38 protein-coding genes, 6 pseudogenes and 1 riboswitch are annotated in these 44,610 nt (G+C 52.9%); of the genes and pseudogenes, 29 read left to right on the top strand and 15 right to left on the bottom strand.

Features of this window, described 5'->3' with window-relative positions; all coding sequences use genetic code 11:
• Both I656_RS0115475 and I656_RS08490 read right to left on the bottom strand, forming a co-directional pair.
• Positions 1-1,305: pseudogene (locus I656_RS0115475) on the bottom strand (S9 family peptidase); the annotation flags it as partial.
• Positions 1,306-1,427: 122 nt separating this feature from the next.
• Positions 1,428-2,852 (bottom strand): amino acid permease, encoded by a 1,425-nt coding sequence (locus tag I656_RS08490; RefSeq protein WP_015374257.1) that lies wholly within the window; start codon positions 2,850-2,852, stop codon positions 1,428-1,430.
• A 76-nt stretch (positions 2,853-2,928) separates the two neighbouring features.
• A riboswitch (Lysine riboswitch) is annotated at positions 2,929-3,109 on the bottom strand.
• Positions 3,110-3,556: 447 nt separating this feature from the next.
• Between I656_RS08490 and I656_RS18630 the strand changes: the two genes are divergently transcribed.
• From I656_RS18630 to I656_RS0115465, 7 genes and pseudogenes are all read left to right on the top strand, one after another.
• Complete coding sequence (locus tag I656_RS18630; RefSeq protein ID WP_164832321.1) at positions 3,557-3,814, top strand: hypothetical protein; 258 nt, start codon at positions 3,557-3,559, stop codon at positions 3,812-3,814.
• Between the two features lie 241 nt (positions 3,815-4,055).
• On the top strand, positions 4,056-5,750 hold the full coding sequence (locus tag I656_RS08495; RefSeq protein ID WP_033005523.1) for a M3 family oligoendopeptidase: 1,695 nt from the start codon (positions 4,056-4,058) through the stop codon (positions 5,748-5,750).
• A 220-nt stretch (positions 5,751-5,970) separates the two neighbouring features.
• Positions 5,971-6,489, top strand: a complete 519-nt coding sequence (locus I656_RS0115470) for a GNAT family N-acetyltransferase (protein ID WP_033005521.1) — start codon at positions 5,971-5,973, stop codon at positions 6,487-6,489.
• A 135-nt stretch (positions 6,490-6,624) separates the two neighbouring features.
• On the top strand, positions 6,625-7,830 hold the full coding sequence (locus I656_RS08500; protein ID WP_050572305.1) for a DUF3533 domain-containing protein: 1,206 nt from the start codon (positions 6,625-6,627) through the stop codon (positions 7,828-7,830).
• Positions 7,831-7,854: 24 nt separating this feature from the next.
• Positions 7,855-8,034: pseudogene (locus I656_RS08505) on the top strand (ATP-binding cassette domain-containing protein); the annotation flags it as partial.
• A pseudogene (locus I656_RS08510) lies at positions 8,034-8,504 on the top strand (ABC transporter permease); the annotation flags it as partial. The pseudogenes I656_RS08505 and I656_RS08510, both read left to right, overlap by 1 nt.
• Before the next feature lie 11 nt (positions 8,505-8,515).
• Positions 8,516-9,168: pseudogene (locus I656_RS0115465) on the top strand (TetR/AcrR family transcriptional regulator).
• A gap of 27 nt (positions 9,169-9,195) precedes the next feature.
• On the opposite strand, the gene I656_RS08515 reads toward I656_RS0115465, so the two are convergent.
• From I656_RS08515 to I656_RS08535, 5 genes are all read right to left on the bottom strand, one after another.
• A complete protein-coding gene (locus I656_RS08515; protein ID WP_033005519.1) occupies positions 9,196-9,615 on the bottom strand; it encodes a type VII toxin-antitoxin system HepT family RNase toxin in 420 nt (139 codons plus the stop codon).
• Positions 9,605-10,012 (bottom strand): type VII toxin-antitoxin system MntA family adenylyltransferase antitoxin, encoded by a 408-nt coding sequence (locus I656_RS08520; protein WP_020754944.1) that lies wholly within the window; start codon positions 10,010-10,012, stop codon positions 9,605-9,607. The genes I656_RS08515 and I656_RS08520 overlap by 11 nt, the downstream gene beginning before the upstream one ends.
• Positions 10,013-10,198: 186 nt before the next feature.
• Positions 10,199-10,798, bottom strand: a complete 600-nt coding sequence (locus tag I656_RS08525; RefSeq protein ID WP_033005529.1) for a hypothetical protein — start codon at positions 10,796-10,798, stop codon at positions 10,199-10,201.
• A 21-nt stretch (positions 10,799-10,819) separates the two neighbouring features.
• Positions 10,820-11,332 (bottom strand): hypothetical protein, encoded by a 513-nt coding sequence (locus I656_RS08530; protein ID WP_020754942.1) that lies wholly within the window; start codon positions 11,330-11,332, stop codon positions 10,820-10,822.
• A gap of 219 nt (positions 11,333-11,551) precedes the next feature.
• Positions 11,552-13,687, bottom strand: a complete 2,136-nt coding sequence (locus tag I656_RS08535; protein WP_033005518.1) for an ATP-dependent Clp protease ATP-binding subunit — start codon at positions 13,685-13,687, stop codon at positions 11,552-11,554.
• Positions 13,688-13,954: 267 nt separating this feature from the next.
• Here I656_RS08535 and I656_RS08540 point away from each other — a divergent pair, with 267 nt between their 5' ends.
• Positions 13,955-14,701 (top strand): FixH family protein, encoded by a 747-nt coding sequence (locus I656_RS08540; protein ID WP_033005516.1) that lies wholly within the window; start codon positions 13,955-13,957, stop codon positions 14,699-14,701.
• 171 nt (positions 14,702-14,872) lie between these two features.
• Entirely contained in the window at positions 14,873-15,913 is a 1,041-nt protein-coding gene (locus I656_RS08545) for a hypothetical protein (protein WP_081212641.1), read from the top strand.
• 59 nt (positions 15,914-15,972) lie between these two features.
• Here I656_RS08545 and I656_RS08550 read toward each other — a convergent pair whose 3' ends face one another.
• Complete coding sequence (locus I656_RS08550) at positions 15,973-17,583, bottom strand: methyl-accepting chemotaxis protein (RefSeq protein WP_033005514.1); 1,611 nt, start codon at positions 17,581-17,583, stop codon at positions 15,973-15,975.
• Between the two features lie 140 nt (positions 17,584-17,723).
• Here I656_RS08550 and I656_RS08555 point away from each other — a divergent pair, with 140 nt between their 5' ends.
• From I656_RS08555 to I656_RS08590, 8 genes are all read left to right on the top strand, one after another.
• Positions 17,724-19,238, top strand: coding sequence for a spore germination protein (locus tag I656_RS08555; protein WP_033005511.1), 1,515 nt, complete (start codon positions 17,724-17,726; stop codon positions 19,236-19,238).
• 11 nt (positions 19,239-19,249) lie between these two features.
• Complete coding sequence (locus I656_RS08560; RefSeq protein WP_033005509.1) at positions 19,250-20,335, top strand: Ger(x)C family spore germination protein; 1,086 nt, start codon at positions 19,250-19,252, stop codon at positions 20,333-20,335.
• A 26-nt stretch (positions 20,336-20,361) separates the two neighbouring features.
• Positions 20,362-21,474 (top strand): GerAB/ArcD/ProY family transporter, encoded by a 1,113-nt coding sequence (locus tag I656_RS08565; protein ID WP_020754935.1) that lies wholly within the window; start codon positions 20,362-20,364, stop codon positions 21,472-21,474.
• Between the two features lie 172 nt (positions 21,475-21,646).
• Positions 21,647-22,318, top strand: coding sequence for a 7-cyano-7-deazaguanine synthase QueC (queC, locus tag I656_RS08570; protein WP_033005527.1), 672 nt, complete (start codon positions 21,647-21,649; stop codon positions 22,316-22,318).
• Positions 22,315-22,752, top strand: coding sequence for a 6-carboxytetrahydropterin synthase QueD (queD, locus tag I656_RS08575; protein WP_015374273.1), 438 nt, complete (start codon positions 22,315-22,317; stop codon positions 22,750-22,752). The genes queC and queD overlap by 4 nt, the downstream gene beginning before the upstream one ends.
• Positions 22,752-23,486, top strand: a complete 735-nt coding sequence (queE, locus tag I656_RS08580) for a 7-carboxy-7-deazaguanine synthase QueE (RefSeq protein WP_015374274.1) — start codon at positions 22,752-22,754, stop codon at positions 23,484-23,486. Before queD ends, queE begins: the two co-directional genes overlap by 1 nt.
• A 52-nt stretch (positions 23,487-23,538) precedes the next feature.
• Positions 23,539-24,036, top strand: coding sequence for a preQ(1) synthase (gene queF, locus I656_RS08585; protein ID WP_015374275.1), 498 nt, complete (start codon positions 23,539-23,541; stop codon positions 24,034-24,036).
• Between the two features lie 53 nt (positions 24,037-24,089).
• Positions 24,090-24,773, top strand: coding sequence for an NAD(P)H-binding protein (locus I656_RS08590; RefSeq protein WP_020754933.1), 684 nt, complete (start codon positions 24,090-24,092; stop codon positions 24,771-24,773).
• A 32-nt stretch (positions 24,774-24,805) separates the two neighbouring features.
• Here the strand turns inward: I656_RS08590 and I656_RS0115460 are convergent, their stop codons facing one another.
• The 3 genes from I656_RS0115460 to I656_RS08600 form a co-directional block, all read right to left on the bottom strand.
• Positions 24,806-24,985 carry a DUF2187 family protein gene (locus I656_RS0115460; protein ID WP_033005507.1) on the bottom strand — a complete coding sequence of 60 codons (180 nt, stop codon included), beginning with the start codon at positions 24,983-24,985 and terminating at the stop codon, positions 24,806-24,808.
• 233 nt (positions 24,986-25,218) lie between these two features.
• Entirely contained in the window at positions 25,219-25,803 is a 585-nt protein-coding gene (locus tag I656_RS08595) for a cell wall hydrolase (protein ID WP_013145941.1), read from the bottom strand.
• 200 nt (positions 25,804-26,003) lie between these two features.
• Positions 26,004-26,198 carry a hypothetical protein gene (locus I656_RS08600; protein WP_015374277.1) on the bottom strand — a complete coding sequence of 65 codons (195 nt, stop codon included), beginning with the start codon at positions 26,196-26,198 and terminating at the stop codon, positions 26,004-26,006.
• Positions 26,199-26,369: 171 nt separating this feature from the next.
• Here I656_RS08600 and I656_RS08605 point away from each other — a divergent pair, with 171 nt between their 5' ends.
• From I656_RS08605 to I656_RS08625, 5 genes are all read left to right on the top strand, one after another.
• On the top strand, positions 26,370-27,044 hold the full coding sequence (locus tag I656_RS08605; protein WP_033005505.1) for a hypothetical protein: 675 nt from the start codon (positions 26,370-26,372) through the stop codon (positions 27,042-27,044).
• 269 nt (positions 27,045-27,313) lie between these two features.
• Positions 27,314-28,063 carry an SDR family NAD(P)-dependent oxidoreductase gene (locus I656_RS08610; RefSeq protein WP_013523280.1) on the top strand — a complete coding sequence of 250 codons (750 nt, stop codon included), beginning with the start codon at positions 27,314-27,316 and terminating at the stop codon, positions 28,061-28,063.
• A 65-nt stretch (positions 28,064-28,128) separates the two neighbouring features.
• Positions 28,129-28,374 carry a YueH family protein gene (locus I656_RS08615; protein WP_011230486.1) on the top strand — a complete coding sequence of 82 codons (246 nt, stop codon included), beginning with the start codon at positions 28,129-28,131 and terminating at the stop codon, positions 28,372-28,374.
• A gap of 56 nt (positions 28,375-28,430) precedes the next feature.
• Positions 28,431-29,723 carry an ATP-binding protein gene (locus tag I656_RS08620; RefSeq protein ID WP_020754927.1) on the top strand — a complete coding sequence of 431 codons (1,293 nt, stop codon included), beginning with the start codon at positions 28,431-28,433 and terminating at the stop codon, positions 29,721-29,723.
• Positions 29,724-30,028: 305 nt separating this feature from the next.
• Complete coding sequence (locus I656_RS08625) at positions 30,029-31,198, top strand: cation:proton antiporter (protein ID WP_174520670.1); 1,170 nt, start codon at positions 30,029-30,031, stop codon at positions 31,196-31,198.
• Between the two features lie 90 nt (positions 31,199-31,288).
• Here the strand turns inward: I656_RS08625 and I656_RS19730 are convergent, their stop codons facing one another.
• Positions 31,289-31,417 carry a hypothetical protein gene (locus I656_RS19730; protein WP_015374282.1) on the bottom strand — a complete coding sequence of 43 codons (129 nt, stop codon included), beginning with the start codon at positions 31,415-31,417 and terminating at the stop codon, positions 31,289-31,291.
• Positions 31,418-31,618: 201 nt separating this feature from the next.
• Here I656_RS19730 and glcT point away from each other — a divergent pair, with 201 nt between their 5' ends.
• The 4 genes from glcT (at position 31,619) to ptsP (ending at position 36,841) form a co-directional block, all read left to right on the top strand.
• Positions 31,619-32,476 carry a glucose PTS transporter transcription antiterminator GlcT gene (gene glcT, locus I656_RS08630; RefSeq protein ID WP_033005503.1) on the top strand — a complete coding sequence of 286 codons (858 nt, stop codon included), beginning with the start codon at positions 31,619-31,621 and terminating at the stop codon, positions 32,474-32,476.
• Between the two features lie 231 nt (positions 32,477-32,707).
• Positions 32,708-34,732, top strand: coding sequence for a glucose-specific PTS transporter subunit IIBC (ptsG, locus tag I656_RS08635; protein ID WP_033005500.1), 2,025 nt, complete (start codon positions 32,708-32,710; stop codon positions 34,730-34,732).
• A 106-nt stretch (positions 34,733-34,838) separates the two neighbouring features.
• Positions 34,839-35,105, top strand: a complete 267-nt coding sequence (locus I656_RS08640; protein ID WP_011230496.1) for a phosphocarrier protein HPr — start codon at positions 34,839-34,841, stop codon at positions 35,103-35,105.
• Entirely contained in the window at positions 35,105-36,841 is a 1,737-nt protein-coding gene (gene ptsP / locus I656_RS08645) for a phosphoenolpyruvate--protein phosphotransferase (protein ID WP_015374285.1), read from the top strand. The genes I656_RS08640 and ptsP overlap by 1 nt, the downstream gene beginning before the upstream one ends.
• Positions 36,842-36,889: 48 nt before the next feature.
• Here the strand turns inward: ptsP and yyaC are convergent, their stop codons facing one another.
• From yyaC to I656_RS08655, 3 genes and pseudogenes are all read right to left on the bottom strand, one after another.
• A complete protein-coding gene (yyaC, locus tag I656_RS08650) occupies positions 36,890-37,441 on the bottom strand; it encodes a spore protease YyaC (protein ID WP_020754921.1) in 552 nt (183 codons plus the stop codon).
• Between the two features lie 81 nt (positions 37,442-37,522).
• A pseudogene (locus I656_RS0115455) lies at positions 37,523-38,202 on the bottom strand (GNAT family N-acetyltransferase).
• Between the two features lie 73 nt (positions 38,203-38,275).
• On the bottom strand, positions 38,276-38,476 hold the full coding sequence (locus I656_RS08655) for a YbxH family protein (protein ID WP_014195319.1): 201 nt from the start codon (positions 38,474-38,476) through the stop codon (positions 38,276-38,278).
• A 145-nt stretch (positions 38,477-38,621) separates the two neighbouring features.
• Here I656_RS08655 and I656_RS0115450 point away from each other — a divergent pair.
• The 3 genes and pseudogenes from I656_RS0115450 to I656_RS08665 all read left to right on the top strand — a co-directional run.
• Positions 38,622-40,597, top strand: a pseudogene (locus I656_RS0115450) (methyl-accepting chemotaxis protein).
• 602 nt (positions 40,598-41,199) lie between these two features.
• Positions 41,200-44,052, top strand: coding sequence for a 2-oxoglutarate dehydrogenase E1 component (locus tag I656_RS08660; RefSeq protein ID WP_033005498.1), 2,853 nt, complete (start codon positions 41,200-41,202; stop codon positions 44,050-44,052).
• 31 nt (positions 44,053-44,083) lie between these two features.
• A partial coding sequence (locus tag I656_RS08665) for a biotin/lipoyl-containing protein (protein ID WP_020754914.1) occupies positions 44,084-44,610 on the top strand: 527 nt, incomplete at its 3' end.

Here is a 44,610-nt window from a genome sequence, read left to right as displayed (position 1 = left end):
AAGTGGGGGTAGTTGACGATCCAGCCTTGAATCTCCAAACCGTCCGCCGATCGATACGTAAACGGTTCGGCAGCGGCGAAGGCCACTTCATGTTCAAGCGCTTCATTGGCACGCGTAAGCCGTGTTTTCGTTCCATCGGCAAGCGAGACCGCATATAAATCGCCAACGGACGTAGGCGAGCTGATGGCGGCGACGGCTTGCCGTCCATTCGGATGGACGGTGAATCCGTATAGATGAAAATCTCCTTCGACCACTGGAACGATCGGGCCGGCGAGCGAGACGAAATATGCGTTGACGCGTCCGCGCTCTGAGGCGGTGACATACAGGCCGCTTCCGTCGCTCGCCCAAATCGGGCCCGGGCCTTTCGCATCAGCGTGCATGTCGCCGACCATGGCGTCACCGAGATGGACGTCCCAGTCGGCGGTCAACACCCGCTTCGTTCCACGTTCCGGCTCAAAGACGTAAAGCCGGTGAAGCGTCGCCCCAAGATAAGCCAAATCATGGCCGACGGCGGCAAGCTTCATTCCGTCCGGCGACCAGGCGAGCGAGGCGAACGCGCCGCAGCCGTTCGTCAAGTTCGTTTCTGTTTTTTTCTCGAGATCGAGCAAAATGATGTCGCGGGTAAAGGTGGTGTCCGGATCCTCGTTTCGGTTGGCGACAAAGGCAAGCGTCCGTCCGTTTGGCGAAATCGCAAACGAACCGATTTCCTCCTCGCGGCCCGTCAACGCTTCGATTTTTCCTGACAGCACATCGATGCGCGTGAGCACCGCCCGTTTGCCGTCAAGAAAACCAGCCGCGTCCGATTTGTAATACAGCCGCTCGATCACGCGCGGTTTCAGGTCGGCTCGCTTCACTTCTGCCTTTTCCGGTTCTTCGCGGTCTTCAATCGTTTCATCATCGCCAAGCGTCGTTAGGGCGATGAGAAACGTTCCATCCGGCGACCAGACGTAATCGCGCACGCCGTTTTTGAAAAACGTCAGCTGGCGCGCTTCGCCGCCATTGGCAGGCAGCAGCCAAAGCTGCACACGCCCCGAGCGGTCAGACAAAAAGGCGATCGTTTCGCCGTCCGGGGAAAAGCGCGGCTTCGTGTCGCGACAGCGCCCGAACGTCCATGGACGGACGGCGCCGTCTTCCGTCCACATTATATAGATGGGAGCGGTATTGGTTTTCTTCGTCGATCGATTTTTCCACAAACACGACGCGCGTTCCGTCCGGCGCGTAGTGCGGGTCGCGCACCGAGCGGAGGCGAAGCAAATCTTCCGCCGTCATGCCGCGGCGTTTCGTCGGGTGTTCGTTATTATTCATCAGCAGGACCTCTCTTTCCTTCAAAAATGGAACCATCTTGTATATTTCGTCTTACGAAAGAAAAGATCCTGCCCCAAAACAGAAAAAAACGAACACCCAAACGATAGGCGTCCGTTTTTTGGCTATGCCGACAGTTTTTGCTTTTCATTTGCCTGCTGCGCTGCCTTTTTCACCTGCGGGTAGAAGATCACGCCGCTTGCCAGCAAGGCAACGCCGAGCAGGAACGTTTTCATATCCGCCGTCCCGGCGATGACGACCCAGACGGAATACAATGTTGCCAGCGCCGCAACGATGCCGTCCGCGAGCCGCTCCCGTCCTGCCGCATACGTTTCCCCAGTGAGCGTGAGCTTCAGCTGGAAGACGGAAGCAATCAAATATGGAACGAGATAAGCGAGCGTGGCGATGTAAATGACGAAGTCAAACGCCGCCGCCATCGAATGGGAAATGGTCGAGAAAATGAACAATTGCGCGAAGGCGTTCGACAACGTGAGCGAGAAGCTCGGCACGTTTTTCTTGTTTTCTTTCAAAAAGGCCGGCATAAACAGTCCTTGTTTGGCAGCTTGGTATGGCACTTCCGCGCTCAATAAAATCCAGCCGAGCGTTGAGCCGAGCAAGCTGATCAGCCCAAGGCCAGCCAACACGTAGCCGCCCGCCGGTCCGACGATGGCATTGATGGCGTCCACGAGCGGTTTTTCCGATTGAATCAGTTCGCGTTGCGGCAAGACGCCCATCACCAAAAAGCTGATGCCGATGTAAATGGCTAAGGCGATGAGCAGGCCGGCGATCGTCGCCCGTTTTACGTCCGCTTGTTTGCGCGCGCGGGAAGCGAACACCATCGCCGATTCGACGCCGACAAACGCCCATAACGTCGACAAGGCGGCATTGTTGATTTGCGCAAGCAAACCGATCGGCTGTCCGTTCCCGTCATAGCGAGGGGCATCAAGCGGGCCGATGACGGCTTTGTCAAAGGCAAACAGCGCGATGACGATAAATAGGAAAAAGCCAAGCACTTTGGCCGCGGTGGCAACAAAATTCAGCTTGCCAGCGCCTTCTACCCCGCGCAAAATGATGATATGCATCCCCCAAAGGAGCGCCGTGCAGACGAGAAACGTCAACAAGTTCCCAAGCTTCAAGGTGAACGCCCCGGCGGTGAACACCGTTTGGCCGCTCGTCAGAACCGGGAAAAACGTCGACAAGTAGCTTGCAAATGTTGTAATGATCGCCACGTTGCCGGCAAAGTTGCCGACCCAGTAGCCCCATGATGACATAAATCCCGATAAAATCGAGAGATTGGAGCCTTTCGGAAACAGCTCCTTCGCGTAAATTTGCGGTCCGCCGCCTAACTCGGGCTTGCGGATTGCCAAGTTGCCAAACACAACCGCCGTCATGAGGACGCCGGCTCCGGTCAACAGCCAGGCGAGCATCACGCCGATGGGGCTCGCCGCTTCCGCCAACGAGCGCGGCAGCATGAAAATGCCGGAACCAACCATATTGCCAACGACGAGCGCGGTTAACACCCAAATGCCAAGTTTTCGTTGCTGATCCAAGGTCAAAACGCTCCTTTCAAAAAAAGAAAGCACCCGCGCCTCTTCAGCAGGTGCATGATCGATTCGCATCCAACTGAATGGCGATAGCGCTCCATCGCCCAAGGGCGATGGCAGTCCTGCGCCTGTTCGGCCGCAGGCCCAGCTTGCGCCGCCGGAGCGCGCCGCAAACTTCGGCGGTGAACCCTTTCCCGCTGCGTCATGGACCGCTCCGAGCCTCGGCAGCGCTACTTTTGTTCACCGCAACCTCTATCCCATTGAAGTGGAGAGGGGGTATATGGTTGCCGACACTATCTTACCTGATTCGACAAAAATCGTCAATATGTTTTTGGGAAATACAGAAGATGGGACGAGATTCCCAATCCATGGCCGCTATTTCTAGGGGGAAGAGGGCGCGAATGGGAATATGATTTGTTTTTGAAAAATAGAAATGGTTGCGAAGATCAAGATCATGATAGTTGCTTTCTTTTTCTATGAGGAAATAAAATGGAAATTTGTTCAGAGAAAGGTTCATCACTAAAAGATGTACTTGCACTAGCCATTAAAGTATGTTAGCTGTTTCTAACCGAATCCGGTAGCTGGATTAGGTTGTGCATTGGCCTTTACTTTTAACGTGGTTCAAATTGGTCAAAAATTTGAAGCTAAGGTAGCATCAAAAATTTTATGAAAAGCACGTGTGAGCGACTTGTTGAAGGAAAATAAAGGGGATGGCGGGGCGGATTCGCCCTTGGCCAACACTTGCCAAACGAGAGAAAGGATCAGTAGGAGGAAGGATAGGAAAAAGCATAGGAAAGCAGCTCTTGTCCCATCCTTGTAAATTAGGACATTATTTCAGAATCCTTTTTCAAATTATTTCAGATGGATTCCGAAATAATGTGCAAAATGTTTGTGGATTGTTCCAGATTTTGCACATTCTTTCGGAACGTTTGCACGCTCTCTCAGATAAAGATTTCCAACGCGCCTAATGGACCGATGGAAAAGAGAAAGCGCAAAATTTTGGTGAAGAGCCTTTTTATGCGCATATATGGGTGGTTTTTTATATATTATGCAAAGGTTGCGAAATATGAGTGAAATGATTAGTATAATTTGTGGTGATGAACCAGAGAATGGGAAATCGAGAAGGATTTTGAGGATTCATGGCGAATAAACAGTAGGTCGGCTGAGTGATGAAAAAATGTAAAAATGAAAGGAAAGAAGGGACAGAGCATGAAGTTTTCCGAATTTCGTTACGAGCGGCCGGACATCGCTCAATTGCAAGCATCGTTTCAAGAAGCGCTTGATTCGTTCCGCCGTGCCGGGAGCGCCGCCTTGCAGCACGAGGCGATGAAGCGGATCAATGCACTGCGCCGCCGCTACAGCACGATGGCGAACCTTTGCCACATCCGCCATACGATTGATACAAACGATGAATTTTATAAACAAGAACAGGACTTTTTCGACGAAACCGAGCCGGTCGTCAAGGGGCTCGTCAACGATTATTACCGCGCGCTTGTTTCCTCGCCGTTCCGCGCTGAATTGGAACAAGTGTGGGGAAAACAGCTGTTTGCGTTGGCGGAAACGCAACTGAAAACATACGCGCCGGCGGTTGTCGAAGACTTGCAAAAAGAAAACAAGCTGGCCAGCGAATATACGAAGCTCATTGCATCGGCGAAAATCATGTTTGAAGGAGAGGAGCGGACGCTCGCCCAGCTGCAGCCGTTTGTCGAGTCGCCGGACCGCACGATGCGCCAACGGGCGAGCGAAGCGCGGTTTTCGTTTTTCACGGACCACGAAAAAGAGCTCGATGAGCTGTATGATGAGCTCGTCCACGTCCGCACAGCGATCGCCCGGAAGCTTGGGTTCAAAAACTTTGTTGAGCTCGGCTATGCCCGTTTAGGACGGACCGATTACAATGCCGACATGGTTGCCAATTTCCGCCGGCAAGTGAAAACACACATCGTTCCGCTCGCGTCCAGGCTGCGCGAGCGCCAGCGGCAGCGCATCAAGGTCGAGAAGCTCTACTATTACGATGAGCCGTTTATGTTTTCAACCGGCAACCCGGCGCCGAAAGGGGATGCCGATTGGATCGTCGAAAACGGCCGGCGCATGTATGAAGAGCTGTCGCCGGAAACAGGCGAGTTTTTCCGCTATATGGTCGAACATGAATTGATGGACCTCGTCGCCAAAAAAGGAAAGGCGGGCGGCGGCTATTGCACGTATATCGATGATTACAAGGCGCCGTTTATTTTCTCGAACTTTACCGGGACGTCCGGCGACATTGATGTGCTCACCCATGAAGCCGGACATGCGTTCCAAGTGTATGAAAGCCGCCATTACGACATTCCGGAATACAACTGGCCGACGCTTGAGGCGTGTGAAATCCATTCGATGAGCATGGAGTTTTTCACCTGGCCGTGGATGGAGCTCTTTTTCGCCGACGACGCCGACAAATACCGATTCGCCCATTTGAGCGACGCGCTTTTGTTTTTGCCGTACGGCGTGGCGGTCGATGAATTCCAGCACGCGGTCTATGAGAACCCGGATATGACGCCAGCTGAGCGGAAGAAAACATGGCGTGACATCGAGAACGTGTATTTGCCGACAAGAGACTACGCCGGCCATGACTACCTTGAGCGCGGCGGGTTTTGGCAGCGGCAAGGGCACATTTACACCGACCCGTTTTATTACATTGATTACACCCTTGCGCAAGTGTGCGCGTTCCAATTTTGGAAGCGGGCGCAAGACGACCGGGCTGCGGCGTGGCGCGACTATGTGGCGCTTTGTCGATTGGGCGGCAGCCGGCCGTTCACCGAGCTCGTCCAAAGCGCCAACCTACAGTCGCCGTTTGCTGACGGGGCGGTCGCTTCGGTCGTCGGCCATATCGAGCGGTGGTTGGACAGTGTCGATGACAAAGCCTTGTAAAAAGAAGCAAAGAAGGCGGGCGGGAACAGCACCGCCCTGCTTTTCTTTATCATCTCGCGCCGAGAAGACCCCCACTTCCACGTGTTGGGCGGGGATGGCTTGGTTGACAGCCTGCTGTGGGGCGGGTGTTTCCAACAATCTCTCACCTCAAAGCTCAAGCGTAGGTGGGAGAGCGTTCAATTTGAAAACTTCTATCAAACTGGGGAAAAGGGGGAAAACGATGATCCGTAAAGCCACATGGGCCGACGCACCGGCCATCGCCTCCGTCCACGTCGAAAGTTGGAAGACGACGTACAGCGGCATCGTGCCAGACGCGTACTTGGAGACGTTGACAGTGGAAGAAAAGCAAACGTTATGGGAGAAGGTGCTCCGCCAATCGGACCATTCCGTGTTTGTCGCCGAGGAAAACGGACGCGTCGTTGGATTCGTCTCCGGCGGACCAAATCGGGCAGCCGACGGTCTGATAGCGAAGTATGACGGGGAGCTGTATGCGATTTATTTGCTTAAAGAGGTGCAAGGAAAAGGGCTCGGCCGGCAACTCGTTCAAGCGTTGATCCGCCATTTGGCGCAACAAGGCATTCATTCGCTGGCCGTCTGGGTGCTTGCCGACAATCCGTCACGCGGTTTTTACGAACGGCTTGGCGGTGAAAAAGTGGCCGAGGAAAGGGTGGAAATCGGCGGAAAAGCATTATGGGAGTGGTGCTACGGCTGGCGAGACATGCAAACGATGAACGAGTAGAGGGGCTGCCGACAGTTCGGCAGCTCAAAAAATTTGTTTTGCGAGTGATTACTCACTTTACAAACACGTTTGTCCTGTTTTATACTTTTTGTGAGTGATTACTCACTATTTTATTTCAAGAAGGAGGAAAGGTGCATGAGCATTTTGAGAAGTAAGTGGGTGGTCTTGTCGCCTGTCATGGTGGCCATTGTAGTATTGATTTTCTCTCTTGTTCTTGTTCCAACCGTGCATCCGAAGCCGCAAAAGCTTCCCGTTGCGTTTGTCAACGAGGACGAAGGGGTGCAATTGCCGAATCAGCCCCCGATCAACATGGGGAAGAACATTGAACAAGCCATCCAAAACATGGCGAAATCGAATGCAGCTGGAAAGGATCAACCCCCAATTGATTGGATGCAAGTTGACAGCGAGAACAAAGCGAAAAAAGGAATGGATAAGCAACACTATTATGGCGCTCTCATCATTCCAAAAGATTTCAGCAAGAAAGTAGCGTCCCTGCAGACGCCCCGTCCTTCTGCCCCAAAAGTGAAAATCGTCGTCAATCAAGGAATGAATGCCGCAGCGTCTGCCATCGTGCAGCAAATCTTGAATCAAGCGGCGGACCATATCAATGCCAACGTGCGCCAACAATTGTTGCAAGCGATGGCTAAAAAAGGGGGAATGGTGACGGTTGAACAGGCTGCTCTTCTCGCCTCGCCTGTTGAGAAAGAGACGGCCGTCATTCACGCGGTCGGCACACACAGCGCCAACGGCAATGCGCCTGTTTCGTTCGTTCAGCCGATTTGGATGGCAAGCCTCGCTGCAGCGGCGCTGCTACATTTAGCGATGGATCGACGCGCGTTTGCCCATCGACGCGAGAAGCTAGCTGCACAGGTGATGAAAACGGTTGTTGGGCTGCTGCTGGCGCTGATCGCAGGATTTGGACTTATCGGGATGGCGGATGCGATCGGATTTCATATCCCTTCATTTATAGATATGGCGCTGTTTGTTTCCCTTGCCTTTTTTAGCTTTTTTGCCATTGAAAGCGCCGTGTTCGGTTGGATTGGGTTAAAAGGGATCCCGATTTTTATTCTTCTTTTGTTCTTCGGCGCTCCACTGCTTTCCATGGCGCCGGAATTGATGACATCATTTTACCGCGATTGGGTTTATTCATGGCTGCCGCAGCGCTTCATGGTCGAGGGGCTTCGGGAACTCTTTTTCTTTGATCCGACATTTCAATGGAACGAACCCGTTTCCGTCTTATGTTGGCTGGCGTTTGTCGGGGTTGTTCTCGTCATCGTTTCGGCATTCAAGAAACGTATGGTTCAGGAATCGGAGGAATCCGGCAAACTGGTGACGTCATGATGAGGTGTAAAGGGGGAATGAACAATGCGCACTCATCCACCTATTCAAGTCGAGCGTGTTTCCAAGCGGTTTGGAAAAAAAGTGGTCATCGACGATGTGTCGTTGGAAGTCCAGACGGGGGAAATATTCGGCCTGCTCGGCCCGTCGGGGGCGGGCAAGACGACGTTGGTGCGCATGATCGCCGGCATTGATCAAGCGAGTGAATTCGGCGCTGGGAAATGGGCGTTGGCTACATGATCGGGTTCGGATTGTTTACCACGATTCAAGCGAGCTTAATTTCATGGTTTGCCATTGATGTGTTGGACATGATGATGGAAGGTTCGTTTTGGTATGTGCTGCTCATTACGTTTTTGCTGGCGATGACGGCGCTGGCGCTTGGGATGCTGCTGTCGGCGTTCGCCAACAACGAGCTGCAAATGGTGCAGTTTATCCCGCTTGTCGTCGTGCCGCAAGTGTTTTTCTCGGGTTTGTTCAATCTCGACACGATGGAACAATGGCTTCGTTCCTTAAGCGTCATCATGCCGCTCACCTACGGGGCGGACGCGCTGCGCGACATTATGGTGCGCGGAGAAGGTTTTAGCGCCATCGCCGTTGATGTGTACGTGCTGCTTGGCTTTACGTTGCTGTTTATGCTATTAAATGTAGTAGCATTGAAAAAATACCGCAAGCTGTAAGGAGTAGAGTCATGAGCGAGCATTCATGGATTCAGGAATTGCTGCAAATCGGCGGCAAGGAAGGGCAGTTCAGCGAAAAGCAGCTAAAAATTTTGGAAGCTGCCGTTGAAATGTTCGCCGAGAAAGGCTATGCGGCGACGTCGACGAGCGAAATCGCCAAAAAGGCTGGGGTGGCGGAAGGACGATCTTCCGCCATTATAAGACGAAAAAAGATTTATTGCTGGCCATCGTCACGCCGACGTTGTTTCATTCCGTCGCCCCGTTTTTGGCGAAAGAATTCGTCCGCGAAGTGTTTGATAACGAATATGAGACGTATGAACAGTTTTTGCGCGCGGTGCTCGCCAACCGCTACACCTTTGTGAAAACGTATTTGCCGGCGATTCGCGTGCTTTGGCAGGAGGTTGCCTTTCATTCCGAGATTAAACAGTGCTTTCAACGCGTGTTTACAGAGCACGTGTATCCAAAATTTGCCCGTATTGTCCGCCATTTTCAAGAAAAAGGGGAGTTGGCCGAGCTGCCGGTTGATTCGGTCATCCGCTTGACGATCACATCGCTCACCGGCTTTTTGGCCGCCCGCTTTCTCCTTTTGCCTGATCACCATTGGGACGATGAGGCGGAAATGGAGCGGACGATTCACGTGTTGATGAACGGTCTGCGGCGCTAACCGGCCGGCTTCCGCGTGGGAGCCGGCCTAGCCGTTTTTCTTGGCATAATCGAGGATGGCTTTGGCAAAGTGTTTAAAATCATCGAGATGGTGGTCGATGATGGCTTGCAAAATGCCAAGGTTCAGTTGTTGGTAGTTGTGAACGGCGATGTTGCGGAATCCGACCATCGCCTTCATCTTTTTGCTTACGGAAGGGGAGATGACCCCATGTTCTTCGAGGAGAGCGAACGCATCGCGGCTATGCTGCGGCAGTCCGAATTTCTGCTCGGCCACGATATGCATGGCCAAATCGATGCATGCCTCGCACGCCCGCTGTAAATTGAGAATGATCGAGTCTTGTTTTGTATAATTTTGTAAATTTTGGGGGTCGTGGTCATATTCTTCGTCAATTCGTTTCAGACATCGTTCAATGATGCTGACCTTATTCAAAATCACATCATGTTTCATACACCGACCCACTTTCTGCAATTCGTTTTAATACTGGCGCCCTCTCTTCATTCAGCTTTGCATACATTTTCAACGTTTTCATTTCAAACTCCATTCGTTTCCGTTCGTCGCAACAATCGATCACCTTTCCGCTCGAGACGACTTGCGCTTGAAACACGGTGCTGGCTTGGCGCAAATCGACAAGATCGACATCTCGCCCTAACTTGTCAGCCAAATGCCCCGCGAGCCGAAACAGCTCATACGGATCATGCGGTTCGCCGTCGCTGACAAAGGCGATATCGACATCACTGTCCGAGCGCATCGCCCCACGGGCGGCTGAACCGAACAGGTAGATGACGAACGGGTGAAGAGCCGGGCGGAGCGTCTGAATGATGATCGTCTCCATTTCGTTTGGCAATCGCGATGCCCCCTTGCGTTTTTCTTCATTATAGCAAAATTTTTTCGTTCCTGGAGAAAAGACGGAAAAAGAAAAAGAGGCGATGGCGACCGCCCCTTTTTACAGCGAAAATCCTTTATTCGTGCGAAAGAGTCTGACCTCAAGAAACGGACGTGCGGTCGATGAAAACGTTTGACCGAACGGCCGTCATTTTCTTGCACCACCGTCTTCCGAAATGACGCTGGATCCTTTGTTTGGGTCGAACGATTGGTACCATTGAACATCATTGAAAATATGCACGGGGAACCGTTCTTTGTCCAAAATGAGAAGATTGTACCGCAAGTCTCCATGATTGATTCGATTGATCAAATCTTTTGGTATATCATTTGTCCAAGTGGAAGAAATGGTGATGGTATATGATAACTGTCCGTTTGCCGGCAAAGGGCCTTTGACAGCGTTGGAACGGTCAACATGGGTCAGACGCGAGAGTTCCTCTGGATATTGAATGACGAAATAGTAATCTCGATACTGTTCAAGCAAACGGTACAGCTGTTCCGAGATGGTGTAATGAATCGTCAGCTCGATCGATCGACTTGTCGCCTTTGCAATAAATTGATTGACTAGAAAATGCGGAGGGAGAAATTTCTGTTCCAACGATAACGGCTTTTGTTCCGTCTCCGCTTTTTCATGTTCCTGCTTCGCTTTCTCCACCGGATGCGGCGCAACAGGGGCGGGGTCGTGTCCGCGTTCGCACGCCGCCAGCAAGAGAAAGCAGATGAAAAGGGGATGGAAAAATTTTTTGCTCATAAAATCACCATTCATGAGTGTTTAGTTTTGTTTAATGCTGTCGGAATATCCCTCATATGTCCATTGTCCGCTGACGGTTTTCGAGCTGATGAGAGTTCCTCTGCTGTAGTAATTTTCTTTACCGGTCGCTTTCACCCAACGGCTTCCATATCGAAGGGTATAGGTGGAATAAGGAGGGATCGTCCAAGTAACAGTTGTTGTTTTTTCCACCCGCGCTCCTAAACTTACTTCCGTACTAATTCCTACTTCCAGGACCATCTCGTTAAATGTGGACGACGAAGAAACAGTAGCGGTTGCATACGCTTCTCTCTTGACTGTGTGGGAAACAGTGTCAGTAGTAGATTTGTTGTTTACGTGGGTATGAGTCCAATAAATGGTCAGCCCTCTTGTATCTGTGCTGTGAACGTATTCATATCCATCATAAGGGATATAGGTTGGATTGATTTCTGCTTCTGTCTTATTAAATGGGGTAAGAGAAAGCAATCCAGCCAAAAGAATCGGACTAATGGTTTGAATCATCTTTCTTTTGAACATCACAATCCCTCCTAATATTTAGAATTTATAACTTATTTTTAGCAAAAAAAAAGTAAGTGTCAATAATATTTCCAAAAAAATTATTTTATAAAATATTCACCCCTTCACTAAAAGTGTGCTTGACTGAATCGAGGTGAAAAATCGGTTTGATAAACGGTCCATTGGAAAGAAAGATCCGCCGAAAGCAAAATTGATGTTCGGCGGATCCTCTGTTGTAAGTTATGATTCGATTTTCGCCACAATGGCGTCCCCTTCTGCGTCGATGCGGATTGCGCGCACGGGACTGCTTGCGTCAAGCAGGCAGTCGGCGATGTTGTCTTCGACATGCTCTTGGATGACACGGCGGAGCGGGCGGGCGCCAAAGGCCGGATGGTAGCCGAGTTCGGCCAGTTTTTCTTTCGCCGCTTCGGTCACTTCGAGTTCAATGCCTTGTTCGCGCATCGCCGCTTTGACGTCAGCGAGCATCAAATCGACGATTTGGAGCAAGTGCTGTTTTTCGAGCGGCTTGAACTCGATGATGGCGTCGAAGCGGTTCAAAAATTCCGGCTTGAAGTAGGCGCTCAAAGAGTCAAGGACGCTTGTTTGCCCGTTGCCCTCTTTTTCAAAGCCGACGGTGATTTTTTTGTCGGTCGCACCGGCGTTGCTTGTCGCGATGATGACCGTGTCTTTGAAGCTGACGGTGCGGCCTTGGCTGTCGGTTAGGCGGCCGTCTTCCAAAATTTGCAAGAAGATGTGCTGTACATCCGGGTGCGCCTTTTCAATCTCGTCAAGCAAGATGATGCTGTACGGATTGCGGCGCACTTTTTCCGTCAGCTGGCCGGCTTCTTCAAAGCCGACATAGCCCGGCGGCGAACCGATCAGCTTCGAGACGGAATGTTTCTCCATGTATTCGCTCATATCGAGGCGAATCATGGCGTCTTTTGTGCCAAACAGCTCCTCGGCGAGCGTTTTGGCGAGCTCCGTTTTCCCGACGCCGGTCGGGCCGACGAACAAGAACGAACCGATCGGGCGGTGTTTCGCTTTCAAGCCGGCGCGGCTGCGGCGAATGGCTTTCGCGACTTTTTTCACCGCTTCCGCTTGGCCGATCACTTTTTTCGCCAAGTGTTCTTCAAGATGTTTCATTTTTTCTTTTTCATCGGCTTGCAGCTTGCCGACCGGGATGCCGGTTTTCTCGGCGATGATTTGTTCGATGTCGGCGGCATCGACGACAGGGCGTTCTTGGTTGACGCCTTGCTCGAGTTGTTTCTCAAGCTTCAGCTCTTCATCGCGCAGTTTCGCCGCCAATTCGTAGTTTTCTTCTTTCGCCGCTTGTTCTTTTTCTTTCGTGATTTGGATCAACCGCTCTTGCAGCTGCTTTTCATCGGTCGGGCCGAGGCGCAAGTTCGCTTTCGAGCCGGCCTCGTCAAGCAAGTCGATCGCCTTGTCCGGGAGGAAGCGGTCTTGAATGTAGCGGTGCGACAATTTCACGCACGCTTCGATCGCTTCGTCCGTATAGCGGACATGATGGAATTGTTCATATTTTGGCTGAATGCCTTTTAAGATGGCGATCGCTTCCTCAACGGTCGGCTCGTGGACGATGACCGGTTGGAAGCGGCGCTCAAGAGCCGCGTCTTTTTCAATTTGCCGGTATTCTTTGAGTGTCGTCGCCCCAACGACTTGCAGTTCCCCGCGGGCAAGCGCCGGTTTTAAAATATTGCCCGCGTCCATCGAGCCTTCAGCGGCTCCAGCACCGACGAGCAGATGGATTTCGTCAATGAACAAGATGATGTTTTTCCGCTCTTGCAGTTCGGCGATGAGCCGCTTCATCCGCTCTTCAAATTGACCGCGGATGCCGGTGTTGGCGACAAGCGACGCCACGTCAAGCAAGTACACGTCTTTGTTCAATAGTTTTTCCGGCACTTGCCCTTCGGCGATTTTCAGCGCGAGCCCTTCAACGATGGCTGTTTTCCCGACACCCGGCTCCCCGATCAACACCGGGTTGTTTTTGTTGCGGCGGTTTAAAATTTCGATCACGCGGGCGATTTCTTTGTCGCGGCCGATGACCGGATCGATCAAGCCCGCTTTGGCCATTTGCGTCAAGTTGCGGCCAAACTGATCCAAAAATCCGCCGCTATGGCTTTGCGGGCGTTTCCCCATCGTTTTCGGCGCGCTCATTCCGGCGTTGGCGGCTGTGAACGGGCTAGTAAAGAAGTCATCAAAGGAAAACGGTGAAAAGCCGAAGTTCATCGGAATGGACAGTTGTTGTTTTTGCTTTTCATAGCATTCATGGCACAGGTGAAGTTGTTGTTTTTCCCCGTTCCATTGCAAGTTGACAAACACTGTTGCTTCACGTTGTTGGCATGCTTGGCATAGCATGAGACATACCCCCTTTTCTCTTATTCGGGATTTGACTTTGACTTTCTTTGACTTTCTGACTTTATTATACTTTGACCTTTTTTGACTTTCAAGTGTTTTGTACAAAAAAATTGTAATAACGATGAAATGTTTTTGAAAAAATGGTGAATACTAATGTAGGTGCGGCAAAGCTATGATAAAGTGAAAAACAGAAAAAGAGGCGGAAAAGACTCCGTCTTTGGTGCTCATGATGATCATGAATTTGAAGGAAAAAGGAGAAAGGTGAAGATGAGAAGACAGGTTGGTTTCGCGTTTGCTGTTGTACTTTTGGGGATGATGATCATGGCTGCTTGTACAAATCACAACAAGCAAGCCGAGACGTCGGCCGTGCTTGACGTGAAAATCGATGCGCCGGATCATATCGATTTGAACAAACCGACCAAGCTCGCCTGCGTCGTGACGTACGGCGGCGAAAAAGTAGACGATGCGAACGAAGTCAAGTTTGAAGTATGGAAGCATGGAAGCGACGAGCGGGAAATGCTTGAAGCGAAGCATGACGGCGACGGCCGATACTCGGTGGAAAAAACGTTCACCGAAGCGGGAACATATTCGGTGGTCGCCCATGTGACGGCGCGCGACATGCATAACATGCCGAAGAAAGATATTGTCGCCGGCAGCCCGGAACAGGCGGCGACGGCTGACGGTGCGCGCGAAAATTCCCAAGGCAGTGCTGAAGAACACCATCATGGCGCCGTCGCCATTTCGCTGTCGTCCCGTTCGTTCGAAGCCGGAAAACCGGCGGCATTGACCGTTCACCTCACCAAAGATGGGAAGCCGTTTACGAACGCCACCGTTCGCTTTGAAATTTGGCAGGCGGACAATAAGCATGAATTTGTGGATGCAGATGAAAAAGGAAACGGCGAATACGAAGCCATGGCCACGTTTGCCAACAAGGGAACGTATTCGGTGAAAGTGCACGTCGAAGGAAGCGGCGGGCTGCACGAACATCAAGTCGAACAGGTGACGGTTCATTGATGGAAACGCGATTTCACATCGCACGTCATATTCATGAAATGAAGAGAGTTTGCGGTGTGTGAGAAGGCATCTTGTCTCGGATGCCTTCTTTTTTCGTTCTGTCGTCTTTCTTGTCCATGCCGGACATATATATGGCAATAAAGCAACGGACAAGAGAGGGAGATGGAGGATTTGGGCAAGAGACACGAGTGGTCGGAAGCATGGCAAATCGCCGCTGTTTACGTCGGCACGGTGATTGGAGCGGGATTTGCGACTGGCAGGGAAATTATTGAATTTTTTACCCGCTACGGAATGGCTGGGACGATCGGGGTGGCGGTCAGCGGCGTTTTGTTCACATGGGGCGGCGCGCGCCTAATGGTGATGGCGCGCCGCATTGGAGCCGCGTCCTATGATGAATTGAATCGCTATTTGTTCGGAAGAATGTTGAGTCCGTTTGTGACGCTTGTGATGACGGCGATGATCGCGGGGGTGACGGCGGTGATGATCGCCGGGGCGGGTGCCGTGTTTGAAGAGCAGATCGGCTGGCCGAGGCAGGCGGGCGTCACGCTGACGCTCGGTTTGGCGCTTCTTGTCATGTTGTTTGACCGCAAAGGGCTGTTTGGCGTCAACGTGTTTGTTGCGCCGATGATGGTGCTGTTCAGCGCCATCGCCTTTGTGAAAACAATCGTGGCTGGCGATTTGTGCCGTCCGGACATGGCTGCGGTGGACTATTCCCTCAAGGCGATGTTGTCCCCGTTTTCCTATGCGGCCTTTAACTTGGCGATGGCCCAAGCGGTGCTTGTCCCCATCGCCCGCGAAGCGACCGATGAGCGAGCGGTGAGGCGCGGAGCGATGTTAGGCGGAATGGTGTTGACGGTTTTGCTGCTGTTGAACCATATGGTGCTGCTGTCGTTTCCACACAAGGACGATTATGATATTCCAATGGCCGAAGTCGTTCATACGTTTTTTACTGTGTTGTATTGGCTTTATGTCGTCGTCATTTACGGAGAAATTTTTACATCGGTCATCGGCGGCATGTTTGGACTTGCACGCCAAGTGCGCGTTTGGGCGCCGCTTGGCGGGAAATGGCTGGGCGTGCTGCTCGTTTTGCTGTTTGCGGCGGTCAGCCCGTTTCATTACGGGGAGCTGCTGTCATTCATCTATCCGCTGTTTGGCTATATGAGTCTTGTGCTTTTGTGGCTTCTTTGGCGCCGGCAGCTGCCGCGCCGGTAAATGAGCCCTTTCGTTCCCCAAAGTTTTTTGGTGAAGGGGGACGAAAGGGCTTCGTTTCGTTATGAGTGGAAGCGGGCGATCATGTTTTCTAAATCGCGCGCTGCTGCAGCCAACGTGTCGGCTTCCCGCGCCAACTGGTGAAGGGCGAGCGTCTGTTGCTCAAGCCCCGCCGCCGTTTCTTGCACCATGTTTGAAAAATCGGCGGCGACGGTGCGTACGTCTTCCATCAGTCCGCCGAGCTGCTCGCCGTCGGCGGTGATGTCGTTGACATATGATTCGTTTTGCTGAAGCAAGTCGTTCAGCTGGGCGAACATGCCTTGAAACGATGTGAACGTTTCCCCTGTTTTCCAAAGAGAGTCTTTCGTTTTTTCGACGTGGCGGCCACTTCCTTGCATCGCATGCACGGCTTCTTTGAGCGCGTTCGTCATGGCGTCGAGCGAGGCGAAAATTTCAGCGGCGAAGGCGTTTGTATCTTCGGCAAGCTTCCGGACTTCTTGGGCGACGATGGAAAAGCCGCGGCCCGCTTCACCCGCCCGCGCCGCTTCGATCGAGGCGTTGAGGGCGAGCAAGTTCGTTTGCTTGGCGATCGTGCGAATGGCGGCGATCATCTCATGAACGCGCGCCGCTTCATTGGCTGCTTTGTCGATGAGGGCAGTCATTTCGCCGATGCCGCGCTGCATCGCGTCCATGTTTGTTTTCGTTTCCTCAATGAGGCGGATGCCTTCTGCTGCTGACGACCAAGCGTCGCCCGCTTGCCGTACGACGCGTTCAACGGCGGCCCGCATGAGTTGCACGCGTTCCACCATCTGCCCGATGACGTCACCCGCTTGTTCGACGGCGGTCGTTTGTTGTTTCGCCCCTTCGCGGAACGTTTCGACGGCGGCGGCGATTTCGTCAAACGATTCAGAGAGGCGGCGCATTTCCATCTGCTGTTCAACGCTCACATCATGCACCGTTTTGGCCGCTTTGCCAAGCTCATGGATGATCGTGCGGATGCCGAGAATCATTTTGTTGATTTCGTAGGCGATTTGATGAAATTCATTCCGTTTTCCCGTCGTTTTCACTTCTGTCTGCAATTGGCCTGAGGAGACGGTGCGGGCGACGCTGTACCAATGGCGAAGCTCGGCGGCAATGGCCCGATGCCAGGCGGCGCCAAGCCCAAGCCCAGCGAGAGCGGCGCACAGCGCGGCCAAAACGGGCGGCGCCCCTGCGATGGAAGCGGCCAGCCCAACGGCTGCGGGCGCAATGGCGACGCTTGCTAACACCCATTGCAAATACGGGCGGTGCATGAGCCGCCCCATCCGCAAATTGAACCGCTTTCCGCCTGGCTCCGTCCAAAACGGGCAGCTGGCGTCAATCAGCACCTCGCCCGTATCGCGTTCGTACACTTGCAAGAGCGGTTCATTCGTGCGGGCGGCAGCCAGCCCGACTGGGTCGGCAAACACCCTTCCCTCGCGGAGGCGGTTCGTATGGACAACTCCGTATCCGCTTTCATCGACAAGAACAAAATATTCATCATGGCCAAGCTGTTCATCCAACAAGGCGCGGATGCGGTCGAGCTGCTCTTCAAGCGGACGCGTTCGGTCGATCATCTTTCGCAGCGCTTCCGCCGTTTCTGTCACTTTTTTCAACGCTCGTTTCGACCGACGCTGTTTCGTCAGTTCGCTCATAGACGATTCTCCTTTTTTCATTTGTCTATTTTCAATAATATATAGAAGATTTTGTCGAATCAATAGGATGAAAGGGGGATGCATAAAAATATCGATCGATTGGAAGACTATGCCGTAAACGGAAAGGCGAGGGGATGTTCGTGGGTTTATTCTCATTTTGGAAAAAAAAGAAAAAACGCCCCCCTCAGCGGCCCATTTCGCAGCTTTGGGAAACGCTGCGGCAATCGAGCGATTTTGTCGAAGTGTCGTTTGTTGTGGGAGGTAAGGAGCTGTCGATTTATTATTTTGATTCACTCGTCGATCCGCAAGTGCTGCAAGAGCGGATTCTTTGCCATTTGCAAAACGACATTCCAAACCATCCAACTGTCCGTTTGGAAGACTTGCAGCAAATCGTGCCGATTCAGCGCATTGAAGTGAGCGAAGACACGGCGCTGATTGAAGAGAAGGTGCTGAAAGGGTTTGTCGCTGTCACATTCCGCGAGCAACCGAACAAAGCGGCGCTCATGGGCGCCGCGGCTGAAAATTTGGGGCTTCGGGAAAACAATGATTCGGAAAACGAATTCAGCGTCGTTGGGCCCAAAGTCGGATTTGTGGAAAATGTCGGCGTCAACTTGCATCTCATCCGCCGGCAAGTGGTGACGCCAAATCTTGTCTTTCGGGAAATGTCGATCGGTTCGATGTCGAAAACGAAAGTGGTCATCGCCTACATCGACGGTGTCGCTAATCCGGAAGTCATTCAAACGGTGACGCAGCGGCTTGAGTCCATTCATTTTGACGTCGTGTTTGACAACGCGATTTTGGATCAGCTGCTCGCGGACAATTCGCGGACACCGTTTCCTCTTTTTATCTCGACCGAGCGGATCGACCGGGCCATTTATGCGCTTGTGTCGGGGCAGGTGGCCATTTTTTGCGACGGCTCCCCGTATGCCGTGATTGGCCCCGCCGCTCTCTTCGATTTTTTTACGTCGCCGGAAGACTATTATTTGCCATGGGTGCTCGGCACGTTTTTCCGGCTCATCCGGTTTTTCGGCGTTGCGTTCTCGGTGTTAGCGTCGCCGATTTATGTGGCGGTGCTGACGTATCATTATGAAATGATTCCCGAAGACTTGCTCGGTCCGATCATTTATTCCCGCTCGAACGTGCCATTTCCGCCGATGCTCGAGGTGCTGTTTTTGGAAATTACGATTGAGCTGTTGCGCGAGGCCGGGGCGCGGCTGCCGACGAAAGTCGCACAAACGCTCGGGATTGTCGGCGGGATTGTCATCGGGCAAGCAACCGTTGATGCCGGGCTGACGAGTACGATTTTGTTGATTGTCGTCGCGTTGGCGGCGCTCGCTTCGTTTACAACGCCGATTTTCAAAATGTCCAACACGATTCGGTTCATCCGGTTTCCATTTATTTTGTTTGCCGCTTTCTGGGGCGGGATCGGCATTATCTTTGCCGTCTGCGGGCTGCTCATTCATTTAGGGCGGCTGCAGTCGTTTGGTTATCCGTATTTGCTGCCGTTTTATCCATTTCGTGTTCGCAGCTTCCGCGATACATTCATTCGTTCGCCATACAGTGAAACGGCGGAGCGGCCGATGTTTCTTCGTCCGCGGTCGCGGGTTCGTTACGATCCGAATGCGGCGAAGCAAAAACGCGATATTGATGAGTAAGGGGGATCGTGATGAGGCGTGGGCTTCTATGGCTCGGTGCGCTGCTGTTGCTTGGCGGCTGCGTCAGTTCGCGGCCGATTGATGAAATTCAAATTATTCAACAGATGGGGTATGATTTCGAGAACGGCCGCTACACGGGCACTGCGGTGTACCCGACGTTTAAGCAAGGGCCGATGACAAAGCCGAATGTGCTGACGACGACGTCGCCGACGGTCTACGACTTGATTCCGCGCCTGTCATCGAAATCCGCGCTGCCGGTTGAGGAAGGGCAGCTGCGCTTGATTTTGTTCGGCAAGGAGTTTGCTCGGCGGGGGGTGACGCAAATTACGCACAGCCTCGCGCGCAACAACAAAGTCGGCAGTCATTTGCTGCTTGGCGTAGCGGAAGAAAGCGCGAAGGAGCTGCTGAAAATCACGGCGAAAACGACGCTGAGCGATACGTTGTATTTGCCGAATCTGGTGGAGCAGAATGAGCAGTCGATGAACTTGCCGAAAACGAATTTGCACTTGTTTTTGTATCGCTATTTTTCCCCGGGGAGCGACCCTTTTTTGCCGTATTTTGAAAAAAAAGGAGATTTCGTCAAGCTTGAAGGGGTCGCGTTGTTTCGCGACGACCAATATGTCGGGCATGTGAGTTTGCGTGATTCGTTTTTAATGAAAATTTTGCTTGGAGAAACGAAAAACGGCGTCTACCAGCTGAAGGTTGGGAATCGCGGGAAACAGGGCGAGGATCGGGTGATGCTGCAAAACTTATGGGCGAAGTCGAAATATGAATGGAAGCGTGATGGAAGCCGCCATGTGCTTGATGTGTTCGTCCATATCCATGCGTCGGTGCGGGATTACCCGTCATGGCTCGATCAGCCGGGTCAAGATTTGTTTGCTGATGTGAAGAAAAAAATGCAAAACGAATTGGAGCATAATATGCGTCGGTTATTCCGTTATTTTCAGAAAAAACGGATTGACCCGCTCGGCATCGGCGATTTTGTTCGCAGTGTGACAAGACATTGGGATTCCGACGCGTTTTACCGTGAATACCCGGATCTAGACATCCGCCCGCACGTCACGGTGGATATCGTCCATACCGGCATTGGCGAATAAGACGGGGAACATGAGGAGGGATTAGGATGAAGCAGGCCATTCAGGAACGGTTTCTCATCTCCCCGTTTCTTGTGTTTTTTGTCATTCATGCTACGCAAGTTGGGGTCGGGGCACTCAATTTTCAGCGTCCACTGATGAAAGAGGCGGGGCAGGATGCCTGGATGGCAGTCTTAATGGCCGGGCTGGCGGCGCACGTGTTGATTTGGCTGATGTATCGGCTGCTGTCGCATTTGCCATCAGGCGGAGACCTCGTGTCGCTTCATGAACAGTACTTCGGGCGGTGGATCGGCGGGGTGCTGAGCCTTGGACTTCTTTTTTACTACGCGTTGGCGGCGTTTATGGTGCTTCAATCATACATTGAAATCATTAAAGTATGGGTGTTCCCGTTGATGGGGGCGTGGCAGTTCAGCCTTATGTTTTTGCTGCTGACGTATTACGCCGTCTCCGGCGGGTTTCGCGTCGTTGTCGGCTTATGCGTTTGGGGGGTGGTGACTCCGCTGTTGACGATTTTTCCGATGGTTTTCTTTCCGCTTGAGTATGCTCAATACCGGAATTTATTGCCGGTGTTCGACCATTCGTTTGGGCAATTGGCAAAAGCATCGAAAGAGATGGTGCTGCAATATTTAGGGTTTGAAATGCTGCTGATGTATTACCCGTTTTTAAAACAGGCTCCGTCCTCGCAAAAGTGGGCGCATGCGGCCAACGCATTTACGATGTTCATTTATTTTGTTTTGATCCTTATTTCCATCGTGTTTTATAACAAAGAGCAAATTCAGCATATTACATGGCCGACGCTGACGCTGGCCAAAATTCCGGAAGTGCCGTTTATCGAGCGGATGGAGTATATTGTCATCTCGATTTATGTGCTCGTTGTGTTCCCGATCATCGCGGTCTCTATTTGGGCGGCGACGCGCGTGATCGAACAGCTGTTCGCTGTTCAGCAGCGCCGTTCGCTTCCCGTGTTGCTCGCTTGCTTATTTGTCGGGACGCTGTTTTTCCAAGAGAAGACAGATATTGAGCAGTTGACGGAATGGACAGCGAAGGCAGGGTTTTATCTTGTCGCGGTGTATGTTCCGCTCCTGTATGTGTATGTATGGACAGCGGAAAAAGTGAAAAAGACGCTACAACAAAAGCCATAAGTATGGTATAGTAAAGAAGAAAAACAGAAGAATCGCAATTCCGTACGCTTGTACGGGAGAGGTTTCTAGCAAAACCCTCTATAAAAAACTAGGGACGGCTGTATCCTAGGGGTATGGCCTTTTTTGTTTTGGAAACCTCTTCTGCTGCTGATTCAGAAGGAGGTTGATCATGATGAAGATGAATGAAGAAAAGGCGGTCGTTGTCTTCAGCGGCGGCCAAGACAGCACGACGTGTTTGGTTTGGGCGAAAGAGCAGTTTGGGGAAGTGGAAGCGGTGACGTTTGACTATGGGCAGCGTCATCGCCGCGAAATTGAAGTCGCTCAGGCAATTGCCGCTGAGCTTGGCGTTCGTCATACGGTGCTCGATATGTCGCTGCTTGGGCAATTGGCGCCGAACGCCCTAACGCGCCGGGACATCGCCATTGAACAAAAGGAAGGCGAGCTGCCGACGACATTTGTGGACGGGCGCAATTTGTTGTTTTTATCATTCGCCGCGGTGTTTGCCAAACAGCGGGGCGCGCGCCATCTCGTCACCGGAGTGTGCGAAACAGATTTCAGCGGCTATCCGGACTGCCGCGATGTGTTTATCAAATCATTGAACGTCACGCTGAATTTAGCGATGGATTACGAATTTGTCATTCATACGCCGCTCATGTGGCTGACGAAAGCGGAGACGTGGAAGCTCGCGGATGAGCTCGGGGCGCTCGAGTTCATTCGCACGAAGACGCTGACGTGCTATAACGGCATCATCGCCGACGGCTGCGGCGAATGTCCGGCATGCTTGCTGCGCAAGCGCGGGTTGGATGAATATTTGCGGGAAAAAGCGGGGGTGGAGCGGCCATGATGCACCAGCTTTATCCGCAAGTGATGCACCCTTACCGCTATGAGCTGAACAAAGATATGCACATCGCCGCCGCCCATTTCATCCCGCACGAAGCGGCCGGGAGCTGCGCCAACGTGCACGGCCACACGTACATCGTCAATGTGACGATTGCTGGCGATGAGCTCGATGAAAGCGGATTTTTGGTCAATTTTCAAACGATCAAACAGCTTGTGCATGGAAAGCTGGATCATACGTTGCTCAATGACCATAGCGATTGGTTTGACGGTCATGACCCGAATCGGTTTCCGACGACGGAAGTGGTGGCGCGCACGATTTATGAAACGATTCAGCGCTATTTGGATACGCTGCCGCACAAGCCGACATGTTTGCAAGTGTTTGTCCGCGAAACGCCGACAAGTTATGTCGTCTACCGGCCGAAAGCGGGGGAGCGGTAATGGCGCGCACGATTCCGGTGCTAGAGATTTTTGGTCCGACCATCCAAGGAGAGGGAATGGTGATCGGCCAAAAGACGATGTTCGTCCGCACAGCCGGCTGCGATTATCGCTGCCGCTGGTGCGATTCGGCGTTTACGTGGGACGGATCAGCGAAAGACGAGATCGAGCAGTTGACGGCAGACGACATTTGGCGGCGGCTTGAAGCCATGGGCGGCCGCCGCTTCCGCCACGTGACGATTTCAGGCGGCAACCCGCTTCTGATTGCGGCTCTTGGGGAGCTCATCGCGCTTCTTCATGAAAAAGGGATGCGGGTTGCGGTTGAAACGCAAGGGAGCCGTTGGCAGGATTGGCTGCTTGACATTGACGATGTCACCCTTTCCCCGAAGCCGCCAAGCTCGGGGATGGACACCGACTGGTCGGCGCTCGATCAAATCATGGAACGGCTGCAGGCTGACCAAAGCCGGGTGCGGCGCATCAGCTTGAAAGTCGTCGTCTTTGATGACGCCGATTTGGCGTATGCGAAAGAGGTGCACTGCCGCTACCCAGGTGTTCCGTTTTATTTGCAGACAGGAAACGCCGATGTGGCCGATTCGGATGTGGATGCACTCCGCGCGAAGCTTCTCAGTCGGTTGGAATGGCTCGTGGAACAAGCCGCCGATTCGGAAGAGCTGGCAGACGTCCACATCCTGCCGCAGCTGCACACGCTTCTTTGGGGAAACAAGCGCGGCGTGTAAAGCGGGGTGCGGCGATTCGCCCGGCAATGAATAATGAGGGAGGAATGAAGGAATGGCAGGAAGAAAAGAGGAAGAATTGAAAGACTTGACGCTGCTTGGCAATCAAGGGACAACGTATTCGTTTACGTACAACCCCAATCTTCTTGAAGTGTTTGACAACAAACATCCTGACCGGGATTATTTCGTGAAGTTCAATTGTCCGGAGTTCACCTCGCTATGTCCCAAAACCGGGCAGCCGGACTTCGCGACGATTTACATCAGCTACATCCCGGACAAAAAATGCGTCGAAAGCAAATCGTTGAAGCTGTATTTGTTCAGCTTCCGCAATCATGGCGACTTTCACGAAGACTGCGTCAACATCATTATGAACGATTTGATTAAAGTCATGGAACCGCGCTATATCGAAGTGTGGGGCAAATTCACCCCGCGCGGCGGCATTTCCATCGATCCGTACTGCAATTGGGGGCGCCCGGGGACAAAATACGAAAAAATAGCGGAATACCGGCTGCTCAACCACGACTTGTATCCAGAAAAAGTCGACAACCGCTAAACTACAAAAAAGAGGTAGTTTTTTCGCCAACACTCCTATATAATGGACAGTGAATGTTTGCCTTGGAGGTTTTGGCGTTGGAGCGAAGAACAGCTCTTTTGCTTGGGGCGAGCGGCTTGGTCGGCGGGGAACTGCTCAAGTTGCTGCTTGAGTCGGATTTGTACCGGCAAGTGACCATTTTTGTCCGCACCCCGCTGCCGATTAAACATGAAAAACTGCAGCAAGTCGTCGCCGATTTTGCGCGGCTTGAATCGTATGAGCGGCATTTTTATGTCGATGATGTGTTTTGCTGCCTCGGAACGACGCGGAAAAAGGCGAAAACGAAGCAGCAGTTCATTCAAGTTGACTATGAATATACGCTGCGCGCGGCGGCGTTGGCGGAAAAGTGCCGCGTGAAAAGCTTTTTGACCGTCTCTTCGGTTGGCGCCAACCCGTGTTCGCCGTTTTTTTACCAGCGCGTCAAAGGAGAGGTGGAAGAGGCGTTGCAGCGGCTTTCCATCCCATCGCTTCATATTTTCCGTCCATCGTTGCTCGTCGGCAAGCGTCGGGAGTTCCGCCTTGGCGAGATGCTCGCCGGGTGGCTGTTATGCCGGCTGCCGTTTTTGTTCGTCGGCAAATGGAAAAAATATAAGCCGGTTGACGCCCATCAGCTTGCTTTGGCGATGTTTTACCGGGCGGCGTCCGCAGCGAACGGCGTCCACATCTATGAATGTGATGAACTCGCCCGCATTTCGTAAACAAAAAAGAGGCTCTTGACGGCCTCTTTTTTCTATTCAATAATCTTATAATTTTTATGGTTGACCACCGTCCGCTCTTGCAAATCAAGCTCGCGGTAGTTTTTCATATATGTCAAATCGACGATGACCGAGTTTTCGTTCACTTTTTCCACGATGCCGCGCAATCCATTTTTAAATTCAATAATGTCCCCGACTTTTGCTTTTTTCACCATTCTATCATTCCCCTTTTTAAACCGAATATAGTCGTCGGCGGCTAAAACGGGCGTGATCGGCCGAAAAGGCGGCCGGCCGGTGCGCCCTGGCCGTTGTGCCCGCTCTTTATAAAAAGGAGCAGGCGCTTTTTTACTAGTTTGCCTTATTTTTATGCACAAGTAAAGGGGTTTCTTTCCTAAAATCTGATATTTTAAAAAAAAAACAAGGGGCGAAGCCGTCCCCTTGTTTTCGTCTACTTGGCAAACACATGGTTGCCGATGACGACGGTCACCGGACGGGAGCGCAGCCATTTGCTTTTCGCCGTTTTCGGATTGTAGAAATAGAGCGAGCCGTTTCCTAAACCGCGAAAAGCAAGTGCTTCTTCAACGGCGCGGTATGATTCACGGTCGGCCGGTTCGTTGATCGATCCGTTTGCGACCGGCGTGAATGCATAATGGCCGCCAGAGCGCTCATAAATGACGGCGCGGATCGTATCCGGAAAATCCGGATGGTCGACGCGGTTGAGCACGACCGTTGCCACGGCCACTTTCCCGGCGTACGGTTCCCCTTTCGCCTCGGCATGGACGAGGCGAGCGAGCAAATCTTTCTCTGCCGCCGTGATGCCGGCATCAGGGATGACGAGTTTTTCACCAGGATATAGCCAATCGCCTTTGCGATTTGTCTGCTGCAGTTGTTTCAGCGGCACACCGTATTGTTTCGCGATTTTCCAAAGCGTGTCGCCGCGCTTGACGGTGTGGATTGTCGCCGCATCGGCATGGCCGGCAAAGAAAAATATGCCGCACAACATAGCCGTCACCCATGCTTTTGCTTGTTTCATCCACATCCCTCCTTTTGTCTTGCAAACTCGCTACTAGAGTAACAAGGATCACGCGATGAGTCATTATCGAAATGATGGAAAAAACGCGCGAGGCATTGAAATGACTAGTTTCATAGAGAGGGATGGAAAATTCTCCGTGAGCAAAAACACCCGGCTTCCAGGACGGAAAGCCGGGTGTGAAGCCATGGGAAGAGGGGCTTTTAGTTGCGCGGAGCATCCATATAGTGGTAAATAACATGACCGCCGCGCTGGGCGATGCCGCGAAATCGTTTGAAGTCGGGCTGTTTGACAAGCACGGCACGAAAAACAGGGAAGTCCTCTTTTTTCACCAACAGTTCGGAGATGATTCCGTTGCGCAATTCATCGATTTGCTTGGCCGCCAGTGCTTCATCCATCGCATGTCCCCCCAAGCGTTGATTCGGCATCGTCACCGTTATTTATCGTATCACAGACGCCTGTTGGGTTAAATACCTATATTTTGGCCGGGCAAACACCCTTTGCTTGTTCCGACATACAATATGGGTGGGTACGCGCCCCGAGAATATAAGCAAGAAAGGGAGAGAACAATGAATCATTGGGATCCGTATATGAATGGTCCGTTTTCAACCTCTTCCGGCCATGACAATGAAGCCGGGTGGATGGAGAATAACGTGCCGCCGATGGCTCCGCTATCGGCAACGACGCCAAATGAAGCGACGCCGACTCAAGTGATGCCGATGGCGTATTATCCGCCGGCAACGCCTTATGGCTATTGGTGTCCACCGGTTGCGCCGCCAGTGCCGCTTGTCAGTCCGGTCCATCTTGACAGTCCAGACAGTCCGGACAGCTCCGATATGATGCTGCCGGCGCCGCCGCTCGGTTTAGGAGCCGGGCCGAATATGGCCCATGCTTCCGTTTGGCCGATGGGTGGGAAAGAAAACACGCCGCCGATGACGCCTGATGACGCCGCTATTCCGTATGGCATGACGGCCCCATATGCAGAAAACGTCCCCCCGGCTGGCAGCACGGCTCCCGTGGCCGTTCCTGGCACGCTGTCTGGAATGGCTACTGGTGCAACACCAGGTTTCGTTCCTGGCGCACATCCGTATGCGCCGCTGTACTATCCACCGATGGCGCCGCAGCCGTATGCCCCGGTGATGCCGTATGGCTATGGCTATCCTGCCGCGCCGCTGCCTCCATATTATGGCGGAGGAACCCCGTATGCGCCTGGCTTTCCAATCTCGTATGGCCCCTATCGGTAAGATGCCAAAAAAGACCGCCGAATGGCGGTCTTTTTCACATCTCGGGCCGAGAAAATCCTCACTTCCATGCATGAGCGCAAGTGGGGGATGAATCGGTATCTTTCCTCATCCACCTTTCTCTTGCATCAAAAGAACGAAAGGTATAAAATGGTCATGAATAGAACAAACGTTCCTTATCGTAGGAGGGAAGGTCATGCATAAAGCCTACCTCTTTCGGTTGGATCCCACCCGAAAGCAAACGGAGCAAAGGAAGGGAGAAGAGATTGTACATGAGCATGGAACAGAAAACAGCCATTGTCACCGGTGGAGCGAATGGGATCGGCAAGGCGATCGCTAGAGCATTCGCAAAACAGGGAGCGAACGTCGTGATCATCGACCGCGATATTCAAAACGGTGAAGCGTTCGCCGCGCAATTGCAGTCGGACGGGTTCAAGGCGATCTTTGTGGCAGCGGATGTGCGGAAGGTGGACGATATTGAACGGTTTGTACAAGAAGCTGCCGGCCGCTTCGGCCGCATTGACTATTTGATCAACAATGCTGGCGTCTCACGCTGGAAGTCGCCGTATGAGCTGACGGTTGAGGAGTGGGATGACGTGCTGTCAACGAATTTGCGCAGCGCTTTTTTTGCTTCTCGAGAAGCAGCGAAATATATGCGCCGCAATGCAAAAGGCGGAGCCATCGTCAACATTGCCTCGACAAGGGCGCTCATGTCCGAGCCGAATTCCGAGGCGTACGCTGCATCGAAAGGCGGCCTTGTCGCTTTGACCCATGCGCTGGCGGTGTCGTTTGCGGATGATCGCATTCGCGTCAATTGCATCAGCCCCGGTTGGATTGAAACGGGCGATTATGGGCAACTGCGAGACATTGACCACCGGCAGCACCCGGCCGGCCGCGTCGGCAAACCGGACGATATCGCCCGCGCTTGTCTGTATTTATGCGATGAGGAAAACGATTTTATCACCGGGGTCAATTTGGTCATCGACGGGGGAATGACAAGGAAAATGATTTATATTGAGTAGGGAGCGGGCGTTTGTTAAAATAAACAAAATGGGGACGGCTTGAAAGGAAAAGGTGGGACGGAAAAATGAAAATCCGCAAAACGCCGGTGATGGACGGACAAGCTCCGGCTAATGTCTACATTTACGAAAATCGAAAAGAAGAATATATCGTGATTGCCATTCCGGCGCTTGAGTGGTCATTTTCGTTCGCCTATGAGGAAGAGGCGGAGGCGGTGGCCGAGCGGCTTGAGGCATCGCTAAAAAAGCGGCTTGACCATGAGCGCGCCGCCCTCTTGGCCGTGCGGTTGCTCGGCTGGGCGCGGGAAATGTAGCCTAGAGGGCGACCGTGGCCGCCAGCGACTTTGCATGTTAGGGGTTCGATGACAACGTGGTCAACAAAACAAAAGTAATCGCAGTATATATCATAGGCAGCATTTTATGGATTGCCGCCACCGACACCCTGCTCAATATGCTGTCGATCAGCCGCGCTGTATATATGGCGCTTGGCGCCGCCAAAGGGGCCGTGTTTATTTTGCTCTCGGCTATTTTTTTTGTACCAGCTGTTAAAAAACGCGAGCAGCTGGAAAAGATCGAAGAAAATGAACAACAGCTGCTTACGCTCATCAATTCGATGCCCGATTTCGTTTGCTTTAAAGACAGCGAGGGTCGATGGCTGCGCGTCAACGATTTCGGACAGCGGCTTTATCATCTCGAGCGTATCGACTATGTCGGGAAAACCGATCGTGAACTTGGCGAGCTGGTGCCGTTTTTTAAGGACGCTTTCGAGCAGTGCATCGAATCGGACCGCGAAGCATGGAAAAGCGGAACGGTCACCCGCCGCGAGGAGTCGTTTGCGACGCCGGATGGGGAAGTGAAGACGTTTGACGTCATTAAAGTGCCGCTCTTTGACGAAAACGGAGCGCGCAAAGGGCTGCTGACGATCGGCCGCGACATTACCCAGCAAAAGCTTGCCGAGGAGCTGCTCTTGAAAAAAGAAAAGCTGTCCGTCCTTGGCGAGCTGGCCGCCGGCATTGCCCATGAAATCCGCAATCCGCTCACCTCCATGAAAGGATTTATTCAGATGATGCAAGAAACGCGCGAAGTGAATGATCATTATATGCGCATTATGTTAAGTGAACTCGGCCGCATCAACCAAATTGTGAGCGAGCTGCTGGTGCTCGCCAAGCCGCAAAGCCACGATTATCGGCCGTTTTTGCTAGACGAGGCCATTTCGTATGTCATCAGCTTGATTGGCCATGAGGCGACGTTGAACAACGTTTCCATTTCCGTCCATAACACCGCTCCGAAAGCTTGTGTGTACGGCGATCAAAACCAAATTGTTCAAGTGTTGTTGAACGTTATGAAAAATGCCATCGAAGCGATGCCTGATGGCGGAATTTTATACGTCCACGTTGCGGAAGCGGACGGGAAGATCTATGTCGATGTTGCCGACACCGGCGTCGGCATTTCGAAAGAGCGGCTGCAGAAAATCGGTGAACCGTTTTTCACTTTGAAAGAAAAAGGAATGGGGCTCGGGCTGACGACAAGCATGAAAATCGTTCAAGAACATAAAGGAACGATGCGGATCGAAAGCGAGGTTGGGAAGGGAACGACTGTTCATTTGACGTTTCCGTCCGGCGGCGTCAAAGCCGCAAACGGCCGGCAAAATGCGCTGTCATAACAACAGGCGTCCACGCAGAGCGAGGATGTCTGTTTTTTTTTTTGGGCTAACGGCTCAATCGATGGCTGATAGGCAGCCGAGTTGCATGGCAGGCAGAGGCCGATGCTTTGCGGATCATCATAGGCCCTGTCGGTGCACAGCGCGTTTTGGTTCGTAAAATTTCTCTTTCAGTTGTTTAGGGTCGAAACTGCCGATCGTGCAGGGAACGATTCCGACTTAGCTTTGCTTGAAGTGGGAGACTTCTTTCGGAAATCCGTTAAAAATGAAACCTATTGCACATGATAAACGTAGTTTGGGGAGGGATAATGGGAAAAGGATGTGATGGTGTGTTCATCGCCCAACTGGCAGTCATTTTGTTCGCCGCCAAACTTGCCGGCGATCTTGCCGTGCGCCTTGGCCAGCCCGCCGTGCTCGGCAAGCTGCTCATCGGCATTGTGCTTGGTCCGAGCGTGCTCGGTGTGATCGAGGATACCGACCTTTTGCAGGAGTTAAGCCAAATCGGCGTCATTTTGCTTATGTTTATCGCCGGCCTTGAGACGGATATGGACCAGTTTCGGCGCACTGGAAAAGCTGCTGTGGCGGTCGGAGTGCTCGGCATTCTCGTTCCGCTGCTCGCCGGGTATGCGGCTAGCGCAGCGTTCGGCATGGAAACCGGCACAGCTCTTTTCCTCGGACTTTTGCTGTCCGCAACGAGCGTCAGCATTTCCGTGCAGGCGCTCAAAGAGATGGGACAGCTGCAATCGAAGGAAGGATCCGCGATTCTCGGCGCGGCGGTCATCGACGACGTGCTGGTCGTCATTGCCTTGGCGTTTTTATTAAGCCTAACTGGCGGCGACGTCGAGCTTGGTGCGGTCGTGCTGAAAAAAGCTGTTTTTTTTGCCGTCGCCATTTTGCTCGCTTGGAAAGCCATCCCGCTCGTATTAAAGTGGTTTGCCCCGTTGCGTGTGACAGAGGCGGTCGTCTCAGCCGGGCTGGTCATCTGTTTTGCCTTTGCCTATTTTGCTGAGGCGATGGGGGTGGCGGCGATCATCGGCGCCTATATGGCCGGGCTTGGCGCGAGTTTTACGGACTATCGGGAAGAAGTATTTGAGAAAGTGGAAACGATCGCCTATTCTTTGTTTGTCCCTGTCTTTTTTACCTCCATCGGGGTTGCGGCCGACTTTTCCGGCATCGTCGAGCATTGGCCGCTGATTGTCGGTTGGAGTGCGCTCGCGATTTTGACAAAGCTTGTCGGCGCCGCGCTGGGGGCAAAATGGGCCGGATTTTCGTGGGGAAGCTCGCTGGCGGTAGGTGCTGGCATGGTGTCGCGCGGTGAGGTGGCGCTCATCATCGCCGGCATCGGCTTGGAAGCCGGCCTGCTTGATGGAGACATGTTTGCGGTCATGATCATCGTCGTATTGGTAACGACTGTTGTGACGCCGCCATTATTGAAGATGATTTTCAGCCGTCTTCATCCGGTGCGCCGGACGGCCTAGTCGCCGTCGAAGTGGGCGGCCGGGCCGATGGCCGGCGCTATAGCGGCAAAACAGCGGGGCTGTCCCCAAGAAAGGGCAGCCTCGCTGTCGCTACGAGCGGTTCTTTTTCGCTTGTTTGGCCGTATCCACGCTGTCTTTGGCCATTTCTGCCTCCGCCTTGGAGACGGTCGGGTTGGCTGTTTCTTGGCTCACCTTGTTTTGTCTCCCTTTGTTCGACATGCGATCCCCTCCTTTCGGCCCGTTTCGCTCCGCTTGCCGTATGCCCGCAAAACCTTTCCTCCCTCCCAGCCCTCTTATTAGTATGTCGAGAAGAGCATCTCCCCATCCAAAAAACGTCATTGAGAGCGATGGCCCGTCCGGTTTATAATGTAGTCTGCATAGACTAGCGGCAGACGATGGGTGCGGAAAGGAGGGAGCCTGATGGAACAGCCGTTTCGCGTCGAAAAAACGCTCAACAATAACGTGTTAATCGCTTCCCATCCGGCGTATGGCGAAGTCGTCCTGCTTGGCAAAGGAATCGGCTTCGGCAAAAAACGGGGGGACGAGATTGCGAAGAGCGCTGTGGAAAAATGTTTCGTTCTGAAAAACGAACGCGAACAAGAGCAATACAAAAAGCTGCTTCCGGAATTGAGCGAAGAATTCATCGCCCTCATGAGCGAGGTGGTTCAACATATTCAGCAACGCGTGGGCGCACCGCTCGACGAGCACATCCATGTGGCGCTGACGGACCATATCGCCTTTACATTAAAGCGGCTTGAGCAAGGATTGGACGTCAAAAACCCGTTTTTGGCTGAGACGAAAAGCTTGTATCCGTTGGAATATGAAATTGCCCATGAAGTGGCCCGCACGATTGAACAAAAGCTCGGAGTCTCCCTGCCTGAAGGGGAGACAGGCTTTATTGCTCTTCATATTCATAGCGCGATTTCGAAACGAAGCGTGTCGGAAGCGAATCGATATTCCCAGCTCATTGCTGACCTTGTCAAGATCGTCGAGCAACAGCTTGGCGTTGACATCGACCGCGAGAGCGTTCATTATTTGCGTTTCGTCCGCCATTTGCGCTATGCGATTGAGCGGATGAAAAAAGGTGAAAAAGTCGAAGAACCAAAAAATTTGTCGAAAATCTTGAAGGAAGCGTATCCATTGTGCTATAATCTAGCATGGAAGTTGGTTAAGGTCATGCAGCAAACGCTTCATCTGCCGGCGGACGATGCCGAGGCGGTCTATTTGACGTTGCATTTGCAACGGCTGGCGGAGAAAAAGAACAATACAACTGCATAGGTTGTCTCGCTTTACGTGTTACTGACTCGATCAGGCATGAGTAAAGAGGGCAAATAAGGCGGCAACAGCTGCGAATGTATGCGCGCTGTTGTAAGCGTTCTTTTTGCCTCTCTTTAGTCATGCCTTTTTTATTGCGCCGATGCCCCTCGGAAGCGTCCGCTCCATTTTCGATACATGAATCGGCTGTTTGCTGCAAAACTTAAGAAAAGGAACCTAAAGGAGGTTATGAAGATGAAGCGAGCGTTTGGCACGCTGCAAAAAGTCGGGAGAGCGCTCATGTTGCCGGTGGCGATTTTGCCGGCGGCCGGGATTTTGCTGGCGTTTGGCAATGCGTTGAAAAACCCGGCGCTCACGGATAAAATTCCCGCATTAAAAGCCGATTGGGTCGTGCTCGTCTCCAACGTGATGGAGCAAGCGGGCGGCATCGTCTTCTCCAACTTGTCGCTCTTGTTTGCGGTCGGCGTAGCGATCGGCCTTGCCGGCGGGGACGGAGTCGCAGGCTTGGCGGCGATCATCGGCTACTTGATTATGAACGTGACGATGAGCGTCATCTTAGGTGTAACGGCCGATATGGTCGGCGCTGACCCGTCGTATGCCAACATTCTCGGCATCCCGACGCTGCAAACCGGCGTCTTTGGGGGGATTATCGTCGGGATTTTGGCCGCCTACATGTACAACAAATACTTCAATATCGAACTGCCGCAATATCTCGGCTTTTTTGCCGGCAAGCGGTTCGTGCCGATCGTGACGGCGGCGTCTGCGGTCGTGCTTGGCATTATCATGACATTCATCTGGCCGCCGATTCAGCACGGGCTCAATGCGTTTTCGCACAATATGATCGATGCGAACAAACCGTTGGCCGCCTTTATTTTCGGCGTCATCGAACGGGCGTTGATTCCGTTTGGCTTGCATCATATTTTCTATGCACCGTTTTGGTTTGAATTTGGCGAATACGTCAATAAAGCCGGGCAAGTGGTCCATGGCGACCAAAAAATCTTTTTCGAGCAGCTGAAAGACGGCGTGGAACTGACGGCCGGCACGTTCATGACCGGGAAGTTTCCGTTTATGATGTTCGGCCTTCCGGCAGCGGCGCTTGCCATCTACCATGAAGCGCGGCCAGAAAACAAAAAAGTTGTGGCCGGCATTATGGGATCGGCTGCGTTGACATCGTTTTTGACTGGGATTACCGAACCGATCGAATTTTCGTTCTTGTTTGTCGCTCCGGTGCTGTTTGCCATTCACTGCGTTTTTGCCGGCTTGTCGTTTATGATCATGCACTTGTTGAACGTCAAAATCGGGATGACGTTCTCCGGCGGGGTCATTGACTTCTTGCTGTTTGGCGTTCTGCCAAACCGGACGGCATGGTGGCTCGTCATTCCGGTCGGCTTGGTGTTTGCCGTGATTTATTATTTCGGGTTCCGCTTTGCGATCCGCAAATGGGATTTGGCGACGCCGGGCCGGGAAAAAACGGTCGAGGAAGCACCGAAAGCCGAGGCGGCCGCTGCTGGCGACCTGCCGTATGAAGTGCTCGCTGCTCTTGGCGGAAAGGAAAACATCGAACATTTGGACGCCTGCATTACACGTTTGCGCGTGTCGGTCCATGACATTGGCCAAGTCGATAAAGACCGCCTGAAGGCGCTTGGCGCTGCCGGGGTGCTGGAAGTCGGCAACAACGTGCAAGCGATTTTCGGTCCGAAATCGGATATGTTAAAAGGGCAAATTCAAGACATCATGCAAGGAAAAGCGCCGGCCCGTGCGGCGGAAGAAGAAAAGCCGAAAACAGCGGCTTCGGAAGCCGCGGAGTCCGAAACGATCGCTTCGCCGATGTCCGGAGAAATCGTTCCGCTCGCTGAAGTGCCGGACCAAGTGTTTTCGCAAAAAATGATGGGCGATGGGTTCGCAGTCATGCCGACGGACGGCACGGTCGTCTCTCCGGTTGATGGGAAGATCATCAACGTCTTTCCGACGAAGCACGCCATTGGCATTCAGTCGGCCGGCGGGCATGAAATTTTGATCCACGTCGGCATCGATACGGTGAAGCTGAACGGCCAAGGGTTTGAAGCGCTTGTGAAGGAAGGCGACGAAGTGAAAAAAGGACAGCCGATTTTGCGCGTCGACCTTGATTATGTCAAACAGAACGCCCCATCGATCGTCACACCGGTGATTTTCACGAATCTCCAAGCCGGCGAAACGGTTCACGTCAACAAGCAAGGCTCAGTTGCTCGAGGAGAAGACGCTGTTGTGACGATCCGCTAAGCTGCTTATTCGCCGCGGGGCGGGGACAAGCATTTTCCGTTGCCTTCCCGCCCCTGCATTTGATATGATGGCAAAGAAAAAATTGAAGAAAAGGGGAATGATGAACATGGCAGAAAAAACGTTTAAAGTCGTTTCTGATTCCGGCATCCACGCTCGTCCGGCGACGATTTTGGTGCAAACGGCGAGCAAATTCAACAGCGAAATCCAGCTTGAGTACAACGGCAAAACGGTGAACTTGAAATCGATCATGGGCGTCATGTCGTTAGGCATTCCGAAAGGGGCAACGATCAAAATCACGGCAGAAGGGGCCGATGCGGCGGAAGCAATGGCGGCGTTAACGGATACGTTGGCGAAAGAAGGTCTTGCAGAATAATGGGAAACGCAATCCGTGAAAAAACGATCCATGGGATTGCTGCATCGAGCGGTATTGCCATCGCGAAGGCATACCGCTTAGAAACCCCTGATTTGGCAGCCGAAAAACGGGCTGTTGCCGATGTTGAAGCGGAAGTAGCGCGGCTTGAGGCGGCGGTGGCGAAAGCGAAAGAAGAGCTGGAAGCCATCAAGCAGCATGCCTTGGAAAAGCTTGGCGAAGATAAAGCGGCCATTTTTGCCGCCCACTTGCTTGTGCTTGACGACCCAGAATTGTTGAACCCGATTAAAGAAAAAATTCAAACGGAGCGCGTCAATGCCGAGTACGCTCTCGATGAAACCGCCTCGTTTTTCATCTCGATGTTCGAGGCGATGGACAATGAATATATGAAAGAACGGGCCGCTGACATCCGCGATGTGACAAAGCGCGTCCTCGCCCATCTGCTTGGCGTCACAATCTCGAACCCGAGCCTCATTTCTGAGGAAGTCGTGATCATCGCGGAAGACTTGACGCCATCCGATACGGCGCAGCTGAACCGCCAATATGTGAAAGGATTTGCCACCGACATCGGCGGGCGGACGTCGCATTCAGCAATTATGGCCCGTTCGCTCGAAATCCCTGCCGTCGTCGGCACGAAGACGGTGACGGCGGAAGTAAAAAACGGCGACATCGTCATTGTCGATGGGCTCGACGGCCAAGTAATCATCAATCCATCGCCGGAGTTGCTCGCCCAATATGAACAAAAACGGGCCCGCTATGAGGCGCAAAAGGCAGAATGGGCGAAACTCGTTCACGAGGCGACCGTGACGGCTGACGGCATTCATGTCGAGCTGGCTGCCAACATCGGCACGCCAGACGATGTGAAAGGAGCGTTGGCGAACGGAGCGGAAGGAATCGGATTGTATCGCACAGAATTTCTATACATGGGACGCTCGGAACTGCCGACGGAAGACGAACAGTTTGTGGCTTACAAAACGGTGCTGGAACAAATGAATGGCAAGCCGGTCGTTGTGCGGACGCTTGACATTGGCGGCGACAAAGAGCTGCCGTATTTGCAGCTGCCGAAAGAAATGAATCCGTTCTTAGGGTTCCGGGCGATCCGCCTTTGCCTTGAGATGCAAGACATGTTTCGGACGCAGCTGCGCGCCTTGTTGCGGGCGAGTGTGTACGGCAATTTGAAAATCATGTTCCCGATGATTGCGACGCTCGATGAATTCCGCCAAGCGAAAGCCATTTTGCTTGAAGAAAAAGAGGCGCTCCTCCGCCAAGGGGTTGCCGTTGCGGATGGAATTGAAGTCGGCATGATGGTGGAAATCCCGGCAGCTGCCGTCATGGCGGACCAGTTTGCGAAAGAAGTCGATTTCTTCAGCATTGGAACGAACGACCTGATCCAATATACGATGGCGGCCGATCGGATGAATGAGCGGGTTGCGTATTTGTACCAGCCGTACAACCCGGCGATTTTGCGGCTCATCAGCCACGTGATCGATGCCGCCCATCGCGAAGGAAAATGGGTCGGGATGTGCGGAGAAATGGCCGGCGACCCGATCGCGATTCCGATTTTGCTTGCCCTTGGCCTTGATGAGTTCAGCATGAGCGCCACCTCGATTTTGCCGGCGCGCGCTCAGTTGAAACAATTGTCGAAAGAAGAGGCGGCTCGCATCAAAGAAACGGTGTTGTCGCTCGGCACGGCTGAGGAAGTCGTGTCGTTTGTCAAACGAACATTTTCACTTGCCTGAATGAAAGCGCGGCGACGTTTACGTTCGCCGCGCTTTTTTCGTTTTGCGTTATGCCAACAGCGGCGTCGACGATTCATAGCCATACCGCTGCCGGACCGTAAGCGAAAGGCCGATAGCGATAACTTTCGCCATTTGGTAAACTATGTGCAAATTCGTATACGGAAGCGCGCTTACATCGGCCGTGTCCTCCATCATGACTCCCATGACGCTGATGTCTCCGACCGGTGGCAGCGATTTGCCGAGCGCCGTGCCAGGGGAAAGGGCGCCAGGGCGGATGGCGATCGTATGGACAAACGGCTGCGGCCCGACAATGCTGTCGATTGCCACCACATACGCTCCGCGCTCGTGTTGCAGCCGCTCGGAAACACGATGGATGTTCGTTGCATCGACAGGCTTCCTAAGTGTACCGATGACGGTCAAATGATCCGGATAAGCGTTTTCCAGCAGCGTGCCGACGAACGGCCCTAAGCTGTCGCCGTTGATGCGGTTGCTGCCGATGCAAACGACGGTCAAACGGGAAATGTGCGCTGGCAGCAGGGAAAACAATTCATTGCGAATAAGCAAAGGAGCAAGCGGATCACTATACAAAATCGATTTCATCGGCCGCGATTCCTTTCCGTCGGTCGTTCTCCTTTTCTTAGTTCGCGGCCGATGCGGGTGATTCCTTTTTTTTCGTTTCTGTCAATTGTGTCCTTGTTTTTGCTTGAACGGATTGCGCCATTCCATTAACACGGCATGGTTGAGCGATTCTTCGTCTTCTAAATAATTACGGACAATCGCAAGCGGCGTTCGCCCGCAACGGAGCAAAAATGTAATGACCGGATCGTTCAGCTCGCCAGCAACGACTTTGTCGATGTAGGCTTCCGGCGATAGTTCAGCCGCATGTCGATGGTAGCCAGGCATCCGCCCGCCGCCGAGCAGCCGGTCAAGGCCGAGATGGACGACGACTTCATACATCGACTGCATGAGCACTTGCCGAGGCCGAGCTTCCGGTATGGCGGCGAGACGCAAATGTCGACGACATACAGCGTGTTGCCATCCGGGCGGTGGTTGCGGATGTAGCCGCCGTCGGTGATCTCTTCCCATGTATGATCGGCATGGGCTGGATCAAAATCAACGATCAAGCCGGTCATCGATCCGACGATGCGCCCTTCGACTTCGACGCAAAGCGCTCCTTCGGGAAACAAGGTGACATGGTTGGTTAATTGTTCCTCGTTCCACCACAACTCCGATGGAAACGGGGGCGGAAAACTTTCTTGCTGCACGCGGATGAGATCAGCAAAGTCGTCTGTCGTATAGTTGCGGATGACCGCTTCGCGCGGGGTGTTGCCGTCAAAGACGTATAAACGTTTATCGTACATGCCGATCCCCCTTGCTTTTTTACCTTCATCATAACGGAAAACGCGAAAAAATGGCAAGAAAAGCCTCCGACAACTAACAGCGGCCGGAGGTTTTTTGCTCGACATACTCGCTCACAAGCGCTTCGATTTGCTGTTCATCGGGCTTTTCGCCGCAAAATGCAAACTCAATTTCCTCAATCAATTCACCGTCGCGATAAACGTGCAGCGCCCCTTTTTGCAGCAAGACGCTGTATTCGATCTCAAATATATAGCCCTCATGTTCAATCGCGCCCATTGTGGTTCACCTGCCTACGTTTAATGTCCCACAGGCGCGGCTCTCTATGTATGAATAAGAAGCTCATCCTATAGACGCAGGACGATTGTCCTTTTATAATGGACGTGGTTCGACAAAAAGAGGAAACAGAGGGGAGAAATAGAGAGTGTTCCGGACATTGCGCAGCAAATTGATCGTCTTGATGGCTTTATTGTTAGTGATTTCATTGGCAGCAACACAACTCGTTGGGGTTGTGCAAATGCGGAAGATGGTGGATGCTGACGTGAAACAGCGGGCGCAGACGGCGCTTGACGGACTGCTCGGCGATATTCGCGACAGTTTTCAAAGTGAGGAGAATAGCTTAGTGCAATTCAGTGAATCGCCGTTGGCTTTGCAAATGGTTCAAGATGAAAAAATGTGGCTGCAGCTTGAGAAACAGTTCCGCACGTTTTTGCGCCTGCATGAGAATGTGCAATTCATCTATATTGGCACGGAGCAGAAGAAAATGTATATATCGCCGATGACAGAGCTCCCGGACGGATACGATCCGACGAGCCGCCCGTGGTATAAAGCGGCGATGAAGCGGCCGGATGAAGTGGTGTGGACCGAACCGTACGTCGATGCGATTACCGGCAAGCACGTTGTGACGTTGGCCAAAGCGGTGAGCGAAAACGGCCGCATTGCTGCGGTCATCGGCATCGATATGACGCTCGATGCGGTGACAAGAATCGTCAATGCGAGAGACGTCGGCTATCACGCTATCCGGTGCTGTTTGACGCGAAAGGGACGGCGGTCGTCCACCCTCAATATAAGGGGAAAAACATGGCGAAAAACGCGACGGTCCGCTATATGCTCGAGCATGAAAAAGGAATGCACGAATACGAGCAAGACGGCGAACGGCAGGTGATTTACTTCACTACGATTCCAGAGCTCGGCTGGAAAGTCGGCGCTGTCTATAGAGAAAGCGATTTATCCGCGATGAGCCGCTCACTTGGGATGACGATGCTTGTCATTACGGTGATTGCGTTCATCATCGCTTTGGTCGTCGTTTATTTCTTGGCGCGCTCGATCACAAGGCCGATTGTGGCGCTGCAAGAGCAAGTCGAAAAGGCGGCGGGCGGCGACTTGACGGTGCACGCGCGCATCACTGCCAAAGATGAGATTGGCCGCCTCGCCCGCCACTTCAATGACATGATCGACCATATGCGGATGCTGATTAGCGAGGTGAACCGCTCGGTCAATGAATTGGCCGTTTCGGCCGACCATTTGAGCGCTGTCTCCGAAGAAACGATGGCCACAAGCGAACAAGTGGCGAAAGCGATCGGCGAAATCGCCAAAGGAACGACCGATCAAGCAGGAAGCCTTGATACGATCAATGAGCGGACGACGGCGCTGTCGCAGCAAATCGAAGCGGTCACGAATGCGACGGCTGGCATGGAGTCGCTGTCCGATGAAACGAAAACCGCGAGCTACGACGGCTTGGAGCATTTAAACATTTTGCAGAAAAAATCGGAGGAAGCGAAACATGAGCTGGAGTCAGTAGAAAACGTCATTAACGACCTTGTGAAAAAAATGAAAGAAATTGACGATGTCATTCAAACGATTACCGCCATTTCCGGGCAGACGAACTTGCTCGCGTTAAACGCCAGCATTGAGGCGGCGCGCGCCGGCGAGCACGGCAAAGGGTTCGCCGTTGTCGCGGACGAAGTGCGGAAGCTGGCGGAACAATCGGCGAAAGCGACGGAGATGATCCGCGCGACGATCGCCGCCATCCAGCAGCAAGCCGGGCTGGTGATGGAGGCGGTCCGCCGCTCCAAGCAGGCGTACGACGAACAGCGGGAAGCGGTGCACACGACCGGCGATTCATTTGTCAAAATCACTGGCATGATGGAGCAAGTGGCAACAGCGCTCGCTGGGATTATGGAGGAAGCAAAGCGGATGAACGCGAGCAAAGACGATGTCGTCGGGGCGATGCAAAACATCGCCGCCATCGCCCAACAAGCAGCGGCAGCGGCGGAAGAAGTGGCTGCTTCGGCTGATGATCAGTTGCAGGCGCTTTCGACGGTGACCGAATCGGCGGAGGCGTTAAGCGAAATGAGCCGGCAGTTGAAACAACTGGTTGAGAAGTTTAAGATTTCATAAAAAATGGAAGGCGTCCTAGCGGCAACGGGGCGCCTTTTTTATCATCTCCAGCCGAGAAGGCTCCCATTTCCGCGTGCGTAAGTGGGGGATGAAGCATCAAGGATGTTCCCTAACGCCGCCCAAAATAAAGAAGGATTTCGCTTGCTGTCTTCGTAAGACAACGGAACCGTGGGACACACGAGGATGGCTTGGCTGGCAAGCCTGTCGTGGAGCGGTTGTTCCAAAGAATCTCCCACCGCTAAACGTTTGCGCAGGCAAGAGAGCGTTCAATCATTTTCGAATAGGAGACTTTCACTTTCGCTTTGTACAGGGTGCAGTCCAAAAATAAGCGGGAGATGAATGTCGGTCGGCGTTTGCTTAAAATCATGAATGTCCCGCCGCCGTGCAGTCACGATCTTTTTTCTATTCATACAATGATAATAAGTGAAATTTTTTCAGCTTCTTCGTCGATTTTAGTGAGCGATAGTGCTAAAATAAATAGTGAAAACGTTTATACCGTTATTTTGCTGTACGTTTGGGGATGCTGGCAGCGCAATGAGGACTTTTATGCATAGCTGTTGCCAGCCCAAACGATGCGAAAACAAGGTGGAGGTTTTTTCACGATGGCAAAACAGACGAACTACGCTCAACCGTGGAGCCAGTTTTACGGGCCGAACCTCGGCTATGTCATCGACATGTATGAACAGTATCTCGATGACCCGGACAGTGTCGACCCGGAACTGAAACGATTATTCGAACAGTGGGGGGCGCCGGTCTTGGAAGAACCGGTTTCTCCTGCGGATGACGAAACAGCCAAAACGCATCAAACGTTCCGGCTGCCGGAAACGCCGAACGCCTTCAGCAAGCTTGTCGCCGCTGTCAAGCTGGCGGACAGCATTCGCCATTATGGCCATCTGGCTGCCGACACGAATCCGCTCGTCAAAGAAGAGAAAAAGCTGCGCCGTCTCGAGCTTGACGAGTACGATTTGACGGAAGAGGACTTAAAGCGCATTCCAGTTGCGTTCCTTTGCCCGCATGCTCCGGCCCATGTTCAAAACGGCTGGGATGCCATCTTGCACTTGCGCAAAGTTTATACCGATAAAATCGCGTTTGAATTCTCGCAAGTACATAATCTAGAAGAAAGGAACTGGCTCATCCAGCAAATTGAGTCCGGAGCGTACTATCCGAGCCTGGCGAACAAAGAGCGGGTCGCCTTGTTGCGCCGCTTGACGGAAGTCGAAGGGTTTGAAAAATTCATCCATCGGACGTACGTCGGGCAAAAGCGGTTTTCGATTGAGGGGCTTGACGCCATGGTGCCGCTTTTGGATGAGCTTGTCAGGCAGGCGATCGAACATGAAATCGACGCCGTCAACATCGGCATGGCGCACCGCGGCCGGTTGAACGTGCTGGCTCACGTGCTCGGCAAGCCGTACGAAATGATTTTCGCCGAGTTTCAGCATGCGGAAAGCAAAAATTTCATTCCGTCTGAAGGGTCAGTGGCGATCACGTACGGGTGGACGGGCGATGTCAAATACCACTTAGGAGCGGCGCGCCGCCTTCGCAATAAAAGCGCGCATACGATGCGGATTACGCTCGCTAACAACCCAAGCCATCTCGAAGTGGTCAATCCGGTTGTGCTTGGCTACACGCGCGCCGCGCAAGAAGATCGGACAAAACCAGGAGTGCCGGTGCAAAATATGGATGCGTCGTTTGCCATCTTGATTCACGGCGATGCCGCGTTCCCGGGACAAGGGATCGTCGCGGAAACGCTCAACTTAAGCCAGCTGCGCGGCTATACGACCGGCGGGACGATCCATATCATCGCCAATAACATGATCGGCTTTACGACGGAGAGTTACGATTCACGCTCGACGACGTATGCTTCCGATATGGCGAAAGGGTTTGAGGTGCCGATTGTGCACGTCAATGCCGACGACCCGGAGGCTTGTTTGGCGGCCGCATGCTTGGCGTTTGCCTACCGCCAGCGGTTTAAAAAAGACTTTGTCATTGACCTAATCGGTTACCGCCGCTTCGGTCATAATGAAATGGATGAGCCGATGGCGACGAACCCGACGATGTACGCGATCATCAACCAACATCCGACTGTGCGCAAGCTGTATGCGCAAAAATTGATGGAAAAAGGGATCATCACCGAGCGGGAAGTCGACGAAATGGAGCAAGAGGTGGCGGAACGGCTGAAAATCGCCTACGAGCGGGTGCCGAAAAACGAAGACGAGCTTGATTTCATCATGGATCCGCCCAAACCGGTCGTCGATCGGCTACCGGAAGTGAAAACAAGCGTGGCGAAAGACGTGCTCCATCGTGTGAACGAAGAATTGTTGCAGTTTCCGGACGGATTCAACGTCTTTAACAAGCTTGAGCGCATTTTAAAACGGCGAAGCGGCGTGTTTGCGCAAAACGGCAAAGTCGATTGGGCGCACGCGGAAATTTTGGCGTTCGCCACGATTTTGCAAGACGGGGTGCCGATCCGTCTGACTGGTCAAGATTCGCAGCGCGGCACGTTCGCACAGCGCCATTTAGTGCTGCATGACGTGAAAACCGGCAAAGAGTATGTGCCGCTTCACCATATCAGCGGCGCCAAAGCGTCATTTGTCGTGTACAACAGCCCGCTGACGGAAGCAGCCGTGCTCGGCTATGAATACGGCTACAACGTGTACGCGCCGGAGACGCTCGTGCTGTGGGAAGCGCAATTTGGCGACTTCGCCAACATGGCGCAAGTGATGTTTGATCAATTCATTTCATCCGGCCGGGCGAAATGGGGGCAAAAATCTGGGCTTGTCATGCTCTTGCCGCACGGCTACGAAGGGCAGGGCCCGGAACATTCAAGCGGCCGCGTCGAGCGCTTTTTGCAGCTGGCGGCGGAAAACAACTGGACGGTCGCCAACTTATCGACGGCCGCGCAATATTTCCATATTTTGCGGCGGCAGGCGGCGCTGTTGACAAGGGAAGAAGTTCGCCCGCTCATCATTATGACGCCGAAAAGTTTGCTCCGCCATCCGCTGGCGGAATCGGATGCGGAAGCGTTCGTTGACGGTGCGTTCTCGCCGGTGCTGGAACAGCCGGGATTGGGCGCTGACGCTGGCAAAGTGGAACGCATCGTGTTTGGCACCGGCAAATTGATGATCGATTTAGCCGAACAGATCGGCAAAACCGAAGGGCTCGATTGGCTACACGTCGTGCGCATTGAAGAGCTGTACCCATTCCCGGAAGAAGCAGTGAGAGACATCATCGCCCGCTATCCGAACGTCAAAGAGCTCGTCTGGGTGCAGGAAGAACCGAAAAACATGGGCGCGTGGACGTATATGGAGCCGCACCTGCGTGCCGTTGCCCCAGAAGGTGTCGATGTCAGCTATATCGGGCGGCGCCGGCGGGCGAGCCCGGCGGAAGGCGATCCGGTCGTCCACCGAAAAGAGCAGGAGCGCATCATCCGCTGTGCATTGACGAAGCATGAATGATGACTACGGAACATTTGAGGAGGGCATCAACGTGGCTGAGATCAAAGTCCCAGAGTTAGCAGAATCCATCACGGAGGGAACGATCGCCCAATGGCTGAAAAAACCGGGCGACTACGTGGAAAAAGGAGAATCGATTTGCGAGCTTGAAACGGATAAAGTGAACGTGGAAATTATGGCGGAAGAGTCGGGCGTTTTGCAACAGCTGCTTGCCAATGAAGGCGATACGGTTGCGGTCGGTCAAGCGATCGCCATTATCGGAGAAGGAGCGGCGTCGGCACCGCCTGCACCAGAGAAGGCGCCGCAGCTGGCCGAGGAACCAAAACCGGCTGTGCCGGTCGACCGTGCTGAGCAGCCAGCGCCGCAGCCGGTTGCGGTTGCCCAAGCGCCAGGCCAACGACCGATTGCTTCGCCGGCTGCTCGGAAAATGGCGCGTGAAAAAGGGATCGACTTGACGCAAGTGCCGACCGTTGATCCGCTTGGACGCGTGCGCAAACAAGACGTCGCCTCGTTTGCCGCCCAGCCGGCCGCCGCTCCGCAGCCGGCGCCGCAAGCCGCGCC

The organism is Geobacillus sp. WSUCF1, from assembly GCF_000422025.1.
Classification (GTDB): domain Bacteria; phylum Bacillota; class Bacilli; order Bacillales; family Anoxybacillaceae; genus Geobacillus; species Geobacillus zalihae.
This window is presented reverse-complemented; position numbering and strand designations above follow the sequence as displayed.

Excerpts from the sequence above, each read along its gene's own strand:
- I656_RS08655 (WP_014195319.1), bottom strand. The coding sequence starts at position 38,476 with ATGGGCGCGATTGAACATGAGGGCTATATATTTGAGATCGAATACAGC.
- I656_RS08535 (WP_033005518.1), bottom strand. The coding sequence starts at position 13,687 with ATGCTATGCCAAGCATGCCAACAACGTGAAGCAACAGTGTTTGTCAAC.
- I656_RS08605 (WP_033005505.1), top strand. The coding sequence starts at position 26,370 with ATGAATCATTGGGATCCGTATATGAATGGTCCGTTTTCAACCTCTTCC.
- I656_RS08525 (WP_033005529.1), bottom strand. The coding sequence starts at position 10,798 with ATGAGCAAAAAATTTTTCCATCCCCTTTTCATCTGCTTTCTCTTGCTG.
- I656_RS08600 (WP_015374277.1), bottom strand. The coding sequence starts at position 26,198 with ATGGATGAAGCACTGGCGGCCAAGCAAATCGATGAATTGCGCAACGGA.
- I656_RS19730 (WP_015374282.1), bottom strand. The coding sequence starts at position 31,417 with ATGTCGAACAAAGGGAGACAAAACAAGGTGAGCCAAGAAACAGCCAAC.
- I656_RS08660 (WP_033005498.1), top strand. The coding sequence starts at position 41,200 with ATGGCAAAACAGACGAACTACGCTCAACCGTGGAGCCAGTTTTACGGG.
- ptsP (WP_015374285.1), top strand. The coding sequence starts at position 35,105 with ATGGGAAACGCAATCCGTGAAAAAACGATCCATGGGATTGCTGCATCG.
- queC (WP_033005527.1), top strand. The coding sequence starts at position 21,647 with ATGAAGATGAATGAAGAAAAGGCGGTCGTTGTCTTCAGCGGCGGCCAA.
- I656_RS08515 (WP_033005519.1), bottom strand. The coding sequence starts at position 9,615 with ATGAAACATGATGTGATTTTGAATAAGGTCAGCATCATTGAACGATGT.
- I656_RS08500 (WP_050572305.1), top strand. The coding sequence starts at position 6,625 with ATGAGCATTTTGAGAAGTAAGTGGGTGGTCTTGTCGCCTGTCATGGTG.
- I656_RS08590 (WP_020754933.1), top strand. The coding sequence starts at position 24,090 with ATGTTTGCCTTGGAGGTTTTGGCGTTGGAGCGAAGAACAGCTCTTTTG.
- I656_RS08540 (WP_033005516.1), top strand. The coding sequence starts at position 13,955 with ATGAGAAGACAGGTTGGTTTCGCGTTTGCTGTTGTACTTTTGGGGATG.
- queD (WP_015374273.1), top strand. The coding sequence starts at position 22,315 with ATGATGCACCAGCTTTATCCGCAAGTGATGCACCCTTACCGCTATGAG.
- I656_RS08530 (WP_020754942.1), bottom strand. The coding sequence starts at position 11,332 with ATGTTCAAAAGAAAGATGATTCAAACCATTAGTCCGATTCTTTTGGCT.
- glcT (WP_033005503.1), top strand. The coding sequence starts at position 31,619 with ATGGAACAGCCGTTTCGCGTCGAAAAAACGCTCAACAATAACGTGTTA.
- queE (WP_015374274.1), top strand. The coding sequence starts at position 22,752 with ATGGCGCGCACGATTCCGGTGCTAGAGATTTTTGGTCCGACCATCCAA.
- I656_RS0115460 (WP_033005507.1), bottom strand. The coding sequence starts at position 24,985 with ATGGTGAAAAAAGCAAAAGTCGGGGACATTATTGAATTTAAAAATGGA.
- I656_RS08560 (WP_033005509.1), top strand. The coding sequence starts at position 19,250 with ATGAGGCGTGGGCTTCTATGGCTCGGTGCGCTGCTGTTGCTTGGCGGC.
- I656_RS08550 (WP_033005514.1), bottom strand. The coding sequence starts at position 17,583 with ATGAGCGAACTGACGAAACAGCGTCGGTCGAAACGAGCGTTGAAAAAA.
- I656_RS08565 (WP_020754935.1), top strand. The coding sequence starts at position 20,362 with ATGAAGCAGGCCATTCAGGAACGGTTTCTCATCTCCCCGTTTCTTGTG.
- I656_RS18630 (WP_164832321.1), top strand. The coding sequence starts at position 3,557 with ATGGCGGGGCGGATTCGCCCTTGGCCAACACTTGCCAAACGAGAGAAA.
- I656_RS08640 (WP_011230496.1), top strand. The coding sequence starts at position 34,839 with ATGGCAGAAAAAACGTTTAAAGTCGTTTCTGATTCCGGCATCCACGCT.
- I656_RS08595 (WP_013145941.1), bottom strand. The coding sequence starts at position 25,803 with ATGAAACAAGCAAAAGCATGGGTGACGGCTATGTTGTGCGGCATATTT.
- I656_RS08610 (WP_013523280.1), top strand. The coding sequence starts at position 27,314 with ATGAGCATGGAACAGAAAACAGCCATTGTCACCGGTGGAGCGAATGGG.
- I656_RS0115470 (WP_033005521.1), top strand. The coding sequence starts at position 5,971 with ATGATCCGTAAAGCCACATGGGCCGACGCACCGGCCATCGCCTCCGTC.
- yyaC (WP_020754921.1), bottom strand. The coding sequence starts at position 37,441 with ATGAAATCGATTTTGTATAGTGATCCGCTTGCTCCTTTGCTTATTCGC.
- ptsG (WP_033005500.1), top strand. The coding sequence starts at position 32,708 with ATGAAGCGAGCGTTTGGCACGCTGCAAAAAGTCGGGAGAGCGCTCATG.
- I656_RS08495 (WP_033005523.1), top strand. The coding sequence starts at position 4,056 with ATGAAGTTTTCCGAATTTCGTTACGAGCGGCCGGACATCGCTCAATTG.
- I656_RS08615 (WP_011230486.1), top strand. The coding sequence starts at position 28,129 with ATGAAAATCCGCAAAACGCCGGTGATGGACGGACAAGCTCCGGCTAAT.
- I656_RS08625 (WP_174520670.1), top strand. The coding sequence starts at position 30,029 with ATGGGAAAAGGATGTGATGGTGTGTTCATCGCCCAACTGGCAGTCATT.
- queF (WP_015374275.1), top strand. The coding sequence starts at position 23,539 with ATGGCAGGAAGAAAAGAGGAAGAATTGAAAGACTTGACGCTGCTTGGC.